Genomic DNA, 57,671 nt, shown 5'->3' on the forward strand with positions numbered 1-57,671 from the left:
GTGATGCACAACGTGTTTTTACGCTTGCACAGGAAAAAGGATGCCTTGCATATACCAATCAGAATCGACGATTTGATGCGGATTTTCTTATATTGCAGGATATCATAGAAAGTGGAAAGCTTGGTACGCTCATTGAAATAGAATCTCACTATGATTATTTTAAAACACGCCCTGTTGTAACACAGGATATGATTTTTAATTTGGGTATTCATACGATTGATCAAATGATAGCTCTGTTTGGTATTCCTGATAGAACGGATTATGATGTAAAAGGCATTCTTAATAAAGAAGAGGGAGCCGATGATTATTTTGATATTAAGCTTTATTACGGTAAGCTTAAGGTCTCAGTTAAAACGAGCCTGTTTGTGAAGCTGCCATATCCCAGATTCCTTGTACATGGCACAAATGGCAGTTTTATGAAATACAGTCAGGGGCATCTGTTCGCAAAATCTGCACAGGAGCCTATCGAGGCTTCCTTTCTGCAGGAACCGGAGGATAACTGGGGAGTATTATCATATATGGATGAATATGGGAATGATATTACGACCCGCATTCCCTCCAGGGTAACGGATTATGGTAAGATTTATGATGACCTGTACGCATGTATTTATCAGGGAAAGGCTCCCTATGTGAAGGCGGAGGAGGTGGTTGCAGTTTTAAACATTGCAGAGGAGGCAGAGAAAGCGGCAGGAAATTGATGATTGCATACCGTTTTTAACTACGTACTGCTTTCCTTCTCTGTTATAGCTTAAACGGGACTGTTTTCAGAAAATGGCCGTCAATTCATTGATGTTGTGAAAGTAACATAGTATAATAAAAGTAACAACAAGGAGGTCGATTTTTATGGAAAATAAGACCATTATCACCATCAGCAGACAGTTTGGAAGTGGAGGACGTGAAATCGGTAAGAAAATAGCCGACCAGCTGGGAATACCGTTCTATGACAAGGAGCTCATTGAGATTGCTGCCAAAGAAAGCGGTATGGATAAAGAGCTTTTTGAAGAAGATGATGCCCGTACAAGCAAGGGGTTCCGACTCCTGGGTGCCTTGGGATATTCTCTGGGAGGACCATTGTCCACGATAACGGAATTATCATTAAATGATCGCTTGTATCTGGTACAGGAAGAAGTAATCAAGGGTGTGGCCTGTGAGGGATCATGTGTCATCGTCGGACGCTGTGCAGATTATGTGCTGCGGGATCGCAGTGATGTACTGAATGTGTATATTCATGCAGATATGGAGGATCGCAAAGAGCGTGCGGTTCATTCCTATGAGGTGGATGAACGCGATATCGAGGGCAGCATCAAGAAAATCGACAAGCGCCGTGCAAATTATTATGAGTACTATACGGATCGCAAATGGGGTCGTGCAGAGAATTATGATATCAGCATCAATTCCTCTACGTTCGGTATTGACGGCACTGTGGAAATTATTAAGATGCTCGCACAGAAAAAAGCATTATAAGGAATCATGCAGAAAGAAGAACATATAGTATAAAGGGCTGTATGTTCTTTTTCTGTACAAAATGTGAAGGCTTTCGAAAGATATGCGTAAACCCACAATTTCACAAGATTGTTTGACAACATACGCGGCGAGTGTTGTTATACTACAGGTAGAAAGACACAAGGAGGTTTCTGTTTATGCAATGGAAATTGACTCACAGGCACAATCATGAGTGCATTGAAAATAAAGGCGGTAAAACACTCAGCTATGATCCCAATCTCGGTATTCAGATTATCGAGCAGGATGGCTTTGCGTTTAAAGATCTGGATAATAACGGAAGGCTCGATCCTTATGAGGACTGGCGTCTGCCACTTACACAGCGAATTCAGGATTTCACCAGCCGGTTTGTTTTATGGCAGGAGGGGGACTGCCTGTATTATCGCAAGGGAAGGATCGAGTTGTCCAGAGAATTCTGTGACTGGATGAAAAATTGTGACTGCCGCACAACCATACTGCAGGCTTCTGACCTTTTACAGGAGGATGAGGAATACCTCAGAGAAAACTATATTCTGGCAATGCTGCTGCTGATGTTTGATAATGACTTTGACATGGGAAAGGAAGATTATCTGCTCCAGCTGATTGTACAGAGTATGGATCTGGGAGTTCTGGAAAACATCATCTACTCTATCATGGAGGCTCTAAAAAAATATGTGACAAAACGCTCTGCAGGAGTACAGCAGGAGCTTATCTTATAAACAGCACGAAATTGTGCTGTTTTGTTTTTACATCCGATACACAGTTTCATGTTTGTTCCTGTATTTGATATTACCTATATTTAGTATTGTGGAATACCTTCCTTTTCGTTATAATTCCGCTCATAGAAGAAGTGGAGGGATGTCCTGAAAACCTTTATGCTACACCACCCTAATTGCATGGAATGCAATATGCATTCGTTTGACCCCAGAAAAAAGGCCATACGGACAGCCAGGTCAAATGCCGATTATTGTGACTGTAAAGTCTTGTTGTTGGTTTAAAGCCAGTTTTATGAGTATCGATACTTGTAAGATCAATAAGAGTAATAAAGGCAGATGTTTGTCGTATAGACTCAGGATATCCCGTATATTTTATTATTATGAACATAGAATCATACAGCACAGCGGATATAACAGGATCAGTATGCACGTTTGCATATGCAGGTATTATACTCACTAAGAAAGTGAGGACATGATGAAAAAAACGATTATTTTTTGTATGGCAGCGGTACTGCTTTTCGGCTGCAGTGTGAAAACGGAGGAAAAGGAAAATTATAGTGATGAAATGAAGATAGCACATACAGTGGATCTGTCAGAAGATGACGGGGCAGACAGTGTGGAGCGTGAGGGTGATCAAAAGGAATCACCATATTTCAAGCATCCGGATTTCTATCATATGAAGTCTACCGGTACGCTTACCTTGCTGCCGAAATTTAAAACGATGCAGCAGACGAGTGAATGGAGCTGCGGTGTGGATGCGGCACTCATGGTATTGCAGTATTACGGGAAGCTCGGTAAGCACAATGAGGAAACACTTGCGCAGCTTCGCACAAATAAACTGAAAAGTGAGGCTACCTCTTTACAATCCATGATACAGATTTTCGAAGGTGTTGGAGGGTTTCAGATTCATTCAACGTATGATTACAGGGAAAGCGATTACGATAAAATCAATCTGCGCATGATTCAGGATTTTTTAAAAAAAGGTATACCGGTTATGGTGGCATGGAATGACTGGGGAGGACACTGGCAGGTAATCATCGGATATGATACCATGGGGACGGAAACAACACAGGATGATGTTCTTATCGTGGCGGATTCCTATGATACAACAGACCATAATCAGGACGGCTATGGTATTTACCCTGCAGAACGTTTTTATTATAATTGGACGATGTATGATTTCTTTTCAAAGAATTACGGAATAGCGGAAAGAGATAAGCTGTTTATTGCTGCAGAGCCGAAAGCGTAAATGAAGGGAAGCTTTGTGCCTGGATGTGCGGAAGGACACTCGATATTTTAATGAAGGGGCTGCTGTCCTGCTTTAGGCATACTGCAGGTTGACGATTGTAACTGTTGATAGAGCAGAAGAAACAACACCATATCTGTTGCATGTATACAGTCAGATACATCACAGACAGGGAATATTCATAATATGGAAAGCAAGTTATGAATCGAGTATAAGCAAAAAAGACAGAATCATGAACTTGAGAAGGTTCTCAGGCTTCGATTCTGTCTTTTTTTATGAAATGGCAATCATCCTATGCAGATGCAGAGAATAGATGCAGGTTGTGATACTATGCTTTGGATATAAGATATGCATAGCCTTTTTATACATAGCAAGCTGTCCCTTATATCGCTGTATGAATTCCGCATCCTCTTTGAGAGAATCTGTCTTGAAATCAAGGATGATCATACGGTCGTTTTGAATGCTGACAAAGTCCATATAGCCATGTAGAATTTGCGATCCGTCCTTAACCATAAACGGCATTTCATGATGGACATCCCCTCTGTATGCCGACAGATAATCCGGGTCCTTTCCCAGCTGCAGCAATGTCTGAATATCCCATTCCTTCAGCTCCACCAGCTGCTGATTGGCGACTTGGAGAATAACATCACGACTCCATACCGGAGCCTGAAGTGCTTCTATCATTTTATGCATCATGGTTCCATAATCACTTCCCTGCATGTCATCGTCAAATGTAAACGCAGGCAGCTCCCTTGCCTCCTGTGCGGAAGCGGTTACCAGTTCAATGCTTTTGGATGGCTTTTCATATACCCGGAAAGGATGATCTACGCCTGCCTCTGCCTGCTGCACCTCACTGTGCCAGAGGCGGTGCACCTCCTTTACAGTAAAGAGTGGACTTGGGTTGCATAGAAACGTTTGTAGTATCCATGATGTATAGCCATTGCGGTTGTATACCTGCGACATGCTCAACGGATGCTTATAGGCATCAAGCTCAAGTATACAGTCAACGATATGCATCTGTGTCTGGGCACGGGTGGTTGCCACGTAGAGAATGCGCATCTCCTCCTCCAGCTCCTCCTTATCCTTTTTATGTTCCATGGCGATTCGCGGTATCGTTGTGCGGACATAGCGCTGCGGTAAGTCCATTGCCTTCATTGCCAGCCCGAGCTCGGAGTCACTGATACAGAAATCCTTAAATTCGATTGGTGTCTGCTTATCGGTAGACCATAGGAATACGACGGGGAACTGCAGACCCTTGGACTGGTGGATACTCATAACACGGACCACATCCGCCTCAGCGCCAATCGGAATCGCTTCTGCTGTCTGAGCATCCTTGATCTGTTCGATCTGTGAAAGAAAGGAGGATAATCCGGAGGCATACTGATCCTCAAACTGTACAGCCTTTTCAAACAGCAGATCCAGATTGGTTTTTTCCTGAATGCTTGTATGCAGACGATAATAATCCTGCATCTCATACAGTTTATTTATGAGCTCACTGATGCGCAGCCTGCCATGTTGGAAAATCAGCTCCTGTAATATTTCAAATCCGGGAAACGGATGCTCACAGAACCAGGAATAATAGGATTGTCCCTTTTCCTTCTGCAGCTTGGCCTGTGCGAAATCCATAGTTGATTTACGAAAAAGCGGTGACAGCATAGTGGCAGTAAAGCTGATATCATCGTGCGGATGCAAAATACACTTCATTGCGGACAGAATCACCTGTACGGCATTGGATTGATAGAATCCGTATTTGATATCAATGAAATACGGGATATTCAGCTCATCGAAAATCTTCTTCATATCATCCTTGCGGGCATTTCCACGGACGAGGACAACAAAGTCCTTCCACTTTCGCTGCTCGCGCTCCTTAATTTCCAAAATCTGATTGGCAATATAGCTTGCCTTTAATTCATTCTTGGAAACGATAATCCCCTCTGCTTCCTTAATTTCGTTATGGTATACAGCATGGAAACAGATGGGAACATTATCCTCGTTCTGCGCAGGGACACCGGTTTCTACATCATCCTCTTTTGCATAGCTGCAGGAAAATCCATCGATATTCATCAACAGCTTAAACAGGTCATTATTAAAATCGACAATCATTTTCTTGGAACGGTAATTATTTGAAAGATAAATAACCTCATCAAATTCTCCGCGATGATCGATCAGTCCCTTCATCAAAGACGGCTTGGCATGACGGAATCCATAAATTGACTGCTTGATGTCTCCAACACGGAATACATTGTTCTTTCTGCAGATCAGCATTACCAGCTGGTTTTGAACATCATTGCTGTCCTGAAATTCATCCACCATGATTTCAACGAATTTTTCACGATAGATATCAGCAACACGGCCACCCTTCGCCTGTAAAATTTCCAGAGCGAAATGCTCCATATCATCAAAGTCGATGACCTTATGCTCTTCCTTTATCCTTGCATAGGCGCTGCGATAATCCCTGCACATGTCCACCAGCTTTTTTATATAAGGATACAAGTAGCGGATATCACGCATAAATTCATCCTCACTGAACAGGATTTCCAGTTGTGCATCCTCTAAAGCAAGAAGACTTTTTCTCAGGCGGGCATATTCCTTATCCTCCTTATCCGGGCTTGGAGGTACAACGGCGTGTACAATGGCGAGAAAGGCAGCGCGGTAAGCCTGATAATCCTGATTTTGCAAGGCCTGATGCAGGTCCTGAAGAGCAAGCAGCTTCTGTTCCACTATAGCGTGTTTTTTTACCTGATCATCATATTTTAACCGGTAAAGCTCATCTATACGGACCAGCGTTTCTTCATAACGTGCAGTTTGCACAACGAGATATTCAAAGAAATTCTCATAAATCTCTTTTGGTAAATCCTCCAGCAGACGCTTTTCATGATAATTCTCTGCCAGAGAATCCAGCCAGGCTTCCGGATCGGATTTGCTGGAGGCCAGTCCTGCAAGATTCATAATCATGGTACGCAGGGCCTCATCGTTTTCCGCTCTTGCTGAAAACATCTGACACAGCTGCAGAAAGCTTGCATCCTGCAGCTGATACTGTTTCGCAAAGGCTTCCTCCAGGGACTGCTGCTGAAACAGAACCATCGTTCCGTTATCCATAATGCTTTTGATACGCTGCGGATCCAGTCCGAGAATGTAATAATATTCCTGTATGATGGAAAGGCAGAAGGAATGGATGGTTGATATATGTGCTGTCTGTATACCCGTCAGCTGTCTGGTGATATAGCTTTTCTCTTCTTCTGTTCGGGCAGCGGTCAACGCCTTCTGCAGCTCTGTGGCCAGACGCTTTTTCATTTCGTTTGCGGCAGCTTCCGTGAAGGTCATGGCAAGAATGGAGTCAATGGAGACATGATCCTTCATGACCAGATCCATCAGACGTGCAATCAGCACGGTGGTCTTCCCGCTTCCTGCAGATGCGGATACTAGGATGTTGTGTTCCTTTGTCTGAATCGCCTTCAGCTGCATGGGATTCCATTCAGGCATCTTCTTCACGTCCTTTCTGTTGCTGATAGATATCGTCCTCTACCTCCACCAGCTGTGTTTTTTCTGCATATATGCCCTTAAATCGGCAGATTTCATAATAGCTGCAAAACATACAGGCATCTTCCATCGGCAAACAGCGAATGTCCCCGTTTATGATTCTGTTACCGATCATTTGATACATTTTTGTAAAATAACGTTCGATACTGCCGAGATCATACAACTTGCGCGGCTTTATGATCCCCTCCTTATTCTGACTCACACCAACAATGTGTGCGCCGTTGTCATCCAGTGCCTGTATATCACTGTCCATGACCCAGCCGTTCATGCGGTGTGCCTTGTGACGGATTTCTTCATATTCCTCTTTACTGGATGGAAGATGTGTTACCGGTTTTCTCCGGGACAGCTTGCCTGCCGTATAAGGGATATTTTCATTTTTTAACGAAACGTAGAAGGATCCAATAACACGTTTATGAAATTCTTTACTGCAGACGATGGAATAGGTTAGCAGCTGCAGCTGCAAGGCGGCAAATACGTTAGCCTCCGACAGCATTTTGGCAGAGCTTTTATAATCCAGAATACATAAGAATTCATCCGACGCATCGATGCGGTCAATATATCCCTTTAATGCGAGGCTGATGTCATCCCCTAAGGGAATGCTGTAATGAAACTCCTTCTCACGCAAATACGGAGATAATATGGAATGCTGTTCAAAGTCATCCAGCAAGCCCAAGGTCTGTGTCATAGAGGTAAGTATCCGCTGTGCTACATTTTCCAGCTTTTTTTCCAGAGATGGAAACACATCCTGCATAATCCGAATTTCCTTCATCAGCACTTCTTCGATTTTTTCCTCTGCCACCTTTGTATAGGCCTTCCCATATTTCCCTGTAAAGGTCTCCAGAAGGTAATGTGCGAGAGTGCCGGCATAGGAATCCGGAAAGCCGACCTTCATCGGTTCCCGCAAGGAAAGACCATAGCGCAGAAAGTAAGAGAACGGGCATTTAACATAGCGTTCCAGAGCGGAAATGGAGCCCCGGATCATTTTATCTTTAACAAACAGAGCCTGTGCCATTTCAGGAGACAATGTAATGTTGGTGGAAACAGGTTCATAGCTGCTATACAGCGGATAAGCTACTGAACCCGCTTTTGGATTCGCATGCTGCTTCTGGACATAGTCCTCAATTTCCAGGGCAGCCTCCATTCCTTTTCCCTCATAGGTGCCGAGCGGATAGGATACATATACGGATGGTGCTGCGTACAGCATTGCGGATATCTGTTTCAGATAAAACTGATAACGTCGTTCCATGGAAGGATAGGCTGAAATCAATGCGTGATAGTTCTCATCGAAAATGCCTTTTTTTGTTTGAAAGGCAGGATAGTCTTTTTGTGTACATCCCAGAACAAATAAATGCTTTCGGCAGAAGGGGGACTGGCGCAGATCACAGACGATGGCTCCGCTTCTTTCTGTGGGAGCACTGCTTTGTGTCATACCGTCAAGGAAATAGAGAAAAAATGCAATATCCTCTTTTTCTAATATATAAGGATGGAGCTCCTTCAGCATCGCCTCAATATCCAGAAGAATTTTGGTATCTGCATCGTCCCTGCGCAGAGATTCTCTGACATAGGAAGCAGCGGTCTGTATCATCGCTTCCATCGATATCGGCTGTTTCAGCGGACGCAGATAGACCACCAGCTGTTGACGAACCAGCTCAGCCTCTTCTTCCAGCTTTTGCAGCTTGGCCAGCTCAAGTGCATCGAGAATATGTCCCTCATCCTCAATCTGCTGTAAATGGTCAAAGGCTTCCTCGATATCACAGGAGAATACATCCAGATAATCCTTCAGCTTCTGCAGCTGTTCCATGTGTACGACACCGCAATCCAGAACACGGAGAAGATTTTCCGTATCCGGCTTCAGATAATAAGAGAACAATGCGGAAAAGCGGTGTGGCAGTATACTCGCATGGGAATCCTGCAGCAGTGTATACGGTATTTGATAACGCTGGAAAATCTGTGCAAGAATCGGCTTATAGGTTGCATTGGCAAGGGTGATATGAATATCATCCGCATCCAGATCGTGCTCGATAATATATTGTGCACATGCTTCAATTTCCTGGCGCTTGTTTACAGCATGGAAAAACAATGGCATTGGCTCATACACCGGCGGAGTACAGCGCTGTGCCCCCTGCGCAACCAGCGCCTGTATGAGCTGTTCTTCCTCCAGCGTGTGATACACATCCAGAATATGCAGATCATCCAGCCGCTTTGTTTTTATATTTGTTAATGCTGCACGCTGCTGTTTGGAAGGCACGGCAATATCCGTGAGCTGAGAAAGGATTGCAAACAGTTCTTTTTGTGCTTCACTTTCCTGAGGCAGTTCACTCTGGGGGATGTTCCAGAAATAAATGGAATCCAGAAACGACCTGCATTCGTTCAGAAATACCGGGGAGTCCGCCACCTCACGATAGATTTTCAGCTGCGGAAGGATTGTCTGTATCCGCTGCTTATACTGATATAAGGCAACATGTCTGGACGGTACTGCAACATTTGCCTGCTGCTGCAGCCATCCCTGCAGAGTGTTCAGCTTCAGTCCCAGCATGCCGCTGCGTGTTTTTAAAAGCTCCTCGCGCAGAGCTGCGTGCAGGTAGGCTGGGGCAATGAGGGTGCTGCCGGGACCCAGTGTCTGTAAAAATGTCATATCGTACCTCCCGAAAATGTTGTTTTGTTTTTTGGCGTGCTGCTTACTACAGGTTAATCATATCATATTGCCCGCATAACAGCGATGAAAAAAGCTCTGTATAAATATGGAATGGAAACGCGCTGCCTGTGTTATTTCATCTATAGTCTATACGGTAGCTGATAGCTTTCCAACATGAGTAGTATGATTATAATATCAAGCAGAAAAAAATACAAATGAAAAACGATGGAATGTCATATTTTCCACAGGTGCAGAATGCGTAATCCCACAAACATACCTTTCCGGACCATATGGTAAAAAAGGTGATAAATAAAGGCTGAAATTGTATTTTTAGGCATTTTATTACAGGAAGGGATATGATAAAATACAAACGTTGAAGTAAGTTGGGAAGTGATGATGTGAAGAAGTATTTTCAATTTAAAAAGGAAGAAAAAGCTGTACTGGCAATCGGTATTCTGATGATTGCTGTTGTTTTGACTGCAGGACTGCTGAAGCAGAAATTTGTAAAAGCGGAAGCCTATGTGCCGTTGAAGGAGGAACAACAAAGCGTCAATGCGATTGCTGCCAAGAAAGAGACCTTTATCATTGAGCAGAACGCAAAGCTGAGTCAGAAGGCGGAAACCTATGTAAATGCAGATTCCGATGTATTAAAAAAGGTTAAGCTGGATTTGTCTGCGGTTGATGTTACAACACCGGGTACCTATCAGGCTGTTGCATCCTTACAGAAGGAGCGTGTATCCTTTGCAATTAAGGTTGTGGAAAACGCAAAACCGGTTATACAGGCGGCACATGCGGATTTTCAGTTTGTTATTGAATCCAATTCCACAATGCAGGAGGTACGTGATTATGCTGGTGTTACTGCTGCAGATGCATCTGGAAACGATTTGAGTGCATTGATTACCGGATGGGATGAGGAGCTGCCTGTGGAAGCAAAAACAGTAACCTACCAGCTGAGTGTCGAGGATGCACAGGGGCAGCGTGCAAAGAAATCGGTGCGTGTGCAGTACCTGCTGCCGAAAGAGGATAAGAAGGATTAGTGCTGAAAGGTATATTTGAGAATGTGTATGAATGGATGCGGAGCTGTTGTTAGTTTTACAGCCTACGCATCCTATTTTTGTTTATCAGATATGAATATCAGTTACAATTTCCACTTTTATTGAAGTCTGCTGTGCCAACCTGTATTCGCCTAAGCGCTATCTATCCTGACGATCGTGTCATAAGGGCTATCTGGTATACAGTTATAAGACTGTATTATCATTCACCAAATGAATTTTTTTACTTCGTCTATACTCTGATTTTAAGATTTTTTTCTGTATTTCCAACAGGATATATGCTACACTGTAAATACAAAAAAAGGAGAGGTCGGTCTATGAGAAACTATATAAATACTACAATCCATTCACATCTAATTCATCCGCAAAAGCCCCGGCCTTTCAGTAGCTCAACCGCCTGCTAGAAGCGTTTTTTCTTATGCTTTCATTCATTCCTTACAGTTATTAAATAGCTTACAGCAGCTGAACACCGCTTGTCGGCGGTAAGGACTGCCTTGTTTTTGTTGCATCCGTTCCTGCGTATGATACGAAACAGCAGGAACCTCTATATGCTAATAAAAACAACAGCAGAACAAGAGCACCACCGGATCATATCCTTAAAGTACAGATAGCAATAGGAGAAAGAAAGGATATGATTATGACAACAAAAATGAAAACAGAAGCAGCAGCTATGATTAGCTGCTATGATCATAAAAAGAAATATGACATGTACTGTAAAAAGCTATTATCAAACAAGCAGATTCTCGCCTATGTGATGAAGGGCTGTATTCCGGAATACGCAGATATTCCACTGGAGGACATACCGTCCTATATCGAAATGTCTTCTATAAACACAGCAGAATGTGAATATATCGATGATCATCAGGTTGAGGTCACGGATGAAACCATACCGGGGGCACAGATCAAATACGATATTCAGTTCGAGGCGACAATCCCCATGAAGCAGAAGGAAGCCGATAAGAGCACACCTGCGGATAAGAAAGTTCGCATGATCATCAATCTGGAAAGCCAGGCAAAGGATGATCCCGGTTATCCTCTGATCAAGCGTGCTTTGTATTATTGCAGTAGATTGATGGCAAGACAGAAGCATCCCAAGGATGGATTTCAGCATTCGGATTATGACAGGATCAAAAAGGTCTGTTCCATCTGGATCTGTATCGGACATAACAATCAAAAGAATGATGTCATTAACACCTATAGGATACAGGAAACATGTGAAACAAAGATATGGCATGCCGCAAAGGAGGACTATGATTTGCTCACAGCAGTCATGGTGTATCCGAAGAAGGAAGGCGTACGAAAAGCGCAGGATATTCCGAATGCGGTAGAGCAGCAGGATGAGAACAAGCAGAGACTGCTGGAGCTGTTAAAGATTTTGTTTATAAAAAATCTCGTTATAGAGGATAAAAAGGAACAATTACAGAAGACGTATGGTATACTAATGGAGAAGGAGATAGATAAGGAGGTTATGGATATGTGCAACTTTAGCGATTTCATTGAGCAAAGAGGCAAGGAAGAGGGAAAAGTGGAAGCAACACTACTCCATGTAAAAAAACTGATGCAGAAAATCGATGTCAGTGCGGTGGATGCTATGAATATACTGGATGTTGAAGAAGACATACGACCTACCATTCTGCAATCTCTACATCTATCCTAAAAAGCTATACCTACAGTAATTTTTAAAGAGCTGTATCATCTCAGCTCTTTTTTGTACCACTAAAATTTGTTTATTGTTTTTGCAATATCATGAGATAAGTTGAATCTGCAAGTGAAAGAGCTTATGGGAACAGCAGCTGGAAGTACTTTAAAACGTGTTAAACTGATAGCAGTCACACTTTGCAAACCTTTTATTCTTTGTTATGTATGCTTATAAAATCGGTATAGAACACGCTTCATTCTGAAAGCACATAAAGGATATAATATATGTTTTTTTCATTATGCATATTATTACGTAGGAAGGAGCGATATAAATAATGTGTAGAAACCGCCTGCTTATGTAAAGTAAAATTCAGGAAATTCACACAGACATTTTGACTTTCAAATACTTATAACTTATAATCGCATTGAACACGTATCAGAATAAAGAGGTGAAAACATGCGGAGAAAATCCAGGGTAGCAGACACATTGAAGCAGCTCTGTGCAGACATCAGCCTTTCTTCCATACAGGAAGGCTATGAGGGGGTCAGCGCACAGCAGCTATCCGATTTCATGGGGATGGATCGGGCGAATGTAAGTAAAGAACTGAATCAGCTTTTTCAGGAGAATGCAGTTATCAAGATCACCGGAAGACCGGTTTATTATTTCGACAGGGAACGCATGGAGGTCCTGCTGGCGCATTCACTGGAACGTTTTGCTGTTTCCTCTCTGCAGGAATATTTGCAGGAACGAGGAGAAGTGTATACCGAAAATGATTTTGATAAGCTGATCGGCAGTGATAAAAGTCTGAAGACGATGATCAACAAGGCAAAGGCGGCTATGATCTATCCGCCGTTTGGCCTGCATACGCTGCTGGTGGGACCAACAGGTGCGGGTAAGACGATGTTTGCGGAAATCATGTATCAGTATGCCAAGGATCATGGTGTACTGCAAAAGACTGCACCGTTTGTTATTTTCAACTGTGCCGAATATGCGGATAATCCACAGCTTCTGCTGGGACAGCTGTTCGGATATGTAAAGGGTGCCTATACCGGCGCAGACAGGGAAAGTGAAGGTCTGGTGGAAAAGGCACAAAACGGTGTCCTCTTTCTGGATGAAATTCACCGGCTGCCTCCAGAGGGGCAGGAAATGCTGTTCATGCTGCTGGACAAGGGAGAATACCGCAAGCTGGGAGCCAATGAAACTAGCAAGGATGCCAGAGTGCTGATCATCGCCGCAACAACGGAAAACCTGGAATCCAGTCTGCTTCAGACCTTTTTACGAAGGATACCGATGACGATCACCATGCCTTCTCTGGAAGAACGCTCCATTGAAGAGCGCTATGAGCTGATTGAAAAATTCTTCCGTCAGGAATATAACCAGGTCAAAATTCCTATTCAGGTTAAGGCCAAGGTCATGCGGGCTTTGCTGTCCTACGATTGCAAGGGGAATATCGGGCAGCTGAAGGCGGATATCCGCCTGCTCTGTGCCAACGGCTTTCTGGAGCATATATCCCGTCAGGATAACGTGATTCGCATTACTTTGTCCTTACTGCAGGAGCATATCTATCACGGTCTTTTAAATTCCGGCAAGCAGAAGGAGGTTGATGATTTTCTGACGATGCATGATCAGGAGATCTTCGTCTATGATCAGGAAACAAAGCTGGAACACTATGATGGCGAGTTTTTGAATATTTATGAGGAAATGAACCGCCGTTTTCAGGATTATGAGGCAAAGGGCTTTGACAATGCAAACATCAACCGTCATATGCGCATCTATATTGAAACCTATATCAAAACCTTAAGCAATCAGATTGAGGAATCCGGGAGTGAAGCAATGCTTTACAAAATTGTATCGATTCATGTATATCATGCAGTAGAGGTTGCCCTGCAGCTGGCTCAGCAGCGACTCGGCTATCCGATTTCCAAAAAGGTGTATACGGCAATGGCGCTGCATATATCCGCACTGATGGAAAACAAGCGTAAGGAGCATGAGCTGAATGCAAACGTCTATGACGTTCTCAGTGAAAATCCGAATGAATATCATGTGGCAATGGAAATCATGAGCTTCCTGCAGAAAGAGCTGGAAATTCCGTTTCCACCGCAGGAAATCGTCTTCTTTACAATGTTTCTGTGTATTGAAAAGGATAAGCCGCAGGTAAACGGAGCGATTGCACTTCTTGCACTGGCACATGGAAACGGTGTGGCACGCAATATGGTGGATGTTGCCAACGCGCTGCTGGACACACGCCATGGTCATGCGCTTGATATGAGCCTGCATCAGAGTGTGGATGATTTTCTGGAAACGGTGACACGCAAGGTGAAGGAAATTGATGAGGGAAAGGGGGTGCTCATTCTTGTCGATATGGGCTCCCTGCTATCCTTTGGAGAAATCATCACACAGAAAACCGGTATTCCAACAAAGACAATCGATATGATATCCACACCGTTTGTACTGGAAGCTCTGCGGAAAACGATGCTGAGCGAATATACACTGGACGATTTGTATCGCGAGCTGCGAAGCTATACTCCATATATCGGAAAGCTGTACTCCAAGGAAATCAAGCAAAAGGCCCTGCACCAGAATGTCATTGTAACGACCTGTCTGAGCGGCGAAGGGGCAGCGGTTAAGCTGGGAGAGCTAATTCGCTCCGCCATACCTGCCATAGACGAATATCATATCGATATTGTTGCATGCAATACGGAATCCTTTAAAGAAAAGCATCTGGAAAATAAACGTATTCTTGCCGTTGTCGGTGCCAGAGATCTGCATCTGGAGGATACGCTGTACATATCCAGTGATAAAATCATTCTGGAGGACGGTTTGGCAAAAATCGCACAAATCATATCCACAGCGCTTGGGGTTGAAGACAGGGAGCCGGTTTCCTCCAATATCGTCATGAACAATTTTCTGAAGGAATCGCTTGTGTTCCTTGACCCGATAAAAGCAGATGATGTGATACGCAAATCCTTCCAGGTCATATCCAAGATGTGGGATATTGACGACTATAACCGGATACTGATTGGTTATATGATGCATGTCGGATGTATGATTGAGCGCTGTATTCGCGGTGCGGAGATGGAATATGATGCCTGTCAGGAACGTATTCAGCGAAATGAAAAGCTGTATCGTCTTGTCCGTACAGCGATGAAAATCATTGAGCGGGAATTTCAAATCCGCATCTCTGACACAGAAGTGGCTTACATCATGGATAACTTTGACACAGAATGACACACTAGCATACAGAGATGGAAAAGTGCTGATAAACAGGCACTTTTTTATTTTGGCACGGGACTTGCTAGTAAATGAGTGAAGGTAATAAGAAAGGAGTAAGTTATGGAGGATAATGTATGGGTCTTCGTCTGTACACATGGCAGATTCGGTGAAGAGCTGATGAAATCCGCTGAGATGATTGCCGGTGAGGCAGAGAATGTATTTGCGTTTTCTCTGATGCCGGGAATGCAGCCGGAGGAATACAGAGCAATGCTGGAGAAGCAGCTGGAGAAGCTGGGTGATGGTAAGGTTCTGTGCCTGGTGGATCTGTTTGGCGGAACACCGTGTACGACATGTGCGATTCTGTCGAAAACATATGACATGCAGGTGATTTCCGGATTGAATCTGGCGATGTATATCGAGGTGACCTCACAAAGAAATCTTCGCCCTAGACAGGAGTTAGTTGAAGTAGGACTGGAAATACTGAGAGATAGTGGAAAAGATGTTATAAAATTGCTTAATGAGCGTAAATAAGGAGGTTTTTATATGGCTGATATAAATTTAGTGCGTATCGATTTTCGTCTGATACATGGTCAGGTAGTTACCAAATGGGTGAAACAGGCAAATGCAAATCGAATTATAATCGTTAATGATATGCTGGCTAAGGATGAGTTTTTAGCTAGTGTTTATAAAATGGCTGCTCCATCTAATGTTAAGGTAGATATTTTTACAGTAGATGATGCAATGGCTAAGTGGACAACAGATCAGTTCGGAGAAGGTAAAGTTTTGCTCTTATTTAAAAACGTTAGTGATATACGAAGTCTTCAGAGGCTAGGCTTCCCTCTTCCTGAGGTACAAATTGGAGGGCTTGGTGGCGGTTCTGGTAGAATCAATACTTCCAGTGGAATCTCGTTTGATGCAAAGGATGTACAACTTTTGAAGGAAATGATAGCGGAAGGAAGTGATATTCACATACAGGTTGTACCAACACAGCAGAAATATGAAATAGAGAAAGTGATTGAAAAATTAGAGTTCAATGAATAGAGGAGGAAATGAATATGGATACTAGTTTATTGCTGATTGCAGCATTTTGTGGGATTTGGCAGTTTGTATCAACGACAGATTTTGGTTATACCCTGAGTGATACTCTGGGACAGCCTGTTCTTGTAGGTGCGCTTCTTGGACTTTTAACTGGACAGGTGGAGCAAGGTTTAATGATTGGGGGATCTTTAGAGTTAATGTATTTAGGAATCATTTATCCAGGAGGTACTGTTCCAGCGTGTGCTTCTAGCGCAGCATTGGTAGCTATTCCGATTGCACTCCGTACAGGGCTTGATGCACACGCAGCAACTGTTTTAGCAGTCCCTTTCGGAATACTGGGTTCTATACTATGGAACGTTAAATATTCAATCAACTCAACGTTTACTATTCGCGCACAAAAAAGCGTAGAAAACGGAAATTATGCAGCAGTTACACGTAATGCTTCTGTATACCCACTTATACTCACGTTCTTTCTAACTGCTATACCGATTTTTCTCGCTAATATACTGGCACCTACGCTCGTTGAAGGGGTAATCAATTCAATTCCAACATGGGCTATGCACGGTATTGAAGTAGCAGGCGGCGTATTACCCGCAATTGGTTTTGCAATGGCGGTGTATACAATTGGAAAAATGGAATTTCTACCATTCTTTGTAATTGGATATTTCTTAGTTATATACTTTGAAGTAGCTACAATGGGAGTTGCAATTTTCGGAACATGTATTGCTTTATTATATTTGTTCCTTAAAAATAAAAAAGAAAGGGAGGTGTAATCATGACAGCAGCAGTTAAGGAATCAAAGATTACAAAAAAAGAATTATTCAGAGCTTATAATAAATGGTATTGGCTGTGTGAAGTTTCACATTGCTATGATCGACTGCAGTCATTATCTTTCTGTGCCAGTATTCAAAATACATTACGGAAGCTATATCCAAATGATGAGGAGTATCAGGAGGCACTGCTTCGCCATTTGCAATTCTTCAATACGGAGGGAACTATAGGTTCTGTAATTCATGGTATTACGATGTCGTTGGAAGAAGAAAAGGCAGCAAATAAGGAAATTTCTGGAGAAATGATAATAGCTTTGAAAACGGGATTGATGGGCCCTGTAGCAGGAATTGGAGACACATTGATTTGGGGTACACTTAAACCTATATGTCTTGCACTTGCTACAACGATGGCTCTAAGCAACAATCTAATTGGTGCATTCTTCGTATTGTTATTTCCTTTGGCTGGATATTTCATTGGCTACTATATGTGCCGTCTGGGATATTCACTTGGCCGTAACGCTATCAGTAAGCTTATACAAAGTGGACTAATGAATCGAATAATTGATGCCTGCAGTATCCTAGGGCTAATGATGATGGGAGCGTTGTCTGCAAGTTTTGTATCACTAACAACAACGGCAGGTTTTAAATTGGAAAATAGTGATCCGATTTTACTTCAGAATATATTAGATGGTATTATGCCAGGGTTATTGCCTTTTGCTGTGATTACAGGTATTTATTTTTACATGAAGAAAAAAGGTACAAAGTATGGCGGTATCCTAATTGGTATTATTATTGCTTCACTTATACTGTCATTCTTTGATATTGTTTAAACAAGATCTTAAAAACTATTAAATTAGGGGAGATTTTATATGGAAATATTAAAAAAAAAGGTTAATTTATTTATAGATGAACACTTTGATCATCTATGGAAGCTGGCCTCCTATATCCATGCAAATCCTGAAATTGCCTTTGAAGAGAAGAAAGCTGCACATGCGCTTTCTTCTTATCTGCAGGAGCAGGGATTTGCTGTGAAGACGGGAATCGCCGGTTTGGATACGGCCTTTCAGGCTGTATTCAAAAAAGGAAACGGTCCAAGAATTGCCGTATTTGCGGAATACGATGCATTAAAGGGACTGGGGCATGCCTGCGGTCATAACCTGATCGCAACCAGTGCGCTAGGCTGTGCAGCCGCAGTAAAGCAGGTTCTGGAGAGCAGTGAGCTGGAAGGCAGCATCGAGGTATATGGAACACCTGCCGAGGAAGATGGCGGAGGAAAGATCATCATGCTTAAGCAGGGTGTATTTGACGGTTTGGATGCTGTTTTCCTGATGCATCCGACAAGTGCCATGGCAAGAATCGGAGGCGAATGTGCTTCCTTTACCGACTTTGAAATAGAGTACTTCGGTAAGAGTGCACACGCAGAATCCCATCCGGAAAACGGCATCAATGCACTGGATGCGGCGAATCTGTTTTATCAGGCAGTGGGACTTGCCCGGCAGCAGCTGCGTGATTCTATTCATATCTGCTGTATCATAGCGGAAAGTGAACGGGATATCGGACGCATTCCGGATTATGCAAGGCTGGAGGTGGAAATATCCACCATGCGGGCAAAGGATATCGAAACCACCAAACAGAAAATCATAAACATTGCAGAAGGCATGGCACTGGCCAGCGGCTGCAGGGTAAGCTATAAGGAAATACCGGGATATTACGGGCGTATGCCGAATGCGGTGCTCGCTGAGCTGTGCAGACAGGAAATGCTGGCCCTTGGGGAGCCCATGATGGAGGGAATGCCGAGTGATGCGGGTGGAGAGGATCTGGGAAATGTTTCCCGTGTGATTCCCGCATGCAATCTCTATATGACACTGCTTCCGGAAAAGAAGATATCCGGCCATACCGATCAGTTTCGCGAGCTCGCAATATCCGATGCCGGCAAACACTGTCTTGATATTTCCAGCAAGGCAATGGCAAACAGTATTCTGACGCTGTATCAGAACCCGAAACTGCTCAAGCAGGCCAAGGAGGAATTAAAGCGCTGTCAGGAAGAGGAGGCTCGCTATGAATAATATCGGAGTATACGGACTGGGCGTCATGGGACAGTCGCTGGCACGCAATATCATGCAGCACGGCTTCTCTGTATCTGTATACAATATAGAAACAGAAATCACAAAGCAGTTCACACAGAAATATCCGAAGCTTTTCGGATATGAGTCACTGGAAGCCTTTGTCAACAGCCTTGAGAAACCGCGTAAAATCATCCTAATGGTAACGGCAGGACGTGTGGTGGACAGTGTCATTGCATCCTTGAAGCCACTGCTTGCGAAAGGGGATATACTGATAGACTGCGGGAATTCCTATTATGAGGATACACAGCGCAGAATGCAGTCCATGCAGCAGGATGGATTTTATCTGATAGGAAGCGGTGTTTCCGGTGGAGAAAAGGGAGCCTTGCATGGTCCCAGCATCATGCCCTCCGGGGAATACAGGGCCTATTGCGAAATTGCGGACATCTTTACTGCAATCGCTGCCAAAAATGAAGACGGCACAGCCTGCTGTACCTATATCGGAAAAGAAGGCTCCGGCCATTTTGTGAAGATGGTGCATAATGGTATTGAATATGCCGATATGCAGCTGCTTGCGGAGCTTTATGCAATCCTGAAAAGGCTGTATCCAAAGGATCGTGCCGCTGTGCAAAAGGCATTTCATCAGCTGAATCAGCATAATCTTGCCTCGTATCTTCTGGATATCACAGAGGATATCCTGCAAAAAAAGGAACAGGAGGAATGGCTGCTTGACAAGGTGCTGGATGTCGCAAAGCAGAAGGGAACCGGGAAATGGACAGCATGTGTTTCTCTGGAATACGGGGTTCCTGTCCCAAGCCTTATAGAGGCTGTGGAAGCAAGATTTCTATCCTCCATGAAAGCCCAACGGCTACAGGCGGAACAGTGCTATGCAGGTACACAGGATGAAGAAACCGGCAATGAGCAGCTGGCTGCTGATCTGTATAAGGCGGTGCTGCTGGCAAAAACGAGCATCTATGCACAGGGCTTTTCCCTCATAGCTGCCGTGAATGCGCAATGCGGCTACCATATTGATACCAAGCAGCTTGCGGTGATATGGCAGAATGGCTGTATTATCAAATCAGAGTTCTTAAAGGATATATATCAGGCCTATGACAAGGATGCAAACCTTACAAATCTGCTTGTATCCGATCAGTTTACAGAGTATGTGAAACAGGGCAGAGAGGATTTACAGCGCATCATCAGCTTCGCTCTGCAAAAGGGCTTGTATATACCGGTTTTATGCAGTGTGATGAATTATGTCAATGGCTACACCACGGCAAGTCTGGAAACGAATCTGATACAGGCACAGCGGGACTGCTTTGGTGCACACACCTATGAGCGTGTGGATCAGGCAGGGGTGTTCCACAGTGATTGGCTAAAGTAAATGCGGAAGCATTTTCTGATATACGGCATGCTTACTCAGTGTGAATAGAAAAAAGAGAATCCAATCTGTTGTGTATACCAATAGATTTGGATTCTTTATGCTGTTTGTGGATGCTTGCAATAAGGCATCCGTATATCTTCCTGCTGTAAGATGGATGTGCAGGCTTGAATAAGCGGCGGTCTTTAAATGCTTATATAGATCGTCTGCCCGCTCGAAGGATTCGTTATGAACCCTTCATTTTTTTATATGCGGCAGGGAATTGTGAACGCCTGTTACTGTTGGCATAAGGATCATCATAGAAATACACCAGACGATACGGGATACCCTGATAAGACTGCAATGGCCTGTAATTACAAACGCTTTTATAAATTATAAATTTCGACAGATAACGACATCGGTTTACTTCTGGACAGATTTAAATTATTGTTAGTGTGTGGAATCAGAGAAATGGATGGAGGGAATTTTATGATGGATACATTGACAAAGGAATTATACGAAGAGGTTACAAATCTTTTGCATGACATGGGAACACCCGCACACATCAAAGGACACTATTATCTGCGCAGCGCTATCCTGGAAGTTTATGCTCATCCGGAGCTATTAAAGAATATGATGAATGGCTTATATGCAACGATAGCTGAGGCTTATGATACGACGCCTTCCTGTGTGGAGCGCAGTATCCGCAATGCCGTAGAGGCAACGCTGGATCGCGGGGATGTGGACTTTCTGTATTCCGTGTTCCGTAATACGATCAGTAAGAATAAAGGTAAGCCGACCAACCGGGAATTTATTATGATGGTTGTGGATGTCCTGCGGGTTCGGCATATGTAGCCTGCTTTGTGCTACTGGCAGAATGTATGGCTGCAGTGCGGGATGCCTTATTACAGAGAAGCTCAGAATGTACAGTAAGCTGTTTTCGTAATGCCTCACCGCTTTGAAACACAGATATAGGCTGATAGAGATACCATTGCTTGATAGCATAAAGAGTTTACAGACTGTCATAGACTGCTGTTGTTTCAGCGAACAGCGCCTAACAGCGCATGCTGCTTTGGTGAATCGTATCTGTTTTTCCTGACGGATTTAGAAAATAAAGGAAAAGCGGCTTGACTTATTTGGATTTGCAGGTATCATATAAGAAGAAACGCGAGGAAAAGTGTGCAATACGTAACATGACGTATTGGATGCTTTTTTGTATTCGGAATAGAAAGGATACCCTGCATGTTTGTAAAGATTGGAAAAGCAGGAGTAAAGGGATGAAGCTGTGAGATTAACGGTAGATGATATTAAGCGACAGACAAAAAGTGAAACAAAGCTGATCAAGGCCAGAAAGGTTCAACAGGAAAACCTGATTAAAAAAATATATATAGCAAAAACGCAGAGTGAGTACCACGTAGAGGCACGGATGGAAACATTGAGTGGCAAGTTTTATGCGACACTGCAGTTTACATTAAATGCGGAGAGTGATGTGGATTATTATTTCTGCAGCTGCAAGCGAACAAAAATATGCGAGCATCTGCTTGCCGTACTGTATCAGATTCATGATCTGCAGCCGGAGAAGTTTCCATATTCCTATGAACGGAAAGAGGAAGAAATCGCCGTACAGCCGGCTGCACAACTTCCGTTGCTTCAGCAGAGTCCATCACCTGTTAAGAAAGAGAAGCAGAGGATTTCTGCAGAAAAGGAAGCAGTACCTGTAAAAAAGGGCAGATTGCAGATGGAAATTTTGAAGGAGCATCAGAACATCGAGGCGATGGTGAAGGAGAATACCCGCCGCAGAGAGCTGATGAAGCAGTTTGCGACCTCCAGTCATATTCTGCAGGAGAGCAAGGTCTATTATCAGGAGCTGCAAAACCGTGAGCATGTGGAAAAGGTGCATCTGTTTGTGGAAGCTGAGGTCACTGACCAGCAGCATATGTATATCGCACTGAAAATCGGAGACCGGAAATGGTATACCATCAGCAGCCTTGCGAATTTCTTTGAGCGTCTTGCCCAGCAGACCTATGCACAATATGGTATGTCTCTGGCGTTCACCCATTCGATAAACCGCTTTGATGAAGACAGCCAGGATCTGATCCGCTTTCTGAAAAACTGCTTTTATGAGGGAAAGACGCTGGTATCCAATCCGAGTGTTATGGAGATTCCTCCGCTGTATATGGATGAGTTTTATGAGCTGCTGGGGCGCCTTCCACAGCGCTATCGCAACATTCAGATGAAGGATAAACGACAGTTGCTGGACATCCGCGTAAAGAGTGAGGAGGATTTTGTTCTGCTTACCTTCCGCAACTGGTCGCTGCTGAAAAGCGGTATTCGGGGACGGCATCACTTGTACCGCATGCAGGATGATACGCTGTACCGCTATCGCTTTGATGAACAGGGGAAGTGTCTGGAGCTGATTGATTCCCTGAGTGAGCAGCAGCTGTATGTGCGCAATGAGCAGTTTGCGGATTTCTATAAATATGTTCTAAGTGAAATCCGTGATTATGCGAATATGTATGGAATCGCGAAGTATGCCTATACGCTGGAGCCGATCGGACTGGAGCTGTATGGGGATATTGATGAGCTGGGAAGGGTGTATTTTCAGCTGGATGTTCTGTATGAGGATGAACGGATACCGGGCTTTCAGGATGAGCAGGAATATCTGCCGCTGCGCCAGGAGATCGTTGAAAATTTCATAAGGCAGTATGCGGATATCATACAGCCGAAGGAGCATTGCGCGCTGTTTCATGATGTGAGTGAAACCCTGCTGGAGTTCATGCGGGACGGCCTTCCGTTTCTGTCGGGATATTGTGAGATTTTTGTCAGTGATGTATTGAAGAATATGAATAAGAAGCATGTGGTTAATCTGCAGGCAGGGCTTCGCCTTGCGGGTAACATTCTGGAAATCGATTTACACAGCCGCGATATTCATAAGGAGGAGCTGCTGGATGTGCTGCGCGCCTACCGCAGGAAAAAGCATTTTTATCGGTTGAAAAACGGGAAGCTGCTGAATCTGAAGAGTGATCAGCTGGAGGAACTGGATACAATGATGCAGGAGTTTCATATCGAGGATGAACAGCTGCAGCAGAATTGCATACAGCTGCCGGGATATCGTCTGTTCATGCTGGATGCATTCACAAAGGGAAGTGACTCCATTGCCTTCCATAAAGAGGATGTCTTACAGAATATACTGAACTCCTTTCAGCAAATCAGTACACAGGATATTGAAATACCACAGCGCTATAATGAGCTTTTACGTGATTATCAGAAGGATGGCTTTCGCTGGCTGAAGCTGATGCACCGGTATGGCTTCGGAGGTATTCTGGCGGATGATATGGGTCTTGGAAAAACGTTGCAGGTCATTGCCTTTCTGGAAAGCGAAAAGCAGGCAGGCCGCACCAGCATTGTCGTTGTGCCGAGCAGTGTGCTGTATAACTGGGAGGATGAGGTGCGTAAATTTGCAAGTGATTTAAGGGTTTGCTGTATCACAGGCTCTCAGGCGAAGCGGGAGGAGCTGATCCGCAGCAGTATGGATATGGATTTGCTGATTACCTCCTATGATTATCTGAAGAGGGATATCGGCTATTATGAAAGCCGGACATTCTTCTATAAAATTCTGGATGAGGCACAGTATATCAAAAACCAGCGGACGATGAATGCGACGAGCACGAAGCGTCTGAAGAGCCATCATGCACTGGCTCTGACAGGTACACCGATTGAAAATTCACTGGCTGAGCTGTGGAGTATTTTTGACTTTCTGATGCCGGGCTACCTGTTTGATTACCGCTATTTCTCCCATCATTTCGAGAAGGATATCGTTCTTGGAAAGCATAAGGAGAAGCAGGAGCAGCTGAAGAAAATGGTACAGCCGTTCATTCTGCGAAGAGTGAAGAAGGAGGTGCTGAGTGAGCTGCCTGAAAAGACGGAGACAACGCTCAGTATCGCCTTTGATGAGGCAGAGGAAACAATGTATATGGCGAATCTTGCACAGGTCAACAAGGAGCTGCAGCAGGAGCTTGATCTGGTGAAGACCAATCGGTTCCAGGTTTTGGGAATGCTGATGCGCTTACGGCAGATTTGCTGTGACCCGCGTCTTGTGTATGAGGAGGTATCGCAGCCTTCCAGTAAGCTGAAGGCCTGCATGGAGCTGGTGAGCTCTCTTGTGGAGAATGATAAGTCCGTGCTGCTGTTTTCCAATTTTACCTCCATGCTGGATTTGATTCAGGTTGAGCTCCAGCATCTGCATATACCGTATTTCCGAATGGATGGAAGTACCGGTAAGGAGGAGCGACGGGAGCTTGTACAGAAGTTTCAGGATAAGGAAAAGAAGGTGTTCCTTATTTCACTGAAGTCCGGGGGTACCGGTATCAATCTGACAGCTGCGGAGGCAGTGATTCATTATGATCCCTGGTGGAATGTTTCAGCGGAGAATCAGGCAAGTGATCGGGCATATCGCATCGGTCAGAATTCCCGCGTGCAGGTGTATAAGCTGATTATGCGCAATACCGTGGAGGAGCGTATTCAGCATTTACAGCAGATGAAAAAGGAGCTTGCGGATATTTTCGTGGAAGAGAATGAGACGAATATCATGAGGATGGATAAGGATCAGATTCTGGAGCTGTTGAAGGTGAATGGCTGAACGGGGAAAGCCAGTGTATAACCAAAGATGAAGGGAAGTCTATACTCTCGAGATTTACGGAATGCTTTAATACAATGCCAATTATAAATGCCAATTATATAGAAAAAGGGAATTCATGTACGCAAAGTATCTCTGAATTCTCTTTTTTGCTGTTCGGATTTGAATTAGACAAGAGGCGGGATGCAGTATATGTGCAATCAGCTCTGGTTTATGAAATTTCTTGGGTTTTTATGGTACAGGATTTCCTTTTGCTTGTTGGAGCTGATGTGGGTGTAGATCTGCGTGGTAGTGAAGCAATTTTTGATAACAGTAAGCGTATAATCTCATTTTTATGCACTGTAAATTGAAATTTTGAGTTATATAATATATTTGTAAGTAAACTGCCAGTATCCATAATTTGTGTTTCTGCAAAAGCAATATCTATTATCGGTAAATCATAAAGATTTGCTATCAATAATTTTATCCAATTACATAACGAAGCATCTAAATCAGGTGTTATTAAAAAGGTATGTGGATACATAGACTTCATTTTATGATAATATTCCTTCAATAATCTACTTTTCCCTACACCACTTCTGCCATGAATGACCAAGATGTTATTTTGTGAACTGTTTAAGACATTCGTGATTTTCTCGCATTCATTTATATAACCGATGAGTGGTGTCTCTAATAGCCAATCACATGTTATAGAAAATGCAGATAGAATTTTCATTTTATTAAGATATACTTCAGGCATTTTAATCAAATTATCATAATGATTGATCTGCATATGAAAATAATAACACTTGATCTCTCCACCTTTAAGTACACTATCGATCTTTGAAGGAGTAAGCATCGCCATGTTTTTTTCATATTTTTTTATCTCAAGCGAGCAATCAACACTTTTTAATGATGAGTTACATACAGTAACTGTTATTTTTATAATGTCATTTATCCTTAATCGTTCCTTTTTTTAACTCTCTCCAGCTTTGCTCTTTCATAATCCTACTATTTAAAAAAGAAAGCTGATTTTGTAAGGCTAAATCTGTATATGTACATTTTTTGAAGGAAGGAAAATATATTTCGATATTTAAAACATCTTGATACTTTAGAATTAACTCTTCTAAGACTTCATTCTCATATACTATAATTGTTGCTTCCTGACTTTCAGCAAATTGTGCTATTTTCCTTTTTGCATTTGTGTTAATCTCACTATAAGAGAAAATTAAAATATCTTTGATATTGCTTACAGTACTCATAACTAAAGTAGGTGCCAGCACTTTTAAATCTAATTTCTTTTTGTAACATTTACATTCTGCCCATTTTTCATTAGAATGAAGACCTTTTGATACAAAATCTTTATTACCATCCCAGGATTTTTTTGTTTGTTCCCATATGACGTTGGGATACATACATGCAAGAAGCTCTTTAACGAGATCTTCAAATAAATTTCCATTAAAACTTCCATTTTCTTTAAATGCATTCCAATCAGTTAAATATTTCATCTCTCACCTTATAAAGATAAACCTATATTATCCTTCATGGATAGGGAAGGGGTGAATGGGCTTTGTTAAAGACCATGTATCTATAACTTATTTTTACAAAAGTAAGAAAAAATTTATAAAATAAGTTTGAGGTGTTAAACATTGAGAAAGAAAAGAAAGTGCAGAGCTATATGTGTATCTGATAAATTAAGGCAAGAAAACAATTATTTTAAATATTTTTCTGATTCGAACGAAATTGAAAGGTTTGCAGGCGAAGTACGCCATCAATTTGAATTGTTGGATTATCAGATACCAATTGCGCATATTCTTGATAAAGTTGGGTTTAAGATATATAAAGAAAACCTATCTGCGAATATTTCTGGATTTATTGGTGTAAGTGATTCCTAAATAGAGGCACGAGGGTGTAAAAGAATCATGTTAATTAATGCATATGAAAATCGTGGACACCAGCGTTTTACAATGGCTCATGAATTTGGACATTACATATTTGAGTATGATGGGAAGTCAGATTTTACGGATGAATATAGTTTGGATAAGGAAAGGCTTACTAGTGAAACGGAAATAAGAGTAAATAGATTTGCTACGGCTTTGTTAATGCCAAAAGATATTTTTACTGACAAATATAGACTTTTTCACTTTTAGGATATAAAAAAAGAAGCGATTGTTAATGAACTATCGGATATTTTTGATGTTTCTGAAACTTTTATTTTAAAAAGAATCAGAGAATTGGGGTTAGAGGAAGAATCAAATGAAAAGACGATTTGGAATTTACTAAAAAACTTCAGATTTGCGGAATAATGAAGTTGATCCCTACGAATTTAATAGAAGAAAAGAATATCAAAGAAAGAAATGAAGAATATACGATATTTGTAGAATATAGGGATTATTTTACAAAATCATTTTCATTCAAAACTAGGAGTAAGAAAATTTCTGTAATCATTTTTTTAGGTATTCTGATAGTTGTGGCACTTGCACATTGTATCTCAATTGCAGTCGTGGTAAATAGAGGATTTGATGTGACTACTTTAGTAGTTTTTATCAGTGCTTCAGTATCCTTGATTACTGTATTATTGGTTATTCCAACAAAAATAATAGAGTTTATCTTTAATCGTGATGAAGAAAAATATTCTGTTGAAATAATACACAATATTCAAGACTATGACAAAAAAGTAAGGGATGATTTCAAAGCGTTAGTTTCATAGATAAATAGACATATCAATAGAGAAGCTTGTGAATTAGGGAGGTTGCTGAAAAAGTCTTAAGAAGATTGATGTAAAAATCAGTTCTCTTTTTATATATGTAAATACGCGAACATAGGCATTAGAATGGTATAATATAGGTGCAAAAAAAGGTGAGTATGATGTTAGGAAAAGTAGAACAAGAGAGTATGACTTTAAGCCCATATAGCGAATTGTTTGATATATTGATTGAAAAAGATGATTTCTGGAGAGTACTGAATGAGATGGTTGATTTTGGATTTATATATGATGTAGTAGTGAAGGAAAAATATAGTAATTCCATGGGAAGACCTGTAGAAAATCCAATCGTCATGGTTAAATATATTTTACTAAAATCTAAATTTAAGTTGTCTGATCGGGATTTGATCGCACATACAAGAACGGATATGCTTTTACAAATATTTTTTAGGATATAATCCAGAAGAAGTTAATTTTATAAATCCCAGTTTATTATCTAAATTTCGCCATATGCGACTAAAGGATGCAAATCTATTAGAAGTATTGATTTCAACAACCATAGATATTGCTCTGAAGGCTGGAGTTATGGAAGCCAAGGTAAATCTGATACTGGATTCTACACATACCAATGCAAGTATCAACATATCTCACCTAGAGAAGAATTGATAAAAAGAGCAAGAGAACTGCATAAAGCAGTATATGCGGTCGCTCCGGATGAGAAAGAAAAAATGCCGAAGAAGCGTGAATCTAGTGGCTTATTGGAAGACGAAATAGAATACTGCAATGAACTGAGCGAAGTAATTGATGCGGATTCAAGGATGGAAGTAATTGAAACGTTAAGGGAACAAAATAATTATCTGAAAGAAGGAGTAGCAGATACACAGATAGAGATAGAGTATTAAGGGATCAAGACGCAAAGGTTGGTCATAAGATAACAGATACAACCTTCTTTGGCTATAAGACACATATCGCAATGACACAAGATCTAATCATATACGATAATTTAAATATTTCTTTTTTGTATGTTCGAAGATAATGGTGGATCTTTTAAGAATTAAGACTTATGTGAGCAACGAGTGAAATTTGGTGCATGATGTTGAGTTATGCAGCATTAATAGATAATTCTCTAAAGGCTTTGTAATACACTTGCATGGTACTTCTATCTGTAATGGATAAAGCTGTCTGAAAATGAAATAATCCTCTATAAGGAGATATTCGTTATATTTGTGGAAAAGCTAACGGTCATCATGATATTAGAAAAAGTTGAAAGCTATTCTTTAGGATGTAAATCATTTTTTCTTATATGGTAGATATGAGATACTTGAAAATCCATAAATTCTGGTATAAATAACATTTCATTATTGATATATAAGTTAAATATAAGGTATATTTACTCTTGTTTTTTAAAATTAGATTTTATTAAATTTAGTTGTATGGTAGAATAGGATAGGTGTGAAGGAGTGGCTGTAATGATTGAGAAAATATTTAACAACAGTCTATATAAGAATCATAGAGAGATGATGCTGTGTTTTTTTGATTTATGCATCGTATTTGTATCGTTTCTATTGGCTTATTGGATTAAAATAGAATTTAGAATACCAAATTTTGAAAAAATCTATATAAGGGACTTTGCGCTGGCAATGCTTTCAGTTTTATTAATATACATGAGTTGCTTTATGTTGTTTAAAATTCACAAAAGCTTATGGAAGTATGTCGGGCCTATTGAAACTTTGAGAATTGGTTTGGCTGTTGTTTTATCTACTGTCGTATTGTTTGCTTTGGCGATCATATTTGAATTAGATAGAACTTTTCTTAGTGTTATAGTTACTGGGGGACTCTTAACAGCTTTGTTGATGTTTAATGTACGAGTTTGTTATAGATTATATAGAAGAATGACATATAAGGTTACGAATAAAACTGAGAAAGCTATCATTATTGGAGCTGGTGATGCCGGTTATGTTCTAGTAAAGGAATTGGCGCAAAATGATAATTTCAATGTCAGTGTCATAGGCTTTGTTGATGATAAGAAAATCAATAATGAAATATCAGGATATAGGGTTTTGGGAGATACATATGATATTCCAGAGATTGTGCAGAAGTATGATGTGAAAATTGCATTTATTGCTATGCCGAGTGCTGATAAGGATACAGTGAGAAGAATTTATGACCTGTGTCAGTCTGCAAAGCTGGAAACGAAAATTATGAAAGAAGGAGACAATTTACTTGTCAATGAGTTAAATTCACCTAAAAAGTATCCGGTTCAGGATATAAGCATTGAGGATTTACTTGGTCGGGGTGAAATAAAGCTAGAACAAAACGAAATCAAAAGTTACTTAACAGATAAGGTTGTTGTAGTAACGGGAGCCGGTGGATCCATAGGATCTGAGCTATGCCGACAAATTGTGAAGTTTAAACCGAAGCAGCTAATGATGGTTGATATTAATGAGAATTCTTTATATATGCTTGAACAGGAATTTAATAGAAATCGCACACATGGAATATTGAATAAAACAATTGAAATTATTTCATTAATTGCATCAATAAGAGAGTTTAAAGCAATCAATGGTATATTTAAGGAATATAATCCGGATGTTGTCTTTCATGCAGCTGCACACAAACATGTTCCGTTAATGGAAACGCGTCCTATGGAAGCTATCAAGAACAATGTATTCGGAACAAATAATGTGATTAATGCATGTATTAAGAATAACGTATCTAGATTCATTATGATTAGTACGGATAAGGCAGTTAATCCAACCAATGTCATGGGAGCAACAAAACGAATGACAGAAATGATTTTGCAAGCAAATGGTGATAATGGCGTGACTAAGATGGCTGCCGTTCGGTTCGGAAATGTTTTGGGATCGAATGGTTCCGTAATCCCAATTTTTAAGCAGCAGATTACGGAAGGCGGTCCTGTCACGATAACAGATAAAAATATCATACGTTACTTTATGACAATTCCTGAAGCAGCGCAGCTTGTATTGCAGGCTGGTTTCTATGCAGATAAAGGCGAAATCTTTGTTCTTGATATGGGAGAACCAGTGAAAATTTTGGATTTAGCTGAAAAAATGATTCGATTGTCAGGTTTCAAACCTTATAAGGATATTGATATTATTGAAATTGGGTTACGTCCTGGAGAGAAGATGTTTGAGGAATTAAAGCTTGATGGAGAAACAACAACAAGAACAAAAAATAATTTGATATTTAAAAACAATGTCATGGCAATAACCAAAGAAGATATTACAGACAGGTTGGTCAAACTTGAAGAAATATTAAATGATGTCGAGCATCGTAATGATATTAAAAACAGGTTGCTGAGCTTAATCATAACAGATCAGGATCAAAGCGTTTTTATGAAATAATAGCAAAGGTATATCACGTTTTGTTGATATATCTTTTTTTTCAAAATCTGCCAATCATCATCAGATTATCGTGTGAATTCATAAAATAAGTTTGTCATTCAGAGCTGAAATGAATTAAGAATGGTTGCAATATAGTTATTTTTGTAGTATTATGTTTCTAGTTAAAATGCAAAGTGCTAAATTCATTTTAACAAAGGATAATAGACAGTTATTCAAAGTTGAAAATAATGCTTAGGGATGGATCGTTGCTATGTCACGTTCATCACGAATGTATGGTCATAGATGTTATAAAGTCAAACCTGAAAAGAAGTTTGATGGGTGAAGCCTACCCTATTGGAGGTAACAGCATGAAATGGTATGTTGGACAGGTCAGAAGCGGTCACGAAAGAAAGATCGTAGAGAAATGCCGGACTATGATTTCAAAGGATGTTTTACAGGATTGCTTTATACCAGAGTATATCCGAAAAAAGAAATATATGGGGAGCTGGCATGATGTAAAGGATATCCTGTTCAAAGGTTATATCTTCATGATAACGGATCAGATTGATCAATTAAATATAGAGCTTAAAAAAATACCTGATTTCGTGAAGGTCATCGGTAAGAAAAAAGCAGATATATTTCCTTTAAATGAAGAGGAAGTTGCTTTCATGAAATCATTTGGAAAAGAAAATCATGTTGTAGAGATGTCTACAGGCTTCATACAGGGAGAGCAAATATTTATAACAGAAGGACCATTGCAGGGGAAAGAAGGACAAATCATAAGAATAGATCGGCATAAGCGGGTCGCCTATCTTCAACTCAGCATGTTCAACAAAGAAACCACAACAAAAGTCGGATTAGAGATCATAAGCAAGTGCTGAAAAGGGACTTGCTTTTATTTTGGAGGGATAGATTTGGAGAAATTCAAGGATAAAATATGGCTGTCAAGCCCCACTATGCATGGAGAAGAATTAAAATATATTACAGAAGCCTATAAAACAAATTGGATGTCTACAGTGGGTAAAAACATTAATGAAATAGAAAGAATGATTTGCGAAAAAGTAGGATGCAAATATGCTGTTGCTTTAGCATCCGGGACATCCTCTTTACATATGGCAGTTAAACTAGCTGGAGTAAAACCTGGAGATAAAGTGTTTTGTACAGATATGACATTTGGTGCTACTGTCAATCCAGTAGTCTATGAAGGTGGGATACCAGTATTTATAGATACGGAATATGATACATGGAATATGGATCCGATTGCTTTAGAGAAAGCGTTTGAATTATATCCGGAGGTAAAAATTGTTGTCTTGGTCCACCTATATGGAACCCCAGGTAAAATCGATGAAATCAAAGCAGTTTGTAAAAAGCATAATGTCATTATCATAGAAGATGCAGCCGAGTCTTTAGGAGCAAGATATAAAGGTGTACAGACAGGAACATTTGGGAATTACAATGCAATATCATTTAATGGCAATAAGATCATAACTGGATCCTCAGGTGGGATGTTTCTGACTGACGATAAAGAAGCGACTGAGAAAGTTAGAAAATGGTCTACACAATCAAGAGAAAATGCACCTTGGTATCAGCATGAAGAATTGGGATACAATTACCGGATGTCAAACGTCATTGCAGGTGTGGTAAGAGGACAAATTCCACACTTAGAGGAGCATATCGCACAGAAAAAGGCTATTTATGAAAGATATAGAAAAGGGTTAAAAGACCTGCCAGTAAAAATGAATCCTTATGATGAAGAGAATAGTGAGCCAAACTTCTGGTTATCTTGTTTAATTATCGATAAGGAAGCAATGTGTAAACAGGTAAGAAGTGAACAAGAGGCACTATTTATTAGTGAAGCAGGCAAAACTTGTCCAACAGAGATATTAGAAGAATTGACAAAATACAATGCAGAAGGCAGACCAATTTGGAAACCGATGCACATGCAGCCAGTGTTTAGAATGAATCCTTTCATTACAAGAGAAGGAATCGGAAGAGCAAGAACGAATGCGTATCTCGAAGGCAGTACATTAGATGCAGGTATGGATATTTTTGATAGAGGATTATGTCTACCTTCTGATAATAAGATGACAATAGAAGAGCAAGGCCAAATCATAGAAATCATTAAGGGGTGCTTTAAATAATGTACAGATTATTTTTTAAGAGATTTCTTGATTTCACATTGTCCTTAATAGCAATAATCTTGTTGAGTCCAATTTACTTGATTGTAGCCATACTTGTAAGAGTGAAATTGGGAAGTCCTGTTATATTCAAACAGAAAAGACCAGGCAAGGATGAAAAGATATTCAAGATGTACAAGTTTCGAAGCATGACGAGTGAAACTGATGGGGAGGGAAATCTTCTGCCAGATGAAGTTAGGTTAACTTCATTTGGAAAGAAACTTCGTTCAACGTCACTTGATGAACTTCCAGAGCTCTTTAATATTTTAAAAGGAGATATGAGTATTATCGGTCCTAGACCTCTATTGGTCCATTACTTACCACTTTATAATGGATTTCAAAAACAAAGACATGATGTAAGACCAGGTTTAACTGGACTTGCGCAAGTGAGTGGACGCAATGCAATTTCTTGGGAAGAGAAATTTGAAAAAGATGTAGAATACACGAAAGAGTATTCTTTTTTATTGGATATGAAGATATTATTTATGACTGTGAAAACGGTTTTTAAGAAAGAAGGAATTAGTAGCGATACCTCTTCGACAATGGAGGAGTTTAAAGGATGATTAATAGGTGATGATATGAACAATATTATAATTGTAGGTGCTTCTGGATTTGGTAGAGAAGTAGCATGGCTTATTGAAAATTCAGATAACTGGAATGTTAAAGGTTTTGTAGATGATAATAAGGATTTGGAAAACAAAAGTGTGAATGATTATCCTGTTTTAGGAACAATAGATTTTTTGCTTAATGCAAATGAGAAAACCAATGTAGTAGTAGCTATTGGAAATCCTCAAATCAGAAAAAAAATAGTTGAAAGACTTCAATCCAATAAGAATATTTCATTTCCTAATATAGTTGATAAAGATGTCATTATAGATAGAACCATCACGTTAGGTTTTGGAAATATTATTTGTAAAGGGAATATTCTAACTACAAATATAGAAATAGGGAATTTTAATCATATTAATTTGAGTTGTACAATTGGGCACGATGTGCAGTTTCATGATTATATAACAGTTTATCCTGGAGTGAATATTTCAGGGAATGTAATAATGAATGATTGTGTGGAGGTTGGAACGGGAACCAAAATCATACAAGGGAAAAAAATAGTTGAAGAGACGGTGATAGGTGCTGGTTCTGTAGTTGTAAAAGACATAGTTGAAAATGGCACTTATATAGGAGTTCCAGCAAAACAAATGAAGTAAGATAGGAGAAAGTGTGAAACAATAAAATAAGAAAAGGGCAACTTAAAAAGAACACAAAGTGAACTATGTTTAGCTTAGAGATGACGGAATTATTAGCTTGCGACTAAAATAGGAGTAATTTTATATTCTCCTACAGATTGTAAAAGCTCTAAAGCATCTTGAATATCTTGCTTACGAGGCTTAGGTGGAATAGGGTTCATCAGTTCCTCATAATCGGATGGATGGAAATCCTTCAAGTCTTTGAACATATGATAAAGGCAGACTGCCATCATTCTGGCAATGGCTATGATCGCACGTTTATGACCCCTGCGCTTTTTGATTTTATCATATTTGATTTTGAAGTAAGGACATTTCTTATCTTTGAGTGCGGCAAGTGCACATTGGATAAGCATCGGCTTTAAGTATGTTCCTGCATGAGAGATACGGACAGATTTCTTTTTATCGGCACTCGCATTATTTGTCGGGGTAAGACCAATCCAAGAAGTAAAATGTTCTGCGTCGGAAAAAACGCTCATATCAACACCAGTTTCTGAAACTAGCGTTGTCGCAGAAAGGTGTCCAATACCAGGCAATTGTGTTGCAAGATCAATGTACACATGGTATTTAGAAGTTCTTTTATCTATTTCACTAGAAAGTGCAGACTTCATATCTTCAAGAAACTGCATGTGCCCGAGTGAAAGTAGTGATTTGTATGACTGATCATCATCAAGGTGAAAACCTCTGATGGAGTTGAGGATTTCCTCACTTTTCTTTTTCAAGGAACCGCGAAGAAGGGATCTGATATGGACTTCATCGACATCACTGGAAGTGAGAAGCTCAGAAAACACGGCAGAAGCACTGACACCAAAAGGATCAGAAACAACGGACGCCAAAGAAATATTAGAAACAGTTTGACAATTCTGAACACGATTTTTTTCTGAAGATATAAAGTTTGTGATTTTATACCGATAACGGGATAGATCACGAAGTTGACGAAACTCTTTATTGGGTATGTAAGAGGGTTGTACTTCGCCCATTTGAAATAATTCTGCGATGTGAATAGAATCTAAGAAATCAGTTTTTTTACCTTTCGGTGATTTAACATACTTTGGATGAGTGATAACGATATTAAAATCACGATCTTCAAGGTAGTTAAATACAGGAATCCAATACTTGCCAGTGGATTCCATACAGACACAGTGGCAGTCATAATGATCAAGCCAGTCAACGAGTTTCACAAGGTCATAATTGTGAGTAGAGAATTTGCGGTGATGGTAAACAGGTTCCACCTGCATACTTTCTGCGATGATGATTGTGCAAGCTAATTTCTTTTTGTGGACATCAATACCACAAGCAATGGGGTGCATCACGCTACGCATGAAAACCGCCTCCTTTGAAAGAAAAAGCATTGACTGCCATCTGTGCTCTCAAGTATATCGAGTCAAATAACAAGATTACTTCATTGGTAAGTGTACGTCCTCGAAGGGAACAAAAGTTTGTGCATGGACAGATGACTGCACAGATAAGAATACGAGTTAGACTAAAAAACAGAAAACATCACTCACCTCTACGTGCTCTGTAGTATACTTCTTCTCTAACTATATTATAACGCATTGTAATGGTGCTGGTGTTTCATAAAAATTTGTGCTCGCGCATTGCGAGAGAATGGAGGCAAGTATGAAAAGAGTATTAATGACTGCGACTGTTCCATCGATGATTGGACAGTTTAACATGGATAATATCAAATTACTACAAGAACTAGGATACACAGTAGATGTTGCCTGCAATTTTGATGATTATTCAGTTTGGAATAGAGAAAGAATAAAAAAATTCGAAAGTGAATTAAAGGAATTAAAGATTAAAAAAATTAATATTAGTTTTTCGAGAAGTCCTAAAAATATAAAAAACATAATAAATTCTTATAAACAAATAAAGCAGTTATTAAATGATAAGAATTATTCTCTAGTTCATACACATACACCTATCTCAAGCTTTATAACACGTTTAGCTTATAAAAAAAGTAATATATACGGAACTTGCAAAATGATTTACACAGCACATGGTTTTCACTTTTTTAAAGGGAATGCTTCAGTTAAAAATTTTATTTTTAGAAACATTGAAAAAATTGGCGCAAAATATACAAATGTACTGATTACAATTAACAAAGAAGACTATATTGCTGCAAAGAAATTTAAATTAAAGAAAAGCGGTACTGTTGAATATGTACCAGGTGTTGGAATTGATATAGATAAAATTAATTTAATTAAAGAAAATAAGATACAATTATGTGAAGAGTTGAATATTCCAAAGGATGCAATCTTAATACTTTCAGTTGGAGAGCTTAATGCTAATAAAAATCACAAGATTGTAATAGAAATATTACCAGAGTTACCCAATAATGTGCATTATCTAATGTGCGGTGATGGTCAGTTGAAAGAGCAACATGAGCGATTAGCCAAGAAATTACATGTATCAGACAGATTACATTTTCTTGGATATAGAAAAGATGTAATTAAGATAATGAAGTCATGCGATATTTTTGTATTTCCTTCAAAAAGGGAAGGACTGTCAGTAGCTTTAATGGAGGCAATGGCATGTGGATTACCTTGTGTCGTTTCCAAAATTAGAGGAAATGAAGATTTAATTGAGAATGAGAAAGGTGGATACTGTGTGGATTTAGAAAACGAAAGCTTTAATATTTATATAAATAAAATATTAGAGTTAGACCTTTCTAGATCAATGGCTGCTTTTAATTATAATAAAGTTTCAAATTATTCTATAAAGAAAGTGAATTTGAAAATGAGGGAAATTTATGAGAGAAATGAATAAAGAACCTTTGATTTCTGTAATTATGGGTGTGTATAATGATCAGAGATTTTTAAAAGAAGCAATAGAATCTATTCTTTGTCAAACCTATAAGAATTTTGAATTTATTATATGTAATGATTGTTCTGCGGATCAAAGCACTAAGATATTAGAGAAATATAAAAAAATTGATAATAGAATAACAATTATAAATAATAAAAAAAACATGGGGCTAGCAGCCTCACTTAATAGGTGCATAGATATATCTAAAGGTGATTATATTGCAAGAATGGATAGTGATGATAGGGCTTTATCAGATAGATTTTCTATTCAAGTAGAGTATTTAAATGAGCATCCAGAAACTAGTGTGATTGGTACTAATGTATACTATATAGATAACTCATCAAATAGGTATTCAAAGACTGAATTTCCTCATATGAAAAGTATTTCATTAAAAGAAGCGGTTAAGCAAACTTCCCTTATTCATCCTTCTGTGATGATGAGAAAAGAAGCGATACTTAATGTGAATAAATATACAGTAACTGAATTAACATGTCGTGCTGAAGATTATGATTTATGGTGTAAAATGAAAGAAGAAAGAATGGTATTGGAGATTATTGGTGATTATCTTTTAGAATATAGAGAAGATGAAAGTGGAATAAAAAAAAGAAAATATGTATATAGAATTCAAGAGGCGAAACTAAAATTTTATTGGATGAAGCGTACAGGAATGACAAAGTACTTATTTATTTATGCACTGAAACCATTAATTATTGGAATGATTCCAAAAAAGGTTTATAAAAAATTACATAAAAGGAGAGTTATAGATGTCTAATATTCTTTTTGGAGTTTGCATTATATTACCGGTTTTATGTATAGGTAGTGGATGCTATTTTATTAGGCAAGAACAAAAAAAATGTGATATTTTATCCATTGTATTGATTTCAGTTGGCTTAGCTTTAATTGCTTTCTATACATTGCCTAATACATCGGATGACTTACAGAGACATTTTGATGTCATGCGAAGTTATCAAAATCATTCTATTATGGTAATATTTCATTCAGGATATTCATTGGTATATTTGAATAACTTAATAATGTATATAATTGCACAAACGAATATATTAGGCTTATACCAAGCGATTTTTACATTTGTCGGATATTTCTATTTATTTAAGCTAATACTAATGATTTATGATGATTTAAAAATACGAAACAAAAATATATTGATAGGTATGTTGTTATTTATATTTTGCATGTCTTTTTATAAAACTTATATCTTAGCAATAAGAAATTATTTTTGTTTTATCACTGGTGCATATTATTGTTATGCATTAAGAACAGAGAGAATACGAGTTCATCACTTCTTGATTGTAGTTTTATTATTATCGCTTATTCATCCGGTATCATTGGTTCTTGTAATTCCTTTATTAGTAGATTGGATAAAAAATAGAAAAATTCAGTTCGCTTTATTAGTAGGTATTTTTTTTCATTATCCTATTTTAAAGTTTTTTTTAAGTTTATGTCCGAAAGACTCATTTGTGTATCTTAAGATACTACCATATTTAAATGGAACTATACAGCCATATAATGCGAATTATATGATTTTATTTATGCTTCTTGCTCTCTTTGCTTCTTTTATAATTATACTAATGTATAAACAGGAGTCTAATACAATTAAGTATTTAATTCTATATACAATATTAGCGTTATCAACGTTCTATCAATTTGATCTGATTAGAAGATTTATGTACTTGGTGCCTTTGTTTATGATAGAACCTTTATTTATTTTATTATCAGAAAAAAAGATTAATAATTATTTTGAATTTAAGAAATTTAAAATTAAACTAACACATATTTTATCTATAATTATGTTATTTTTGTCAATTGCTTCTATATTAGCGACATATGCAAATATCATAGCATATGGCTGGTATTGGATATTTTAGGGGAGGCTTTTAATGAAAAAGAAAATATTATTTAGCATAACTAATTTAATTGGTGGTGGTGCAGAGAAAATACTTCTTGATACAGTGAAAGCAATGGATAAAACGAAATATGATGTGTATGTTTTTTCTTTGTTAAATGAGGGAATATATATAGAAGAAATAAAAAAATATGCAACATATTTTTTTGCTTTTGATTTAGAAGCGTATCCAGAGCGATTGAGAAATTATATTCGCTTTCTTTTTTTAAGATATATTAAATTTTCAAAAAAAGAAAAATTATACAAGAAATATGTTCAGGGAGAATATGATTATGAAATAGCATTTTTAGAAGGACCAGTAACTAAGATAATTGCCGGTTCTAAGTCAAGGACTCCCAAATATGCATGGGTTCATGTTGATTTAATAAATCTGCCTGATAGCAATAAATACTATAGAAGTAAAGAAGAAGCGAAAGAATGTTATAATTTTTACAATAAGATATTATGCGTTTCATCTGATGTGAAAACTTCTTTTTTAAAAATATACGATGTGGATGAAGAAAAAGTGCAAGTTCAACTAAATGTGCTAGATACTAATAAGATACTAAATTCTATAAAAAATGTTACAGAATATAAGAGGCAGAATCCATTAAATCTTATTACTGTGGGAAGACTTAGTCCACAAAAAGGATATGATCGACTTTTAAAGTGTTGTGTTAGATTAAAAGAAGATAAATTGACATTTAAATTAAAAATTGTAGGAACCGGACTCTTGAAGGATACTTATCAAAAATTTATTGATGATAATAAACTAAATGATTGTGTTGAATTAACTGGATTTATTGATAATCCATATCCATTATTAAAAAAAGCAGATTTATTTGTATGTTCTTCATTAACTGAAGGATTTAGCACAGTGGTTTCTGAAGCTATTTTTTTAGGTACACCTGTACTTACGACAGATTGTGCAGGAATGAAAGATATTTTAGGAGACAGTGAATTCGGTCTAATTGTAGAGAATAATGAGAATGGACTATATGAAGGTTTAAAGCAATTACTTATGGATAAGGATAAATTAAATGAATTGAGAGAAAAAGCAGTAGAAAGAAGTCCTTTTTTTGATTTACAAGCACGTTTATATGAGTTTGACTGTTTATTTGAAAAAGGTAATGAATATGAGTGATATTAAAATAACAATTATGACACCTACGTATAATCGTTCTAGTTTCTTGCCTAAATTATATGAGACTTTAACAAAGCAAACAGTTGATTTAACGATGATGGAATGGATTATAGTAGATGACGGATCAACAGATGATACAGAAGATATAGTTCATAAGCTGAAAGAAAAGAGTCCATTTGGAATTAATTATATAAAATCAACAAATAGAGGAAAACATCATGCAGTTAATATGGGAATAGAAAATGCGACAGGAGAATTTTTCTTTATAGTTGATTCAGATGATACTTTACCAGAAAATTCAATAGAAAGAATTATCTTTTGGTTTACTACTCTAAAAAGTGAACAAGAAAAGTTTGCAGGTATTGGAGGCTTGAAATCTTATGAATTTAGTGGAGATGTAGGAGAATCGTTTGAAGGAGAATATTTAGACTGTTCTTCGATAGAAAGAAGAGAAAAGAATATAAAAGGAGATAAAGCTGAGGTTTTTTATACAGATGTAATAAAGAAGTATAGATTTCCGGAATTTAGTGGTGAAAAATTTCTAAGTGAATGTGTCTTATGGAATGAAATAGCAAGAGACGGATATAAAATAAGATGGTTTAATGAACCCATTTATCGATGTGAGTATTTGGATTCAGGCTTAACTAGAAATATCTATAATCATTTGGCTAAATCGCCGAAAGGTTTTTTACTATATACAATAGAACTTATGCAGTATGAAGCTAGATCAGAACTTAAAAGGATGTATTATGCAGGAGCATATCATGTTTTAGTAGAAAATATAAAGCTAAGTGTATTATCTAAAAAACTAAAAATTTCTGTCTTAAAAATTGTAGTAGGCTCCTACATATTTAGGATAGTTCAAAAAAGAAAGGGAAGGCGAATAAATGAATAAAAAAGTCTGTGTATTATTATGTACATATAATCGTAAAAAATGTTTAGAAAAAGTTTTAAATGCATTAAGTAATCAAACCCATCAAATATCAGGGATTGTAGTCGTTGATAATCATTCAACTGATGGGACTTTATGTCATTTAAATGCTTTAGGCTTAAACTTACATGAAAAGATTAATGAGGTACAAATCACTAATTTAAATAATATCAAATTTTATTATTATTTAAATGAAAAAAATGAAGGAGGGGCAGGCGGATTTAAAAAAGCCTTTGAAATAGGATTAAAGTATGACTATGACTATTATTGGGTAATGGATGATGATGTATTACCAGAAGTAAATTGTTTAGAAATTTTGCTTGAGGGAATGGATGAAAATCATAAAGTGTGCATCCCAAACAGAACTTGTGAAAATTTTAAAGATAATGCTGTTATAAAAATGAATTTTGACAATTTCTTTAAACGTGTAGAAGATAAACAAGTTATTTCAGATTTTACCGGAAAAGAAAAAATAGAAGTTGTGGATTTTGCGTTTGAAGGACCATTGTTTAATTCTGAAATTTTGTCGGAAATTGGTCTACCAGATGATAAATATTTTTTACTCTTTGATGATAGTGACTACGCATACCGCTGTACAAAGATAACAAAGATATATTTTATGGTTAATGCAAAATTAAATAGGCAACTACCATTGCCCAATATAAGTGAACCAATTTATTGGAAACAATACTATATGTTGAGGAATTCATTTGTATTTGATATGAAATATGGGAAGAATTTCATTTTTAAACGATTACGCCCAATGTATTTTTGTTTGTTTTCATATTTAAGAGCAATTTCAAAATGGTCTTTGCCTAGAATTAGATATACCAAAAAAGCATATCATGATGCTAGGCATAATTTATTAGGAAAACAGGTTGAACCTGGAGAAAAGTTCGATGGAAAGTGAGTGAATTGAATGTATGATTATTTGATAGTAGGTGCAGGTCTATTTGGTTCTATTTTTGCATATGAAGCAAAAAAAAGGGGAAAAAATTGTCTTGTAATTGACAAAAGACCTCATATCGGCGGAAATATTTACACTAAAGAAGTGGAAGGTATTAATGTTCATGAATATGGGGCGCATATATTCCATACATCTAATCACGAGGTCTGGAAATATATTCAGCAATTTGCTACTTTTAATAGATATACCAACTCTCCTATTGCAAGGTATAGAGATGAAATTTACAATATGCCTTTTAATATGAATACGTTTAATAAGCTTTGGGGAGTAATTACCCCAGAGCAAGCGAAGAAAAAAATCGAACAGCAAATCAAAGAATCAGGTATTATAGAGCCTAAAAATCTAGAGGAGCAGGCTATATCATTAGTAGGAAGAGACATATACGAAAAATTAGTAAAAGGATATACACAAAAACAATGGGGAAGAAGATGTGATGAGCTTCCTTCTTTCATTATTAAAAGATTACCCGTGAGATTTACATACGATAATAATTATTTTAATGATTTGTATCAAGGCATACCGATTGGCGGATATACACCGATTATTGAAAAAATGCTTGAAGGAATTGATATACGATTGAATTGTGATTATTTTTCTAAAAGAAAAGAACTAGAAACGATTGCTAATAAAATCGTTTTCACTGGCATGATTGATCAATACTATGATTATTGCTTTGGCGAATTAGAATATCGTAGTCTTAGATTTGAAACAGAAATATTAGAAAGCGAGAATTATCAAGGTAATGCTGTGGTAAATTATAATGAATATGAAATACCATATTCTAGAATTATAGAACACAAGCATTTTGAATATGGGAAGCAAGAAAAAACGGTAATAACAAGAGAGTATCCAGCAACTTGGAAAAAAGGTGATGAACCATATTACCCGATGAATGATGAAAAAAATAATTGTCTGTATGAAAAATATAAAGCACTTGCAGATAAAGAAAATAAAGTTATTTTTGGCGGAAGATTGGGAATGTACAAGTATTATGATATGCATCATATCATAAGTGAAGCCTTAGAGATGGTAGGAAAAGAGTTTAATGAATAAAATACAAACTGTCAAAAAGAATTTTATAATGAATTTCATTTTGACTGCGGCAAATTTTATATTTCCTATTGTAACATTTCCCTATGTTTCTAGAATTCTATTAGCTGAGGGAACTGGAAAAGTAGCATTTGCAGCATCTATTGCGAGTTACTTTTCTATGATTGCTGCCTTAGGGATTCCAACTTATGGCATACGTGCATGCGCAAGAATACGCGATGATAAAGATAAACTAAATAAAACAGTACAAGAGCTTCTTATAATTCATATGAGTGCGACTAGTTTAGCATTAATGTTTTATTTTATTAGTGTCTTTATAGTGCCAGAATTATATAAAGAGAAGACCTTAATGCTAATAAATTCTTTATCTATTCTTTTAAATGTTTTTGGAGTTAATTGGTTATATCAAGCACTAGAGCAATATAGCTATATAACTTACCGCTCTATATTTTTTAAAATTATATCCATAATACTAATGTTTTTCTTTATCCATCAAAAAAGTGATTATATTATTTATGGTGGAATTGCGATTTTTGCAAATGCAGGATCTAACATATTAAATTTTATTAGATTACGCAAGTTAATTAATTTTAAAAAAGTTGAAAGTTATAGTTTTCTAGTGCATATAAGACCGATTTTGGTTTTCTTTGCTCAATCTGTTGCAATTACAGTCTATACAAATCTCGATACTGTCATGCTTGGTTTTATGCAATCTGATATAGAGGTCGGGTACTATAATGCTGCAATAAAAATTAAGACAATATTGCTAAGTTTAGTCACATCTTTAGGAACGGTTTTATTACCTAGATTATCTTATTGTATTCAAAAAAATGATAAGATACAGTTTCAAACCTTAATTTCTAAGAGTATTAGATTTGTTTTTATAATAGCATTACCACTAACTATTTTCTTTATTTTATTTGCAAAAGAAACACTGATTGTTTTATCTGGAAGAGATTTTATAGGCGCAACGCTGGCAATGCAAATAATTACTCCTACTATTCTTTTAATAGGATTATCTAACATCACAGGTATCCAAATATTAACACCTTTAGGGAAAGAAAAATTTGTTGTATACTCTGTTACATTTGGTGCTATCCTTGACTTAATTGTCAATTATATATATATTCCTAGATTAGGAGCCGCTGGTGCATCTTTAGGCACACTGATTGCTGAATTTTCTGTTTTGGCTGTACAAATTATGTATACTTCAAAACAATTACATGAAGTTAAGTGTGGATTCAAAATTTTTAAAATAATTATTTCATGTTTATTTGCTTCAATACTTGTACTTTTCATCAATCTGTTTACCGATTTCACAGTCTTCTTCAGTTTATTTGTATATGCAATTTTGTTTTTTGGAAGTTATGTTATTTGCTTGATTCTATTGAAAGAAGAGTTTGTGGTTGACTATATATATAAAGGTTATTCAGCTTTAAAAACTAGGAGGTGAACTTTGTGATGAAAGAGTTTTTAATTTCTAAAAAAGGGATTTTTTGTATAAACTTAGTTCTCCTAATATTATTTGCTTTCTCAGGATGTATGAAGTATGAGGTTTCTGATGACTTTATCATGGAAATGGTGGTTTCTGGAGCTTATACAGGCTCACCTTCCTCATTTATTATGTTTATGCATCCTATGATTGGGATTGTTCTCTCTATGTTATATACATTTATCGCAACAATCAACTGGTATTTTATTTTTCAAATTGCGGTAATATTTACTTCATTATGCATTATATCGTATACGTTTTTGAAATATAAAAAAGATAATCTAAGCATATTGCTTTTTATGATATTTCTTTTGTTTTTTTCCAATGATCTATACTTATTGGTGCAATTCACAAAAACTGCGACGATCTCTCTATGTGCAGGATGCATTCTTATTTTAAGCAATATTTTAGATAGCAAAACGATAAATAAAAAAGAAGTCGCTTTGGGGATTTTCCTTTTTTGTGTTGGCTATATGATAAGAAATAAATGCATCTATATTGTTTTATTTTTTTCTGGACTACCAGTCTTATTTTATGGAATAAAGAAGAGGCTCAAATACATAGATTTCGTGAATTTGGTTAAAAAAGCAGGGAAAGTAATATTCCCATGTTTTCTTATTTTAATTGGATTAAGTCTTTTCAGTATAGGATTTGTTCAACGATATCCTGCGTTTAAAGCATATAAAACATATAGTGCATATCGATCTGATATTGTAGATTATTCTTACTACTCATATGAAGATAACCGATTAGAATTTGAAAAAAATGGAATTAGTGAAAATGATTTTTATACATTAGTTCATTGGAATTTCGGAGATATAGAATATTACGATTTAGATAAATTAAAAACGGTTAGCACTATTTTAAATGCCTATCGAGATAGCCAATATACGAGTATAAAAGGAACGATTGTCAATTTAATAAATCGCCAGTATAAATATTACGTAAGTGTTTGGGCACTAATCCTCATTTCATTGATTGGAATTTTTGCAATAAGAAATGGAATCTTTCAAGTCTTGGCTGTGAATTTCTTTGCTTTCTGTTTATTGTTTTTAAACATGTATCTAGGAAGACTAAACTATCGTGTTGAGTACTCTATCTTTTTAGCAGCCACAGCATTTTTGCTCTTTAGCATTCAAATATCTGAAAGTCGAATCGAAAAATTTAGCGATAAATTTCTAATCGCAGTTTTGATCGTTCTAAGTGTATGTAGAATACCAGTGTATATACCAAGTTATGGAAAAAGTAGTTATGATGCATTGTTTATTTCATGGAATAATGATTTAGCAAAATATAATGCTTCTTTTGAAAAAGAAAAGGATATGAGTGTTATAAACGAAATTAAGCAGAATCCAAATAATTTTTATTATTTAGGTTTTTATTCCAATATTCAAACGTTATATTTGAATTACAATCCATGGAAAGGGATTCAAAAGTCAGAATTTAAGAATGCTGCTTTTTTTGCGGGAATTGATACATTCCATCCGGATTGGATGAAGCAATTGGAAAAACATAGTATAAATAACCCTATGGAACATTTATTAAAGGAAAATGTTTATTTTATAGAGAACAGACCGATAAATGAAATCTTGACTTTTATACAAGAACATTATAAAGTAAATGTGGAAATGACTTTGTATAAAAAAATAGGGTCATATTATATTTGGAAAATAAGGTAGGAGAATGAAAATGAAAATTTTGGTAACTGGCGGCGCAGGCTTTATTGGCGGGAATTTTATTCACTATATGGTGGATAAATATCCGGACGATGTGATAGTAAATCTTGATTTACTTACATATGCGGGTAATTTAGAAACATGTAAACCTGTTGAGGATAAAACAAATTATAAATTCTATAAGGGTGATATAGCCGATAGAGCTTTTGTTTTTGATTTATTTGAAAAAGAGAAATTTGATGTGGTTGTAAATTTTGCGGCAGAATCGCATGTTGATAGAAGTATAGAGGATCCAGAAAGTTTTGTTAGAACGAATGTAATGGGAACTACGACTTTATTAGACGCATGTAATAAATATGGGATTCAACGTTATCATCAGGTTTCAACGGATGAAGTATATGGAGATTTGCCATTAGATAAACCAGATTTATTTTTTACGGAGGAAACTCCTTTGCATACATCAAGTCCATATAGTTCATCAAAAGCAGCGGCGGATTTGTTTGTTTTAGCTTACCATAGAACATATGGTTTACCAGTGACCATTAGTAGATGTTCCAATAATTATGGACCATATCATTTTCCAGAAAAATTAATTCCATTAATGATTTCTAGAGCTTTAGCTGAGGAATCGCTTCCTGTATATGGTACTGGAGAAAATGTAAGAGATTGGTTACATGTATATGATCATTGTGTGGCAATTGATTTAATTATAAGAAAAGGAGAAGCAGGTGAAGTTTACAATGTCGGTGGACATAATGAGCGAACAAATCTAGAAGTAGTTAAAACAATTTTGAAAGCATTGAATAAGCCGGAGTCTTTAATAAAGTATGTTGAAGATAGAAAAGGACATGATTTAAGATATGCAATTGATCCATATAAGTTAGAAACAGAACTAGGATGGAAACCAAAATATAATTTTGACACTGGTATACAACAAACAATTCAATGGTATTTGGATTATAAAGAGTGGTGGCAAAATATTCTTTCTGGAGAGTATCAAAATTATTTTAATAAAATGTATAAAGAAAAAGGGAGAGTGTAACATGAAGGGGATTATTTTAGCCGGAGGATCGGGAACTAGACTTTATCCATTAACACAAGTCGTATCAAAACAGATACTGCCTGTATATGATAAACCGATGATTTACTATCCATTATCTACATTAATGCTTGCTGGAATTAAAGAGATTCTAATTATTTCTACACCGCGAGATGTAGTTGCGTTTGAAGAATTATTGAGGGATGGAAGTCAGTTGGGATTAAGTATCGAATATGCTATACAAGAACAACCAAAAGGACTAGCTGAAGCATTTATAATTGGTGAAAATTTCATAGGAAATGATCGTGTTGCATTGATTTTAGGAGATAATATTTTTTACGGTCGTCATTTTACGACAACTTTAAATGAAGCTTTATCCAAAAAAGGTGCAACAATTTTTGGGTACTATGTAGATAATCCTAAAGAATATGGTGTAGTCACTTTTGATAAGGATTATAAAGTGTTGACACTGGAAGAAAAACCTGAAAAGCCTAAATCTCATTATGCAGTTCCTGGCTTGTATTTTTATGACAATGATGTTGTAGAAATTGCGAAAACAATTAAACCTTCTGCTAGAGGAGAGCTGGAGATTACTTCTGTAAATAATGAATATTTACGTCGTGGAAAGCTAAATATCAAAGTTCTTGGAAGAGGCTTTGCATGGTTAGATACGGGAAATCCCAACGCCTTACTTGAAGCATCTGAGTATGTTGGAGCAGTTCAGAAAAGAAGTGGTTTATATGTTTCCTGCATAGAAGAAATTGCATACATAAAAGGATTTATCGATAAAGTTCAATTGTTAAAATTGGCAGAGAAATTTGCGAAAACGGATTATGGAAAATATTTATTGAGACTTGCAGAAGAAGATGTCAATGAAGTAAGCGTAGTAAGGGGGTAATCGTGTGAAAAATACAATTATCCTTCTCTACGAATCTTGGCTAAATAAAACAGGAAATATTACTGGAAATGATGAAATAGATGAGTGGATTGAGCAACGAAATAACGATCTTGAGGTTCAGATAGAAAAAATATCTTTGAACGAGTGTAGTCCATGGTACTATGACGAAAAAGAAGGACAAATTAGAAATCAGAATTTATCATTTTTCACGGTAAAAGGATTCCAAAGAAAAAGAGAAAATGATGTCATATTAGAACAACCCGTTATTTTACAAAACGAAATAGGTTATTTAGGAATTATTTGTAAGGAAATCGATGGTGTATTGAATTTTTTGATGCAGGCAAAAATTGAACCTGGGAATATTAATAAAATACAATTGTCGCCTACAATTCAAGCAACAAAAAGTAATTTTACTCAAAAACATGGTGGTAGAAAACCGAATTATTTGGAATATTTCCTAAATGCGGTTGATCACGAAATCATCGTAGATCAAATTCAATCAGAGCAATCTTCACGTTTTTATAAGAAACGAAATCGAAATATTATCATAAAAGTACAGGATGAGGTTTTGTTAAAACCAAATTTTAAATGGATGACATTAGGACAAATAAAGCGTTTAATGAAAAAAGACAATATTGTGAATATGGATACACGAACCGTATTGTCTTGTATTCCATATTATAATCACAGTTTTTCAACTAATGAATTAAAGGCAATGGAAGCAAAAGCAAATGATAAAAGTTTATTTAAATCGATTTTTACAATGCATGATGAGTATATGATTCCTAGAATATATCAACAAATAAACAATTCAAAAATGTTTGATGATGAAGAAGATGCATTGGTTTCTCTAGATCAACTTTCTACGTGGAAACATATAGAGAAGGAAATGAAATGTGTTCATGAACATGATTTTAAAGTCATATTTTGTGACATTATGATTGAGGGAAGAGAAGTAACGAGATGGTGCCAGCCATTATTTGAGGCAACAGGGATTGCTTTATTTGGACTATTTATTTGTAATGATGATGGTGTAAAGAAATTTTTAGTAAGGATAAAGAAAGAAATCGGCTGCTTTGATTCTTTGGAATTAGGACCAACTGTTCAATTAGAGCCATCGAAAATACAGAATAATCAGGATCAGATAGTAGATTTATTTATGAATAAAATGAATCATAATGTAAATATTATACATGATGTACTACTTTCAGAAGAAGGAGGTAGATTTTATCATGAGCAAAACCGAAACGTTATTATAGAAATAAATAAAAATGAGATACATGCTGTAGAAGAGGAAGGTTATTTCTGGGTAAGCTATAGAACTTTAAATCAATTAGTTCAGGTTAATAATTGTTTAAACATACAACTTAGAAATTTAATATCATTATTAGAGGTGTAAAATGAAAAAAATTAGAATTGGAATTATATGTCCATCAGAAATCGCATTTCGTAGATTTTTACCTTCATTAGAAAAAGAAGAGAATTTCACATATGTAGGTGTTGCAATTGCATCAAAAGAAGAGTGGGATGGAGATGTTGCAGACACTGTAATTGAAAATGAATGGAAAAAAGGAAAGACTTTTGTAGATACCTATGGCGGGAAGATCTTCGAGAGTTATTCTTCCTTAATTATGTCAAATGAAGTTGATGCAATCTATCTACCACTGCCTCCTGCATTACACTATAAATGGGCAAAGAAAGCATTAGAAAATGATAAGCATGTATTTGTTGAAAAACCTTCAACGACGAATTATCAAGATAGTTTAAACTTGGTCAAATTAGCAGAAGAAAGAAAACTTGTATTGCACGAAAATTATATGTTCCAATATCATTCACAAATTTCAGAAATAAAGAAAGAAATTGAAAATGGAAAAATTGGTAAAGTGCATTCATATCATGCTAGATTTGGTTTTCCTAGAAGGGATAAAAATGATTTTAGATACAATAAAGAATTAGGGGGAGGCGCTTTATTGGATGCTGGAGGATATGTAATAAAACTTGCAACAAAGTTACTCGGAGAAGATATTACATTGGAGTCATGTGTCATGAATTCTTATGAGGATTTTGATATAGATCTATATGGAAGTTATATGTTTAGAAATAGTAAAAATGAGGTATTTATTGGAGAATATGGAATGGACTGTGAATACCAATGTATGCTATCCATATGGGGAAGTAGAGGAATTATGCAAACGGATCGTATTTTTACAGCCCCCGACAATTTGAAACCAAGTTTGAAAATAATTCAAAGTGGAGAAGTTAAAACTATTGAATTAAGCTGTGACTCTCATTTTAAAAAGTCCATATGTCAATTTTATAATGCTATAAATGACACTGCTGTAAGAGAAAAAATCTATAATGAAATACTTTTACAAGCTCAATTAGTTCAAAAGGTTAGAGATATTTCAGGAGGGATAGGAAATGATAAAATTTAATAAACCATCAATTACGGAATTAGAAATTAATAAAGTAGTTGATTGCTTGAACGGAAATAGCATATTATCAGGAGATGGAAAGTATACAACAGAAGTATATGAACATTTTAAAAAGAGATTTCATATTGATAATATGCTGTTGACAACTTCAGGGACTACTGCATTAGAGATGGCTTCTATTTTAATTGATTTAGAACCAGGGGATGAAGTAATTACGCCTTCTTTTACTTTTTCTTCTACGGTAAATGCATTTCTATTAAGAGGGGCAAACCCTGTATTTTGTGATATTCGAGAAGATACATTTAATATTGATGAAAATTTAATTGAGGACCTAATAACATCAAAAACAAAAGCAATCTATGCTGTTGACTATGCAGGTTTTCCATGTGAGATGGATAAGATTAATGAAATAGCAAATCGCCATGGTCTTTTCGTGATTGAGGATGCTGCTCAGGCGGTAGGATCTACATACAAAGGTAGATATGCAGGAACATTAACCGAATTTGGATGTTTTAGTTTTCACGAAACCAAAAATTATGTCATGGGTGAAGGTGGCGCAATTGTTGTTAATGAAGATAAATATATGGAGCGTGCTGAAATCATCCGTGAAAAAGGTACAAATCGAAGAAATGTATTACGCGGATTAGTAGATAAATATACATGGCATGACATCGGTTCTTCTTTTTTGCCAAGTGATTTATTAGCAGCAATTTTGTCAGCCCAAATGGAACGCTATGATGAAATTCTAGAAAAAAGAATGAATGTATGGAATACATATTATAACGGACTAGAATGCTTAGAAAAGGAAGGCTTATTGAGAAGACCAGTATTGCCAGAAGGTATCGAGCATAATGCGCATATGTTCTGCATTGTATTGCCAGATGAGGATACAAGAACAAAGCTAATCAATTCTTTAAAAGAAAAGGGTATTTCAAGTTATATTTGTTATGTACCTTTGCATTCTTCACCATATGGACAAAAATTAGGATATACACCAGAAATGTTGCCAGTTACTGAAGATTTAGGAAAGAGAATATTAAGATTACCTCTGTACGTAGACATGACTATTGAGGGTGCAGAATTTGTAGTTGAAACTATAAAAAAAGTGATTTAATAGAAAAGAGGAGAAAAAAATGAAAAAAGTATTAATTTTGGGGGTTGGAAATGCTCAAATAGATGCTATAGAGTATTTTAAAGAAAAAGGTTATGAAGTTCATGGATGTAGCTATAGCCATGGAGATAATGGAGAAAAGTATTTAGATAGATTTGCTTTAATAAATATTGTAGATATAGAAGGAATAAAGCAGTATATTAATAAAGAAAATATAGATATAGTTTACTCAGTAGGATCTGATTTAGCGATGCCTAGTGTTTCTAAAGCAGCTGAGGATTTGGGTCTAAAACATTTCGTTAGTTCTGAAACAGCACGTATTTGTAATACTAAAAACGTATTAAGACAATATTTAGGTGAGAATTTTGAAGGTAATATACCTTTTCAAGTGATTTCTTCTCAAGATGATGCAATTTTGCTAGAATATCCTTTTATTATGAAACCAGTTGATTCTCAGGGACAAAGAGGGGTATATAAAATAAATAACTACAGAGAATTTAAAGAAAAAATTTCATCATCTCTATCTTTTTCAAAAAGTGGTAAAGTAATAATAGAAGAATTCATTGATGGAGATGAAATATCAGTTAATACTTTTTCTGTAAATGGAAAAATTATATTTAATATTATCTCTGATCGTATCGTATGGAATGAATTTCCTGGAGGAATAATTCATAAACATGTCATTCCTTCTAAATATGGAATAGGCGAAGTAAAGAAAAAAATAGAAAATTTAGTTGAACGGGTATTGAATAAATTATCAATTGATGATGGACCTGCATATTTTCAAATTAAAATAAAAAATGGAAGCGAACCTATATTAGTAGAAGTCACACCACGTTTAGATGGATGTCATATGTGGAAACTAATTAAGTATTATTGTAACGTTAATTTATTGGATATGTCTATTAAACATCTTTTAGGTGAATTAGATAAACAAGGTATAATTGAAATAAATCCAAAAAAAGAAAGTGTGGTACTTGAATTTATGTGTCAACCAACTGGAAGTAATGTATCAAGAGATAATTTTAATATATCTTGGTCTGATTATCATAGATGGTATTATAAAAATGGAGAAGTGGTAAAGAAAATGAATGGATATATGGAAAAATGTGGATATGAAATTGGAGAATATCTATGAAGATAGCAATTGTTGGTAGCTCTGGCTTTATCGGCAGAATGCTTGTAAAAGAATGCGTTCAAGAAGGACATGAAGTAACCTGTATAGATTTATATCCGCCAAAAAATGTAGATAGTTACTTAAATAATGAACATGTTAGTTTTGTTCAATCAGATAGTAACATAGAAGATTTATGCAAGCTATTTATTGAAAAAGATGCTGTTGTTTGTTTAGCAGCGATTAGACCTTTAAAAGAGTTTGGATTTAATGAATATACTGCAAATATTAAAATTGCGACTAATGTAATGGAAGCTTGTTTATCAGTAGGTTTAAAAAATGCAGTTTTTATGTCCTCGAGATCTGTTTATTCAGATAATAATCTCCCATGGAAAGAATCTGAAAAAAACATCGCGCTTAATTTATATGGTGAAGCTAAAGCAGCAGTGGATAACTTGATTTTGTTTATGAATAAAAAATATGGCACAAAATTTAAAAGTTTAAGATTAGCACAAGTATTAGGATTAGGTGAAGTTAAAGGGTATTTAATAAATACGTTAATAGACAATGCATATACAAAGAAAACTTCAATAATCTATGGAACGGGCTGTGGAAAAAAACAATTAATATATGTGAAAGATGTAATAAATGCAATCCTAAAAGCATGTAAAGATAAAGAAGTAGATGGAATATTTAATATTGGTGTAAAAGATAGTATTTCTATAGTAGATTTAGCATCATTAATTTATAGAGTATTTAATAATGAAGGAAATTATATTTTGAAACCAGAATTGCCAGAAGATAAAAAGAATTATTTAATGTCAACAGAGAAAGCAAATACGATATTAGGATTTGAACCTAAATTTACAATTGAGGAAGCGGTTATTGATATAAGAAAAGAGTTAGAAAATGAAAGTAAATAAGATTAAGACATTAATTTTACTACAATTAGCTGTTTTTATATATTCAATTGTTAGTGTCTTTTCTAAAATAAGTTCATCAATAATAAATGAAGAAGGATTCTTTTCTTTTTTATTTATTACTTGCGTTATATTTATGTTCATAACTTTAGGTATATATGCAATTATTTGGCAATTTTCTCTTAAGAAAATCGATTTATCAATCGCATATGCGAATAAAGGCTTAACTTTATTTTGGTCAATTATCTGGTCTTCAATTTTGTTTAAAGAAAGTATAAATATACAGAATATGGTAGGCATAATTGTAATTATAATTGGAGTGGTGGTGATTTCATATGATTCGTAATTTGTCTATAGCATTAATGGTTTTTTCTGCATTATTAGCTGGAATATCCCAATGTTTTTTGAAATATAGTGCCAAAAAGAAGCATACAAGTATATTAAATGAATTTTTAAATATTCAAGTAATCGTTGGTTATTCTTTATTGGTTATTACAATGTTTTTAAACATTATAGCATATAGAAACATTGAATATAAACTAGGACCCATTATTAATTCTTTAACCTATGTATTTGTTTTATTTTTTGGAGTAGTTATATTCCATGAGAAGTTATCAAAAAATAAGATATTTGGAATTATTTTGATTTTACTAGGTATTTTTGTATTTAATCTGTAATAAAAATAGGAGAGTTATATGTATATTACTAACAAAATTAAATCAAATAAAAAAGAATACTTCACCATTTTTTTGGCTATAATAATCAATGCTATTTTATTTCTATATGCATTATCTAAAGGCACTTCATATTATATAACTAATGATGATTATAGACTCAGATTGATTTCATCTGGCGCATATACTGGAGATCCAAGTTATCAATTAGTTTTTATTAAAGCCTTTATAGGTTATGTATTGCAATTTTTATATGAAATAAATCAAACTATACAGTGGTATGATTTTTATACATTACTATGCATGTATCTTCCTACGACGTATTTATTATATACTTTAATAAAACAAAAAAAAGTAATTATTAAATTAATAAATTTTTTTATATATTTTTTATTCTATATTTTCATTTTATATAAGCATATAATGTTACCTCAATTTACTATTATTTCAGCTTTTTGTGGTTTAGGGGCTGTATGCAGTTTAATTAATTTATTAGAAGCCAATAACTTTAAAAAAAAATATGGAACGATATTTTTATTTTGTGTATTTAATTTACTTTGTTTTGGAATTAGAGATGAAATATTTTTTATGGTACTTGTAATGGAGGTGTTTATTTTAATTGTCAACGTACTTATAGATAAATCAATATTGAAATTTGTTTTTAAATTAAGTGCTTGTATAATTTTCTTGTGTTTAACTGTCCAAGTAGTTGATATAATCACATTATCTAATAGTGATTATATCGAATTTAAAAATTATACAAAATCAAGATCTCTTATTTATGACTATTATCCAGCACCTGATTATGAATTACATAAAGAATTTTACGATTCTATTGGCATGAATGCTGATATAGTTAATGCACTTCAAACGAGAACATTAGACGTAGACGATTCACTAAATACCGAAAATTATAATAAAGTAGCTGAATATAGTAAGAGCATTAACGAACAGACTATATACTTAAGAGTTCGCCAATCATTGATTAATACATTTAAATGCTTGATATCAGATAATATTTTTCCACAGATAGCATTAGTAGCCTTTTTATTTGCATTAGCAGGAATAAATATAATGAAAGATAAAAATGAAAAAGATATATTTTATTTTTTAGGTAGTATTGGATATATATTATTTGGTGTTTTTATATTGATTTTTAGAGGTAGGATAATGGACAGAATAATAGAAGCTATAATTTTAGTAATAATGCCTATACTATTTTATATTGCCTCATGTAAGATTAATTTAAAGATTGTAATTCCAAAGGAGAAAAAAAAAATATTATTAACTATAATGTGCAGTGCGATTGGAGCTTTATATTTATCAGGAACTTATTATATCGCGCGAGATAACATATATGAGCAAATTAATAATATTAAAACATTATCTATGCGATTAGAGGCTTTACAAGGATATGCAAAGAACCACCCCCAAAATTTTTATTTCTATAATGCTCTTGATTTTATAGGAGCAAGTGATCGATTATTTAGTGCAAGTTTAGAGAATGAAAAAGTTTTAAATATGGATTCATTAGGAAATTGGAATTCAAAATCTCCAAATTATTATAAAAGAAATAAAAAATATGGCTTTACTAGTGCAATAGATGGGTTAGTAAATTGTAAAAATGTGTATTATGTAGAATGTTGGGATTTTGACAGTAGTATTGAAGGACTAATAAACAACAAGTATAAAAAACAATCTTCACTAGTGGAGCAAATTATTGCAGATGATGGAACAATAATTAACATTTACGAAATTGTAAATTTAAAATAAAGTCTTTACCTTAATGTATAAGTTTAACATAAAGTATATTAGTAGTTAAGAAAATAGAAGGGAAGGAAAAAAATGATTTATACGTGTATTATACCTTGTTATAACTCAGAAAAAACAATATTTGAAGTTGTAAAATTACTAAAGAATTATTTTGAAGAAAATAAGTTTGGAGAGCTAGAAATTATATTAGTAAATGATCATTCAAAAGATCAAACAGTTGATGTAATTAATTCTATAGTACAATCCAATACAAATGTGATTGGAATTGATTTGGCTAAAAATACAGGGCAGCATAATGCATTGTTGGCGGGAATGTCTAAAGCAAGTGGAGATTATATTATAAGTTTAGATGATGATTTACAAACACATCCCTCACAAATTGGAAAATTAATAATGAAAGTGAATGAAGGCTACGATGTTGTATATGGAAGTTATGAGAAAATGAAGCAATCCACTTTTAGAAATTTTGGAAGAGTATTTAACGATTTTACAGTTAGAAAGTTAATAGGAAAGCCTAAAGGATTAGAGGCATCTAGTTTTTGGATTGCAAAAAAATTTGTAAAAGATGAAATAATTAAAGGAAAGAGTAGTTTTACAAATCTTCAAGGATTATTTTTACGAACAACTAAAAATATAACAAATGTAGAAATTGAACATTTTTCACGTAAATACGGTAGCTCCAACTATACATTAAAAAAACTAATACGGTTATGGGCTAGTTGTTTAAATTATTCATATTTTCCAATTCGTTTAACTTTAATAATAGGACCTTTACTTTTATTAATATCATGTATTTTATATTTTATTCTTTTTCTTTTATTTCTTAAAAAAACCAATTTGGACTTTAGTTTTTATATATTAATAAATACTATGTTTTTTTTGGCTTCAATTATTTTAGCTT

50 protein-coding genes (1 of these 50 running past the window's edge) are annotated in these 57,671 nt (G+C 36.4%); 45 read left to right on the plus strand and 5 right to left on the minus strand.

Annotation, left to right across the window (positions count from 1 at the left end; all coding sequences use genetic code 11):
* From ACLRVU_RS13530 to ACLRVU_RS13545, 4 genes are all read left to right on the plus strand, one after another.
* Nucleotides 1-698: Gfo/Idh/MocA family oxidoreductase (locus ACLRVU_RS13530; protein WP_412892253.1), on the plus strand; the 698-nt coding region annotated here is incomplete at its 5' end.
* A 145-nt stretch (nucleotides 699-843) separates the two neighbouring features.
* Nucleotides 844-1,464 (plus strand): AAA family ATPase, encoded by a 621-nt coding sequence (locus ACLRVU_RS13535; protein WP_002606201.1) that lies wholly within the window; start codon nucleotides 844-846, stop codon nucleotides 1,462-1,464.
* 176 nt (nucleotides 1,465-1,640) lie between these two features.
* A complete protein-coding gene (locus ACLRVU_RS13540; RefSeq protein ID WP_002606200.1) occupies nucleotides 1,641-2,198 on the plus strand; it encodes a hypothetical protein in 558 nt (185 codons plus the stop codon).
* A gap of 472 nt (nucleotides 2,199-2,670) precedes the next feature.
* Nucleotides 2,671-3,444, plus strand: coding sequence for a C39 family peptidase (locus ACLRVU_RS13545; protein ID WP_008816448.1), 774 nt, complete (start codon nucleotides 2,671-2,673; stop codon nucleotides 3,442-3,444).
* A gap of 270 nt (nucleotides 3,445-3,714) precedes the next feature.
* Here ACLRVU_RS13545 and ACLRVU_RS13550 read toward each other — a convergent pair whose 3' ends face one another.
* The gene (locus tag ACLRVU_RS13550) at nucleotides 3,715-6,924 is read right to left on the minus strand and encodes a UvrD-helicase domain-containing protein (protein ID WP_054344298.1); all 3,210 of its coding nucleotides are present in this window, start codon (nucleotides 6,922-6,924) and stop codon (nucleotides 3,715-3,717) included.
* Nucleotides 6,917-9,616 (minus strand): PD-(D/E)XK nuclease family protein, encoded by a 2,700-nt coding sequence (locus ACLRVU_RS13555; RefSeq protein WP_161129182.1) that lies wholly within the window; start codon nucleotides 9,614-9,616, stop codon nucleotides 6,917-6,919. The genes ACLRVU_RS13550 and ACLRVU_RS13555 overlap by 8 nt, the downstream gene beginning before the upstream one ends.
* Nucleotides 9,617-10,014: 398 nt before the next feature.
* On the opposite strand from ACLRVU_RS13555, the gene ACLRVU_RS13560 reads away from it, so the two are divergent.
* The 11 genes from ACLRVU_RS13560 to ACLRVU_RS13610 all read left to right on the plus strand — a co-directional run bounded on the left by ACLRVU_RS13560 (nucleotide 10,015) and on the right by ACLRVU_RS13610 (nucleotide 25,390).
* The gene (locus ACLRVU_RS13560) at nucleotides 10,015-10,653 is read left to right on the plus strand and encodes a hypothetical protein (protein ID WP_008816451.1); all 639 of its coding nucleotides are present in this window, start codon (nucleotides 10,015-10,017) and stop codon (nucleotides 10,651-10,653) included.
* Between the two features lie 646 nt (nucleotides 10,654-11,299).
* Nucleotides 11,300-12,325: a hypothetical protein gene (locus ACLRVU_RS13565; protein WP_412892254.1), complete on the plus strand. Its 1,026-nt coding sequence runs from the start codon at nucleotides 11,300-11,302 to the stop codon at nucleotides 12,323-12,325.
* Nucleotides 12,326-12,763: 438 nt separating this feature from the next.
* Nucleotides 12,764-15,535: a sigma 54-interacting transcriptional regulator gene (locus ACLRVU_RS13570; RefSeq protein ID WP_055201332.1), complete on the plus strand. Its 2,772-nt coding sequence runs from the start codon at nucleotides 12,764-12,766 to the stop codon at nucleotides 15,533-15,535.
* 105 nt (nucleotides 15,536-15,640) lie between these two features.
* A complete protein-coding gene (locus ACLRVU_RS13575; protein ID WP_002606193.1) occupies nucleotides 15,641-16,051 on the plus strand; it encodes a PTS sugar transporter subunit IIA in 411 nt (136 codons plus the stop codon).
* Between the two features lie 12 nt (nucleotides 16,052-16,063).
* Entirely contained in the window at nucleotides 16,064-16,561 is a 498-nt protein-coding gene (locus ACLRVU_RS13580) for a PTS system mannose/fructose/N-acetylgalactosamine-transporter subunit IIB (protein WP_054344296.1), read from the plus strand.
* 14 nt (nucleotides 16,562-16,575) lie between these two features.
* A complete protein-coding gene (locus ACLRVU_RS13585; RefSeq protein ID WP_002606191.1) occupies nucleotides 16,576-17,331 on the plus strand; it encodes a PTS mannose/fructose/sorbose/N-acetylgalactosamine transporter subunit IIC in 756 nt (251 codons plus the stop codon).
* Between the two features lie 2 nt (nucleotides 17,332-17,333).
* Nucleotides 17,334-18,158 (plus strand): PTS system mannose/fructose/sorbose family transporter subunit IID, encoded by an 825-nt coding sequence (locus tag ACLRVU_RS13590; protein ID WP_002606190.1) that lies wholly within the window; start codon nucleotides 17,334-17,336, stop codon nucleotides 18,156-18,158.
* 39 nt (nucleotides 18,159-18,197) lie between these two features.
* Nucleotides 18,198-19,394, plus strand: coding sequence for a M20 family metallopeptidase (locus ACLRVU_RS13595; RefSeq protein WP_036745209.1), 1,197 nt, complete (start codon nucleotides 18,198-18,200; stop codon nucleotides 19,392-19,394).
* The gene (gndA, locus tag ACLRVU_RS13600; RefSeq protein ID WP_008816457.1) at nucleotides 19,387-20,775 is read left to right on the plus strand and encodes an NADP-dependent phosphogluconate dehydrogenase; all 1,389 of its coding nucleotides are present in this window, start codon (nucleotides 19,387-19,389) and stop codon (nucleotides 20,773-20,775) included. The genes ACLRVU_RS13595 and gndA overlap by 8 nt, the downstream gene beginning before the upstream one ends.
* Before the next feature lie 447 nt (nucleotides 20,776-21,222).
* Entirely contained in the window at nucleotides 21,223-21,606 is a 384-nt protein-coding gene (locus ACLRVU_RS13605; RefSeq protein ID WP_412892255.1) for a sporulation initiation factor Spo0A C-terminal domain-containing protein, read from the plus strand.
* Nucleotides 21,607-22,177: 571 nt separating this feature from the next.
* On the plus strand, nucleotides 22,178-25,390 hold the full coding sequence (locus tag ACLRVU_RS13610) for a DEAD/DEAH box helicase (protein ID WP_412892256.1): 3,213 nt from the start codon (nucleotides 22,178-22,180) through the stop codon (nucleotides 25,388-25,390).
* Between the two features lie 208 nt (nucleotides 25,391-25,598).
* On the opposite strand, the gene ACLRVU_RS13615 is transcribed toward ACLRVU_RS13610, so the two are convergent.
* Together ACLRVU_RS13615 and ACLRVU_RS13620 are read right to left on the minus strand one after the other, a co-directional pair.
* A complete protein-coding gene (locus tag ACLRVU_RS13615; protein ID WP_240140384.1) occupies nucleotides 25,599-26,231 on the minus strand; it encodes an ATP-binding protein in 633 nt (210 codons plus the stop codon).
* An 85-nt stretch (nucleotides 26,232-26,316) separates the two neighbouring features.
* Nucleotides 26,317-26,874 (minus strand): restriction endonuclease, encoded by a 558-nt coding sequence (locus ACLRVU_RS13620; protein WP_240140385.1) that lies wholly within the window; start codon nucleotides 26,872-26,874, stop codon nucleotides 26,317-26,319.
* A 141-nt stretch (nucleotides 26,875-27,015) separates the two neighbouring features.
* Between ACLRVU_RS13620 and ACLRVU_RS13625 the strand changes: the two genes are divergently transcribed.
* From ACLRVU_RS13625 to ACLRVU_RS13670, 10 genes are all read left to right on the plus strand, one after another.
* Nucleotides 27,016-27,261, plus strand: a complete 246-nt coding sequence (locus ACLRVU_RS13625; protein ID WP_207636107.1) for a hypothetical protein — start codon at nucleotides 27,016-27,018, stop codon at nucleotides 27,259-27,261.
* Between the two features lie 27 nt (nucleotides 27,262-27,288).
* Complete coding sequence (locus tag ACLRVU_RS13630) at nucleotides 27,289-27,516, plus strand: ImmA/IrrE family metallo-endopeptidase (RefSeq protein WP_207636106.1); 228 nt, start codon at nucleotides 27,289-27,291, stop codon at nucleotides 27,514-27,516.
* A 119-nt stretch (nucleotides 27,517-27,635) separates the two neighbouring features.
* The gene (locus ACLRVU_RS13635) at nucleotides 27,636-28,076 is read left to right on the plus strand and encodes a hypothetical protein (protein ID WP_224727395.1); all 441 of its coding nucleotides are present in this window, start codon (nucleotides 27,636-27,638) and stop codon (nucleotides 28,074-28,076) included.
* Between the two features lie 158 nt (nucleotides 28,077-28,234).
* Nucleotides 28,235-28,528 (plus strand): transposase, encoded by a 294-nt coding sequence (locus tag ACLRVU_RS13640; RefSeq protein ID WP_157755246.1) that lies wholly within the window; start codon nucleotides 28,235-28,237, stop codon nucleotides 28,526-28,528.
* A 204-nt stretch (nucleotides 28,529-28,732) separates the two neighbouring features.
* The gene (locus ACLRVU_RS13645) at nucleotides 28,733-28,972 is read left to right on the plus strand and encodes a hypothetical protein (RefSeq protein ID WP_009269877.1); all 240 of its coding nucleotides are present in this window, start codon (nucleotides 28,733-28,735) and stop codon (nucleotides 28,970-28,972) included.
* A gap of 567 nt (nucleotides 28,973-29,539) precedes the next feature.
* Nucleotides 29,540-31,435 carry a polysaccharide biosynthesis protein gene (locus ACLRVU_RS13650; protein ID WP_022300559.1) on the plus strand — a complete coding sequence of 632 codons (1,896 nt, stop codon included), beginning with the start codon at nucleotides 29,540-29,542 and terminating at the stop codon, nucleotides 31,433-31,435.
* A 347-nt stretch (nucleotides 31,436-31,782) separates the two neighbouring features.
* Nucleotides 31,783-32,295 (plus strand): antiterminator LoaP, encoded by a 513-nt coding sequence (gene loaP, locus ACLRVU_RS13655; RefSeq protein WP_022300558.1) that lies wholly within the window; start codon nucleotides 31,783-31,785, stop codon nucleotides 32,293-32,295.
* A 33-nt stretch (nucleotides 32,296-32,328) separates the two neighbouring features.
* Complete coding sequence (locus ACLRVU_RS13660) at nucleotides 32,329-33,555, plus strand: DegT/DnrJ/EryC1/StrS family aminotransferase (RefSeq protein WP_009269875.1); 1,227 nt, start codon at nucleotides 32,329-32,331, stop codon at nucleotides 33,553-33,555.
* The gene (locus ACLRVU_RS13665; protein WP_002606174.1) at nucleotides 33,555-34,154 is read left to right on the plus strand and encodes a sugar transferase; all 600 of its coding nucleotides are present in this window, start codon (nucleotides 33,555-33,557) and stop codon (nucleotides 34,152-34,154) included. Before ACLRVU_RS13660 ends, ACLRVU_RS13665 begins: the two co-directional genes overlap by 1 nt.
* 15 nt (nucleotides 34,155-34,169) lie before the next feature.
* On the plus strand, nucleotides 34,170-34,796 hold the full coding sequence (locus ACLRVU_RS13670; RefSeq protein ID WP_009269874.1) for an acetyltransferase: 627 nt from the start codon (nucleotides 34,170-34,172) through the stop codon (nucleotides 34,794-34,796).
* Between the two features lie 92 nt (nucleotides 34,797-34,888).
* Here the strand turns inward: ACLRVU_RS13670 and ACLRVU_RS13675 are convergent, their stop codons facing one another.
* Complete coding sequence (locus ACLRVU_RS13675; protein ID WP_008729157.1) at nucleotides 34,889-36,154, minus strand: IS110 family transposase; 1,266 nt, start codon at nucleotides 36,152-36,154, stop codon at nucleotides 34,889-34,891.
* 298 nt (nucleotides 36,155-36,452) lie between these two features.
* Between ACLRVU_RS13675 and ACLRVU_RS13680 the strand changes: the two genes are divergently transcribed.
* The 20 genes from ACLRVU_RS13680 to ACLRVU_RS13775 all read left to right on the plus strand — a co-directional run.
* The gene (locus ACLRVU_RS13680) at nucleotides 36,453-37,604 is read left to right on the plus strand and encodes a glycosyltransferase family 4 protein (protein WP_161129185.1); all 1,152 of its coding nucleotides are present in this window, start codon (nucleotides 36,453-36,455) and stop codon (nucleotides 37,602-37,604) included.
* Nucleotides 37,588-38,415 (plus strand): glycosyltransferase family 2 protein, encoded by an 828-nt coding sequence (locus ACLRVU_RS13685; RefSeq protein ID WP_002606171.1) that lies wholly within the window; start codon nucleotides 37,588-37,590, stop codon nucleotides 38,413-38,415. Before ACLRVU_RS13680 ends, ACLRVU_RS13685 begins: the two co-directional genes overlap by 17 nt.
* Nucleotides 38,408-39,529 carry a hypothetical protein gene (locus ACLRVU_RS13690; protein WP_021420552.1) on the plus strand — a complete coding sequence of 374 codons (1,122 nt, stop codon included), beginning with the start codon at nucleotides 38,408-38,410 and terminating at the stop codon, nucleotides 39,527-39,529. Before ACLRVU_RS13685 ends, ACLRVU_RS13690 begins: the two co-directional genes overlap by 8 nt.
* Nucleotides 39,530-39,541: 12 nt before the next feature.
* Nucleotides 39,542-40,690 carry a glycosyltransferase gene (locus ACLRVU_RS13695; RefSeq protein WP_009269871.1) on the plus strand — a complete coding sequence of 383 codons (1,149 nt, stop codon included), beginning with the start codon at nucleotides 39,542-39,544 and terminating at the stop codon, nucleotides 40,688-40,690.
* Entirely contained in the window at nucleotides 40,683-41,585 is a 903-nt protein-coding gene (locus tag ACLRVU_RS13700; protein ID WP_036745214.1) for a glycosyltransferase family A protein, read from the plus strand. The genes ACLRVU_RS13695 and ACLRVU_RS13700 overlap by 8 nt, the downstream gene beginning before the upstream one ends.
* Complete coding sequence (locus ACLRVU_RS13705) at nucleotides 41,578-42,531, plus strand: glycosyltransferase (protein ID WP_009269869.1); 954 nt, start codon at nucleotides 41,578-41,580, stop codon at nucleotides 42,529-42,531. Before ACLRVU_RS13700 ends, ACLRVU_RS13705 begins: the two co-directional genes overlap by 8 nt.
* Nucleotides 42,532-42,540: 9 nt before the next feature.
* Nucleotides 42,541-43,641: a UDP-galactopyranose mutase gene (gene glf, locus ACLRVU_RS13710; RefSeq protein WP_021420554.1), complete on the plus strand. Its 1,101-nt coding sequence runs from the start codon at nucleotides 42,541-42,543 to the stop codon at nucleotides 43,639-43,641.
* Nucleotides 43,634-45,091: a flippase gene (locus tag ACLRVU_RS13715; RefSeq protein ID WP_161129186.1), complete on the plus strand. Its 1,458-nt coding sequence runs from the start codon at nucleotides 43,634-43,636 to the stop codon at nucleotides 45,089-45,091. Before glf ends, ACLRVU_RS13715 begins: the two co-directional genes overlap by 8 nt.
* A gap of 8 nt (nucleotides 45,092-45,099) precedes the next feature.
* Nucleotides 45,100-46,809, plus strand: coding sequence for a hypothetical protein (locus ACLRVU_RS13720; RefSeq protein WP_021420556.1), 1,710 nt, complete (start codon nucleotides 45,100-45,102; stop codon nucleotides 46,807-46,809).
* A 10-nt stretch (nucleotides 46,810-46,819) separates the two neighbouring features.
* Complete coding sequence (gene rfbB, locus ACLRVU_RS13725) at nucleotides 46,820-47,848, plus strand: dTDP-glucose 4,6-dehydratase (protein WP_002606163.1); 1,029 nt, start codon at nucleotides 46,820-46,822, stop codon at nucleotides 47,846-47,848.
* 1 nt (nucleotide 47,849) lies between these two features.
* On the plus strand, nucleotides 47,850-48,743 hold the full coding sequence (rfbA, locus tag ACLRVU_RS13730; protein WP_021420557.1) for a glucose-1-phosphate thymidylyltransferase RfbA: 894 nt from the start codon (nucleotides 47,850-47,852) through the stop codon (nucleotides 48,741-48,743).
* Nucleotides 48,744-48,747: 4 nt separating this feature from the next.
* A complete protein-coding gene (locus tag ACLRVU_RS13735; protein WP_021420558.1) occupies nucleotides 48,748-50,142 on the plus strand; it encodes an NDP-hexose 2,3-dehydratase family protein in 1,395 nt (464 codons plus the stop codon).
* A 1-nt stretch (nucleotide 50,143) separates the two neighbouring features.
* A complete protein-coding gene (locus ACLRVU_RS13740; protein WP_021420559.1) occupies nucleotides 50,144-51,178 on the plus strand; it encodes a Gfo/Idh/MocA family protein in 1,035 nt (344 codons plus the stop codon).
* Nucleotides 51,165-52,292 carry a dTDP-4-amino-4,6-dideoxygalactose transaminase gene (gene rffA / locus ACLRVU_RS13745; protein ID WP_021420560.1) on the plus strand — a complete coding sequence of 376 codons (1,128 nt, stop codon included), beginning with the start codon at nucleotides 51,165-51,167 and terminating at the stop codon, nucleotides 52,290-52,292. Before ACLRVU_RS13740 ends, rffA begins: the two co-directional genes overlap by 14 nt.
* 19 nt (nucleotides 52,293-52,311) lie before the next feature.
* Complete coding sequence (locus tag ACLRVU_RS13750; RefSeq protein WP_021420561.1) at nucleotides 52,312-53,427, plus strand: ATP-grasp domain-containing protein; 1,116 nt, start codon at nucleotides 52,312-52,314, stop codon at nucleotides 53,425-53,427.
* Entirely contained in the window at nucleotides 53,424-54,326 is a 903-nt protein-coding gene (locus ACLRVU_RS13755; protein ID WP_021420562.1) for an NAD-dependent epimerase/dehydratase family protein, read from the plus strand. The genes ACLRVU_RS13750 and ACLRVU_RS13755 overlap by 4 nt, the downstream gene beginning before the upstream one ends.
* Nucleotides 54,313-54,669, plus strand: coding sequence for an EamA family transporter (locus ACLRVU_RS13760; protein ID WP_036745217.1), 357 nt, complete (start codon nucleotides 54,313-54,315; stop codon nucleotides 54,667-54,669). The genes ACLRVU_RS13755 and ACLRVU_RS13760 overlap by 14 nt, the downstream gene beginning before the upstream one ends.
* Nucleotides 54,659-55,000 (plus strand): EamA family transporter, encoded by a 342-nt coding sequence (locus ACLRVU_RS13765; RefSeq protein WP_049999363.1) that lies wholly within the window; start codon nucleotides 54,659-54,661, stop codon nucleotides 54,998-55,000. The genes ACLRVU_RS13760 and ACLRVU_RS13765 overlap by 11 nt, the downstream gene beginning before the upstream one ends.
* An 18-nt stretch (nucleotides 55,001-55,018) precedes the next feature.
* Nucleotides 55,019-56,770 carry a hypothetical protein gene (locus ACLRVU_RS13770; RefSeq protein WP_021420563.1) on the plus strand — a complete coding sequence of 584 codons (1,752 nt, stop codon included), beginning with the start codon at nucleotides 55,019-55,021 and terminating at the stop codon, nucleotides 56,768-56,770.
* A gap of 72 nt (nucleotides 56,771-56,842) precedes the next feature.
* Nucleotides 56,843-57,671 carry the 5' portion of a glycosyltransferase gene (locus ACLRVU_RS13775; protein WP_021420564.1) on the plus strand. The gene runs 95 nt beyond the window's last position, so only the first 829 of its 924 coding nucleotides appear in the window; it begins with the start codon at nucleotides 56,843-56,845; its stop codon lies beyond the right edge, outside the window.

Origin of the sequence: Beduini sp., from assembly GCF_047239305.1 — a bacterium.
In the GTDB taxonomy this organism is placed as follows: domain Bacteria; phylum Bacillota_I; class Bacilli_A; order Erysipelotrichales; family Coprobacillaceae; genus Beduini.

Coding starts and splice junctions, on each gene's coding strand:
- ACLRVU_RS13535 (WP_002606201.1), top strand. CDS start 844: ATGGAAAATAAGACCATTATCACCATCAGCAGACAGTTTGGAAGTGGA.
- ACLRVU_RS13540 (WP_002606200.1), top strand. CDS start 1,641: ATGCAATGGAAATTGACTCACAGGCACAATCATGAGTGCATTGAAAAT.
- ACLRVU_RS13545 (WP_008816448.1), top strand. CDS start 2,671: ATGAAAAAAACGATTATTTTTTGTATGGCAGCGGTACTGCTTTTCGGC.
- ACLRVU_RS13550 (WP_054344298.1), bottom strand. CDS start 6,924: ATGCCTGAATGGAATCCCATGCAGCTGAAGGCGATTCAGACAAAGGAA.
- ACLRVU_RS13555 (WP_161129182.1), bottom strand. CDS start 9,616: ATGACATTTTTACAGACACTGGGTCCCGGCAGCACCCTCATTGCCCCA.
- ACLRVU_RS13565 (WP_412892254.1), top strand. CDS start 11,300: ATGATTATGACAACAAAAATGAAAACAGAAGCAGCAGCTATGATTAGC.
- ACLRVU_RS13570 (WP_055201332.1), top strand. CDS start 12,764: ATGCGGAGAAAATCCAGGGTAGCAGACACATTGAAGCAGCTCTGTGCA.
- ACLRVU_RS13575 (WP_002606193.1), top strand. CDS start 15,641: ATGGAGGATAATGTATGGGTCTTCGTCTGTACACATGGCAGATTCGGT.
- ACLRVU_RS13580 (WP_054344296.1), top strand. CDS start 16,064: ATGGCTGATATAAATTTAGTGCGTATCGATTTTCGTCTGATACATGGT.
- ACLRVU_RS13585 (WP_002606191.1), top strand. CDS start 16,576: ATGGATACTAGTTTATTGCTGATTGCAGCATTTTGTGGGATTTGGCAG.
- ACLRVU_RS13590 (WP_002606190.1), top strand. CDS start 17,334: ATGACAGCAGCAGTTAAGGAATCAAAGATTACAAAAAAAGAATTATTC.
- ACLRVU_RS13595 (WP_036745209.1), top strand. CDS start 18,198: ATGGAAATATTAAAAAAAAAGGTTAATTTATTTATAGATGAACACTTT.
- gndA (WP_008816457.1), top strand. CDS start 19,387: ATGAATAATATCGGAGTATACGGACTGGGCGTCATGGGACAGTCGCTG.
- ACLRVU_RS13605 (WP_412892255.1), top strand. CDS start 21,223: ATGGATGGAGGGAATTTTATGATGGATACATTGACAAAGGAATTATAC.
- ACLRVU_RS13610 (WP_412892256.1), top strand. CDS start 22,178: ATGGAAACATTGAGTGGCAAGTTTTATGCGACACTGCAGTTTACATTA.
- ACLRVU_RS13615 (WP_240140384.1), bottom strand. CDS start 26,231: ATGGCGATGCTTACTCCTTCAAAGATCGATAGTGTACTTAAAGGTGGA.
- ACLRVU_RS13620 (WP_240140385.1), bottom strand. CDS start 26,874: ATGAAATATTTAACTGATTGGAATGCATTTAAAGAAAATGGAAGTTTT.
- ACLRVU_RS13630 (WP_207636106.1), top strand. CDS start 27,289: ATGTTAATTAATGCATATGAAAATCGTGGACACCAGCGTTTTACAATG.
- ACLRVU_RS13640 (WP_157755246.1), top strand. CDS start 28,235: ATGTTAGGAAAAGTAGAACAAGAGAGTATGACTTTAAGCCCATATAGC.
- ACLRVU_RS13650 (WP_022300559.1), top strand. CDS start 29,540: ATGATTGAGAAAATATTTAACAACAGTCTATATAAGAATCATAGAGAG.
- loaP (WP_022300558.1), top strand. CDS start 31,783: ATGAAATGGTATGTTGGACAGGTCAGAAGCGGTCACGAAAGAAAGATC.
- ACLRVU_RS13665 (WP_002606174.1), top strand. CDS start 33,555: ATGTACAGATTATTTTTTAAGAGATTTCTTGATTTCACATTGTCCTTA.
- ACLRVU_RS13670 (WP_009269874.1), top strand. CDS start 34,170: ATGAACAATATTATAATTGTAGGTGCTTCTGGATTTGGTAGAGAAGTA.
- ACLRVU_RS13675 (WP_008729157.1), bottom strand. CDS start 36,154: ATGCGTAGCGTGATGCACCCCATTGCTTGTGGTATTGATGTCCACAAA.
- ACLRVU_RS13680 (WP_161129185.1), top strand. CDS start 36,453: ATGAAAAGAGTATTAATGACTGCGACTGTTCCATCGATGATTGGACAG.
- ACLRVU_RS13685 (WP_002606171.1), top strand. CDS start 37,588: ATGAGAGAAATGAATAAAGAACCTTTGATTTCTGTAATTATGGGTGTG.
- ACLRVU_RS13690 (WP_021420552.1), top strand. CDS start 38,408: ATGTCTAATATTCTTTTTGGAGTTTGCATTATATTACCGGTTTTATGT.
- ACLRVU_RS13695 (WP_009269871.1), top strand. CDS start 39,542: ATGAAAAAGAAAATATTATTTAGCATAACTAATTTAATTGGTGGTGGT.
- ACLRVU_RS13700 (WP_036745214.1), top strand. CDS start 40,683: ATGAGTGATATTAAAATAACAATTATGACACCTACGTATAATCGTTCT.
- ACLRVU_RS13705 (WP_009269869.1), top strand. CDS start 41,578: ATGAATAAAAAAGTCTGTGTATTATTATGTACATATAATCGTAAAAAA.
- glf (WP_021420554.1), top strand. CDS start 42,541: ATGTATGATTATTTGATAGTAGGTGCAGGTCTATTTGGTTCTATTTTT.
- ACLRVU_RS13715 (WP_161129186.1), top strand. CDS start 43,634: ATGAATAAAATACAAACTGTCAAAAAGAATTTTATAATGAATTTCATT.
- ACLRVU_RS13720 (WP_021420556.1), top strand. CDS start 45,100: ATGAAAGAGTTTTTAATTTCTAAAAAAGGGATTTTTTGTATAAACTTA.
- rfbB (WP_002606163.1), top strand. CDS start 46,820: ATGAAAATTTTGGTAACTGGCGGCGCAGGCTTTATTGGCGGGAATTTT.
- rfbA (WP_021420557.1), top strand. CDS start 47,850: ATGAAGGGGATTATTTTAGCCGGAGGATCGGGAACTAGACTTTATCCA.
- ACLRVU_RS13740 (WP_021420559.1), top strand. CDS start 50,144: ATGAAAAAAATTAGAATTGGAATTATATGTCCATCAGAAATCGCATTT.
- rffA (WP_021420560.1), top strand. CDS start 51,165: ATGATAAAATTTAATAAACCATCAATTACGGAATTAGAAATTAATAAA.
- ACLRVU_RS13750 (WP_021420561.1), top strand. CDS start 52,312: ATGAAAAAAGTATTAATTTTGGGGGTTGGAAATGCTCAAATAGATGCT.
- ACLRVU_RS13755 (WP_021420562.1), top strand. CDS start 53,424: ATGAAGATAGCAATTGTTGGTAGCTCTGGCTTTATCGGCAGAATGCTT.
- ACLRVU_RS13760 (WP_036745217.1), top strand. CDS start 54,313: ATGAAAGTAAATAAGATTAAGACATTAATTTTACTACAATTAGCTGTT.
- ACLRVU_RS13765 (WP_049999363.1), top strand. CDS start 54,659: ATGATTCGTAATTTGTCTATAGCATTAATGGTTTTTTCTGCATTATTA.
- ACLRVU_RS13770 (WP_021420563.1), top strand. CDS start 55,019: ATGTATATTACTAACAAAATTAAATCAAATAAAAAAGAATACTTCACC.